Source organism: Geothrix oryzisoli (assembly GCF_022808865.1).
GTDB classification, from domain to species: Bacteria; Acidobacteriota; Holophagae; order Holophagales; family Holophagaceae; genus Geothrix; species Geothrix oryzisoli.
Genome location: NZ_JAKZLB010000003.1, coordinates 518,337 through 573,188 on the forward strand (window position 1 = coordinate 518,337; position 54,852 = coordinate 573,188).

The 54,852-nt window shown below is 68.5% G+C and carries 57 protein-coding genes (1 of these 57 cut by a window edge); 22 read left to right on the plus strand and 35 right to left on the minus strand.

The window, feature by feature from the left end; genetic code table 11:
• Positions 1-11: 11 nt before the first annotated feature.
• Genes mutS through MLE43_RS10465 form a run of 4 tightly spaced genes read left to right on the plus strand, consistent with a single transcriptional unit; the run spans position 12 to position 4,044 of the window.
• A complete protein-coding gene (gene mutS / locus MLE43_RS10450; protein WP_243303721.1) occupies positions 12-2,540 on the plus strand; it encodes a DNA mismatch repair protein MutS in 2,529 nt (842 codons plus the stop codon).
• Positions 2,537-3,013: a pyridoxamine 5'-phosphate oxidase family protein gene (locus MLE43_RS10455; protein ID WP_243303722.1), complete on the plus strand. Its 477-nt coding sequence runs from the start codon at positions 2,537-2,539 to the stop codon at positions 3,011-3,013. The genes mutS and MLE43_RS10455 overlap by 4 nt, the downstream gene beginning before the upstream one ends.
• Positions 3,010-3,657, plus strand: a complete 648-nt coding sequence (locus MLE43_RS10460; protein WP_243303724.1) for a lysophospholipid acyltransferase family protein — start codon at positions 3,010-3,012, stop codon at positions 3,655-3,657. Before MLE43_RS10455 ends, MLE43_RS10460 begins: the two co-directional genes overlap by 4 nt.
• Before the next feature lie 45 nt (positions 3,658-3,702).
• The gene (locus MLE43_RS10465) at positions 3,703-4,044 is read left to right on the plus strand and encodes a hypothetical protein (RefSeq protein ID WP_243303725.1); all 342 of its coding nucleotides are present in this window, start codon (positions 3,703-3,705) and stop codon (positions 4,042-4,044) included.
• 9 nt (positions 4,045-4,053) lie between these two features.
• On the opposite strand, the gene MLE43_RS10470 is transcribed toward MLE43_RS10465, so the two are convergent.
• The 6 genes from MLE43_RS10470 to MLE43_RS10495 are packed head-to-tail and all read right to left on the minus strand — an operon-like array spanning position 4,054 to position 10,547.
• Positions 4,054-4,857 carry an ABC transporter ATP-binding protein gene (locus tag MLE43_RS10470; protein ID WP_243303727.1) on the minus strand — a complete coding sequence of 268 codons (804 nt, stop codon included), beginning with the start codon at positions 4,855-4,857 and terminating at the stop codon, positions 4,054-4,056.
• On the minus strand, positions 4,854-5,672 hold the full coding sequence (locus MLE43_RS10475) for an ABC transporter permease (RefSeq protein ID WP_243303729.1): 819 nt from the start codon (positions 5,670-5,672) through the stop codon (positions 4,854-4,856). Before MLE43_RS10475 ends, MLE43_RS10470 begins: the two co-directional genes overlap by 4 nt.
• On the minus strand, positions 5,669-6,688 hold the full coding sequence (locus MLE43_RS10480; RefSeq protein ID WP_243303731.1) for an ABC transporter substrate-binding protein: 1,020 nt from the start codon (positions 6,686-6,688) through the stop codon (positions 5,669-5,671). Before MLE43_RS10480 ends, MLE43_RS10475 begins: the two co-directional genes overlap by 4 nt.
• 56 nt (positions 6,689-6,744) lie before the next feature.
• Entirely contained in the window at positions 6,745-7,341 is a 597-nt protein-coding gene (locus tag MLE43_RS10485; protein ID WP_243303732.1) for a methyltransferase domain-containing protein, read from the minus strand.
• The gene (locus MLE43_RS10490; RefSeq protein ID WP_243303735.1) at positions 7,338-8,531 is read right to left on the minus strand and encodes a winged helix-turn-helix domain-containing protein; all 1,194 of its coding nucleotides are present in this window, start codon (positions 8,529-8,531) and stop codon (positions 7,338-7,340) included. Before MLE43_RS10490 ends, MLE43_RS10485 begins: the two co-directional genes overlap by 4 nt.
• Entirely contained in the window at positions 8,532-10,547 is a 2,016-nt protein-coding gene (locus tag MLE43_RS10495) for an NADPH-dependent 2,4-dienoyl-CoA reductase (protein WP_243303737.1), read from the minus strand.
• Between the two features lie 311 nt (positions 10,548-10,858).
• Here MLE43_RS10495 and MLE43_RS10500 point away from each other — a divergent pair, with 311 nt between their 5' ends.
• Together MLE43_RS10500 and MLE43_RS10505 are read left to right on the plus strand one after the other, a co-directional pair.
• Entirely contained in the window at positions 10,859-11,680 is an 822-nt protein-coding gene (locus tag MLE43_RS10500; RefSeq protein ID WP_243303740.1) for a DUF4388 domain-containing protein, read from the plus strand.
• Between the two features lie 53 nt (positions 11,681-11,733).
• Positions 11,734-13,533 (plus strand): AMP-dependent synthetase/ligase, encoded by a 1,800-nt coding sequence (locus MLE43_RS10505; RefSeq protein WP_243303743.1) that lies wholly within the window; start codon positions 11,734-11,736, stop codon positions 13,531-13,533.
• Positions 13,534-13,546: 13 nt separating this feature from the next.
• On the opposite strand, the gene MLE43_RS10510 is transcribed toward MLE43_RS10505, so the two are convergent.
• From MLE43_RS10510 to MLE43_RS10580, 15 genes are all read right to left on the minus strand, one after another.
• Positions 13,547-13,951 carry a VOC family protein gene (locus MLE43_RS10510; RefSeq protein ID WP_243303745.1) on the minus strand — a complete coding sequence of 135 codons (405 nt, stop codon included), beginning with the start codon at positions 13,949-13,951 and terminating at the stop codon, positions 13,547-13,549.
• A 96-nt stretch (positions 13,952-14,047) separates the two neighbouring features.
• Positions 14,048-14,659, minus strand: coding sequence for a hypothetical protein (locus MLE43_RS10515; RefSeq protein WP_243303747.1), 612 nt, complete (start codon positions 14,657-14,659; stop codon positions 14,048-14,050).
• A gap of 115 nt (positions 14,660-14,774) precedes the next feature.
• On the minus strand, positions 14,775-15,041 hold the full coding sequence (locus MLE43_RS10520) for a DUF4342 domain-containing protein (RefSeq protein ID WP_243303750.1): 267 nt from the start codon (positions 15,039-15,041) through the stop codon (positions 14,775-14,777).
• Between the two features lie 18 nt (positions 15,042-15,059).
• On the minus strand, positions 15,060-15,701 hold the full coding sequence (locus MLE43_RS10525; RefSeq protein ID WP_243303752.1) for a sensor domain-containing protein: 642 nt from the start codon (positions 15,699-15,701) through the stop codon (positions 15,060-15,062).
• Between the two features lie 120 nt (positions 15,702-15,821).
• Positions 15,822-16,178, minus strand: coding sequence for a YciI family protein (locus MLE43_RS10530; RefSeq protein WP_243303755.1), 357 nt, complete (start codon positions 16,176-16,178; stop codon positions 15,822-15,824).
• A gap of 41 nt (positions 16,179-16,219) precedes the next feature.
• On the minus strand, positions 16,220-17,440 hold the full coding sequence (locus MLE43_RS10535; protein WP_275976193.1) for an RNA polymerase sigma factor: 1,221 nt from the start codon (positions 17,438-17,440) through the stop codon (positions 16,220-16,222).
• A gap of 144 nt (positions 17,441-17,584) precedes the next feature.
• Entirely contained in the window at positions 17,585-18,058 is a 474-nt protein-coding gene (locus MLE43_RS10540) for a VOC family protein (RefSeq protein ID WP_243303759.1), read from the minus strand.
• Positions 18,055-18,669, minus strand: coding sequence for a dihydrofolate reductase family protein (locus MLE43_RS10545; RefSeq protein ID WP_243303761.1), 615 nt, complete (start codon positions 18,667-18,669; stop codon positions 18,055-18,057). Before MLE43_RS10545 ends, MLE43_RS10540 begins: the two co-directional genes overlap by 4 nt.
• Positions 18,666-19,085: a VOC family protein gene (locus MLE43_RS10550; protein ID WP_420843187.1), complete on the minus strand. Its 420-nt coding sequence runs from the start codon at positions 19,083-19,085 to the stop codon at positions 18,666-18,668. The genes MLE43_RS10545 and MLE43_RS10550 overlap by 4 nt, the downstream gene beginning before the upstream one ends.
• Positions 19,086-19,129: 44 nt before the next feature.
• Positions 19,130-19,555 (minus strand): YciI family protein, encoded by a 426-nt coding sequence (locus MLE43_RS10555; protein WP_243303764.1) that lies wholly within the window; start codon positions 19,553-19,555, stop codon positions 19,130-19,132.
• A gap of 2 nt (positions 19,556-19,557) precedes the next feature.
• Entirely contained in the window at positions 19,558-20,001 is a 444-nt protein-coding gene (locus MLE43_RS10560; RefSeq protein ID WP_243303766.1) for a DoxX family protein, read from the minus strand.
• Positions 20,002-20,226: 225 nt separating this feature from the next.
• The gene (locus tag MLE43_RS10565; protein WP_243303768.1) at positions 20,227-21,759 is read right to left on the minus strand and encodes a M14 family metallopeptidase; all 1,533 of its coding nucleotides are present in this window, start codon (positions 21,757-21,759) and stop codon (positions 20,227-20,229) included.
• Between the two features lie 82 nt (positions 21,760-21,841).
• Entirely contained in the window at positions 21,842-22,048 is a 207-nt protein-coding gene (locus MLE43_RS10570) for a hypothetical protein (protein WP_243303769.1), read from the minus strand.
• Positions 22,049-22,056: 8 nt separating this feature from the next.
• Positions 22,057-22,422: a 5-carboxymethyl-2-hydroxymuconate Delta-isomerase gene (locus MLE43_RS10575; protein ID WP_243303771.1), complete on the minus strand. Its 366-nt coding sequence runs from the start codon at positions 22,420-22,422 to the stop codon at positions 22,057-22,059.
• Positions 22,423-22,458: 36 nt separating this feature from the next.
• Positions 22,459-22,749: a DUF2164 domain-containing protein gene (locus MLE43_RS10580; RefSeq protein ID WP_243303774.1), complete on the minus strand. Its 291-nt coding sequence runs from the start codon at positions 22,747-22,749 to the stop codon at positions 22,459-22,461.
• A 126-nt stretch (positions 22,750-22,875) separates the two neighbouring features.
• Between MLE43_RS10580 and MLE43_RS10585 the strand changes: the two genes are divergently transcribed.
• The 4 genes from MLE43_RS10585 (at position 22,876) to MLE43_RS10600 (ending at position 26,789) form a co-directional block, all read left to right on the plus strand.
• Positions 22,876-23,883 (plus strand): NAD(P)H-binding protein, encoded by a 1,008-nt coding sequence (locus MLE43_RS10585; RefSeq protein ID WP_243303776.1) that lies wholly within the window; start codon positions 22,876-22,878, stop codon positions 23,881-23,883.
• Positions 23,874-25,127 (plus strand): MFS transporter, encoded by a 1,254-nt coding sequence (locus MLE43_RS10590; protein ID WP_243303777.1) that lies wholly within the window; start codon positions 23,874-23,876, stop codon positions 25,125-25,127. Before MLE43_RS10585 ends, MLE43_RS10590 begins: the two co-directional genes overlap by 10 nt.
• Before the next feature lie 62 nt (positions 25,128-25,189).
• On the plus strand, positions 25,190-25,801 hold the full coding sequence (locus MLE43_RS10595) for a hypothetical protein (RefSeq protein WP_243303781.1): 612 nt from the start codon (positions 25,190-25,192) through the stop codon (positions 25,799-25,801).
• 121 nt (positions 25,802-25,922) lie between these two features.
• A complete protein-coding gene (locus MLE43_RS10600; RefSeq protein ID WP_243303782.1) occupies positions 25,923-26,789 on the plus strand; it encodes a hypothetical protein in 867 nt (288 codons plus the stop codon).
• Between the two features lie 10 nt (positions 26,790-26,799).
• On the opposite strand, the gene MLE43_RS10605 is transcribed toward MLE43_RS10600, so the two are convergent.
• The 3 genes from MLE43_RS10605 to MLE43_RS10615 form a co-directional block, all read right to left on the minus strand.
• Positions 26,800-27,354 (minus strand): hypothetical protein, encoded by a 555-nt coding sequence (locus tag MLE43_RS10605; RefSeq protein ID WP_243303784.1) that lies wholly within the window; start codon positions 27,352-27,354, stop codon positions 26,800-26,802.
• A 64-nt stretch (positions 27,355-27,418) separates the two neighbouring features.
• Positions 27,419-28,198 (minus strand): alpha/beta fold hydrolase, encoded by a 780-nt coding sequence (locus tag MLE43_RS10610; protein WP_243303786.1) that lies wholly within the window; start codon positions 28,196-28,198, stop codon positions 27,419-27,421.
• An 88-nt stretch (positions 28,199-28,286) separates the two neighbouring features.
• The gene (locus MLE43_RS10615; RefSeq protein WP_243303788.1) at positions 28,287-29,069 is read right to left on the minus strand and encodes a helix-turn-helix domain-containing protein; all 783 of its coding nucleotides are present in this window, start codon (positions 29,067-29,069) and stop codon (positions 28,287-28,289) included.
• A gap of 114 nt (positions 29,070-29,183) precedes the next feature.
• Here MLE43_RS10615 and MLE43_RS10620 point away from each other — a divergent pair, with 114 nt between their 5' ends.
• A complete protein-coding gene (locus MLE43_RS10620) occupies positions 29,184-29,549 on the plus strand; it encodes an antibiotic biosynthesis monooxygenase family protein (protein WP_243303790.1) in 366 nt (121 codons plus the stop codon).
• Here the strand turns inward: MLE43_RS10620 and MLE43_RS10625 are convergent.
• The 8 genes from MLE43_RS10625 to MLE43_RS10665 all read right to left on the minus strand — a co-directional run bounded on the left by MLE43_RS10625 (position 29,530) and on the right by MLE43_RS10665 (position 37,405).
• Positions 29,530-30,282, minus strand: coding sequence for an SDR family NAD(P)-dependent oxidoreductase (locus MLE43_RS10625; protein ID WP_420843197.1), 753 nt, complete (start codon positions 30,280-30,282; stop codon positions 29,530-29,532). The genes MLE43_RS10620 and MLE43_RS10625 overlap by 20 nt on opposite strands.
• Before the next feature lie 195 nt (positions 30,283-30,477).
• Positions 30,478-31,011 carry a hypothetical protein gene (locus tag MLE43_RS10630; protein WP_243303793.1) on the minus strand — a complete coding sequence of 178 codons (534 nt, stop codon included), beginning with the start codon at positions 31,009-31,011 and terminating at the stop codon, positions 30,478-30,480.
• Positions 31,012-31,089: 78 nt separating this feature from the next.
• On the minus strand, positions 31,090-31,545 hold the full coding sequence (locus MLE43_RS10635) for an aminoacyl-tRNA deacylase (protein ID WP_243303795.1): 456 nt from the start codon (positions 31,543-31,545) through the stop codon (positions 31,090-31,092).
• A gap of 105 nt (positions 31,546-31,650) precedes the next feature.
• Entirely contained in the window at positions 31,651-32,514 is an 864-nt protein-coding gene (locus MLE43_RS10640; RefSeq protein WP_243303797.1) for an SDR family oxidoreductase, read from the minus strand.
• A gap of 54 nt (positions 32,515-32,568) precedes the next feature.
• A complete protein-coding gene (locus tag MLE43_RS10645; protein WP_243303799.1) occupies positions 32,569-32,991 on the minus strand; it encodes an Rrf2 family transcriptional regulator in 423 nt (140 codons plus the stop codon).
• 91 nt (positions 32,992-33,082) lie between these two features.
• Entirely contained in the window at positions 33,083-34,735 is a 1,653-nt protein-coding gene (locus MLE43_RS10650) for a collagen-like protein (RefSeq protein ID WP_243303801.1), read from the minus strand.
• 91 nt (positions 34,736-34,826) lie between these two features.
• Entirely contained in the window at positions 34,827-36,785 is a 1,959-nt protein-coding gene (locus tag MLE43_RS14895) for a tail fiber protein (protein ID WP_275976159.1), read from the minus strand.
• Positions 36,786-36,814: 29 nt separating this feature from the next.
• Entirely contained in the window at positions 36,815-37,405 is a 591-nt protein-coding gene (locus tag MLE43_RS10665; protein ID WP_243303803.1) for a hypothetical protein, read from the minus strand.
• 256 nt (positions 37,406-37,661) lie between these two features.
• On the opposite strand from MLE43_RS10665, the gene MLE43_RS10670 reads away from it, so the two are divergent.
• Positions 37,662-38,678, plus strand: coding sequence for an oxidoreductase (locus MLE43_RS10670; RefSeq protein ID WP_243303805.1), 1,017 nt, complete (start codon positions 37,662-37,664; stop codon positions 38,676-38,678).
• A 270-nt stretch (positions 38,679-38,948) separates the two neighbouring features.
• On the opposite strand, the gene MLE43_RS10675 is transcribed toward MLE43_RS10670, so the two are convergent.
• Positions 38,949-39,446, minus strand: a complete 498-nt coding sequence (locus tag MLE43_RS10675) for a DinB family protein (RefSeq protein ID WP_243303806.1) — start codon at positions 39,444-39,446, stop codon at positions 38,949-38,951.
• Between the two features lie 498 nt (positions 39,447-39,944).
• Between MLE43_RS10675 and MLE43_RS10680 the strand changes: the two genes are divergently transcribed.
• Complete coding sequence (locus tag MLE43_RS10680) at positions 39,945-42,212, plus strand: NACHT domain-containing protein (RefSeq protein WP_243303808.1); 2,268 nt, start codon at positions 39,945-39,947, stop codon at positions 42,210-42,212.
• 147 nt (positions 42,213-42,359) lie between these two features.
• Here the strand turns inward: MLE43_RS10680 and topA are convergent, their stop codons facing one another.
• Positions 42,360-44,897, minus strand: a complete 2,538-nt coding sequence (gene topA, locus MLE43_RS10685) for a type I DNA topoisomerase (protein WP_243303810.1) — start codon at positions 44,895-44,897, stop codon at positions 42,360-42,362.
• A 295-nt stretch (positions 44,898-45,192) separates the two neighbouring features.
• On the opposite strand from topA, the gene MLE43_RS14905 reads away from it, so the two are divergent.
• The 9 genes from MLE43_RS14905 (at position 45,193) to MLE43_RS10735 (ending at position 54,418) form a co-directional block, all read left to right on the plus strand.
• Positions 45,193-45,855, plus strand: coding sequence for a helix-turn-helix transcriptional regulator (locus MLE43_RS14905; protein ID WP_338029080.1), 663 nt, complete (start codon positions 45,193-45,195; stop codon positions 45,853-45,855).
• A 187-nt stretch (positions 45,856-46,042) separates the two neighbouring features.
• Positions 46,043-47,533, plus strand: a complete 1,491-nt coding sequence (locus MLE43_RS10700) for a hypothetical protein (RefSeq protein ID WP_243303813.1) — start codon at positions 46,043-46,045, stop codon at positions 47,531-47,533.
• 57 nt (positions 47,534-47,590) lie between these two features.
• Positions 47,591-48,169, plus strand: a complete 579-nt coding sequence (locus MLE43_RS10705; protein ID WP_243303815.1) for a plastocyanin/azurin family copper-binding protein — start codon at positions 47,591-47,593, stop codon at positions 48,167-48,169.
• Positions 48,170-48,173: 4 nt separating this feature from the next.
• A complete protein-coding gene (locus tag MLE43_RS10710) occupies positions 48,174-50,003 on the plus strand; it encodes an FAD-dependent oxidoreductase (protein ID WP_243303816.1) in 1,830 nt (609 codons plus the stop codon).
• 13 nt (positions 50,004-50,016) lie between these two features.
• Complete coding sequence (locus tag MLE43_RS10715; protein ID WP_243303818.1) at positions 50,017-50,490, plus strand: QcrA and Rieske domain-containing protein; 474 nt, start codon at positions 50,017-50,019, stop codon at positions 50,488-50,490.
• Positions 50,487-51,257 carry a cytochrome b N-terminal domain-containing protein gene (locus MLE43_RS10720; protein WP_243303820.1) on the plus strand — a complete coding sequence of 257 codons (771 nt, stop codon included), beginning with the start codon at positions 50,487-50,489 and terminating at the stop codon, positions 51,255-51,257. The genes MLE43_RS10715 and MLE43_RS10720 overlap by 4 nt, the downstream gene beginning before the upstream one ends.
• Positions 51,254-51,967, plus strand: a complete 714-nt coding sequence (locus tag MLE43_RS10725) for a hypothetical protein (protein WP_243303823.1) — start codon at positions 51,254-51,256, stop codon at positions 51,965-51,967. The genes MLE43_RS10720 and MLE43_RS10725 overlap by 4 nt, the downstream gene beginning before the upstream one ends.
• A 10-nt stretch (positions 51,968-51,977) precedes the next feature.
• Positions 51,978-53,990: a c-type cytochrome gene (locus MLE43_RS10730; protein WP_243303825.1), complete on the plus strand. Its 2,013-nt coding sequence runs from the start codon at positions 51,978-51,980 to the stop codon at positions 53,988-53,990.
• Positions 53,987-54,418, plus strand: coding sequence for a c-type cytochrome (locus MLE43_RS10735; protein ID WP_243303828.1), 432 nt, complete (start codon positions 53,987-53,989; stop codon positions 54,416-54,418). Before MLE43_RS10730 ends, MLE43_RS10735 begins: the two co-directional genes overlap by 4 nt.
• Here MLE43_RS10735 and MLE43_RS10740 read toward each other — a convergent pair.
• On the minus strand, positions 54,415-54,852 hold the 3' portion of the coding sequence (locus tag MLE43_RS10740; RefSeq protein ID WP_243303831.1) for a DNA-processing protein DprA. Its footprint extends 387 nt past the window's final position; 438 of the gene's 825 nt are visible here — the last part of the coding sequence; the start codon falls outside the window, past its right edge — the gene reads right to left on this strand; the stop codon is at positions 54,415-54,417. The genes MLE43_RS10735 and MLE43_RS10740 overlap by 4 nt on opposite strands.

Sequence of the window (54,852 nt, forward strand, 5' to 3'; positions counted from 1 at the left end):
CCGGAACCCCCATGTCCACCCCGATGCTGCAGCAGATCGCGGGCCTCAAGCGCGAGGCGGGCGAGGCCGTGCTGCTGACGCGCATGGGGGACTTCTACGAGATCCTGGGCGAGGATGCCGTGCGGGCGGCGCCGGTGCTGGAGATCGCGCTCACGCTGCGCGGCAAGGGCACCGGATCCGAGACGCCCATGTGCGGCGTGCCGCACTTCGCGCTGGAATCCTACCTGCCCAAGCTGCTGGCGGCGGGCTTCTCCGCGGCCATCGCCGAGCCCACCGCCAAGGCCGAGGAGGTCAAGGGCCTGCTGCCCCGCGCCATCAAGCGCATCATCACGCCAGGCACCTGGCTGGACGACGACGCCCGCTGGCTCTGCGCGCTGCACCGGCATGGCGGCACCTGGGGCCTGGCCCTGCTGCAGCTGGCCTCCGGCGCGCTGCGCGTGCTGCCCGGCGAAGGCGAGGAGGCCCTGCGGGCCACCCTGGAGCGCCTGGGCCCCCAGGAACTGATCCTGGCCGAAGGCGCCGCGGACCTCCCCGACCTGGAGGCGGCCCGCACGCGCCTGCCCGCCTGGCGCTTCGAGGCCTCCCGGGCCCGGCAGCAGGTCCTGGTCTTCTTCGGCTGGCAGCACCTCGAAGGCGTCGGCCTCGATCCCTACCCGGCGGCCCTGGGCGCCCTGGCGGCCCTGCTGGACCATGTGGAGGCCACCCAGAAAGGCCGCCCCGCGCACCTCCAGGGCGTCACGCTGGAGCTGGGCGCGGCGGGCCCCCTGCTGGACGCCACCAGCGCCCGGCACCTGGAAGTGCTCGCCAACGGTCTGGACGGCGGCCGTCCGGGCTCGCTCCTGGCCCTGCTGGACCAGTGCCGCACCCGCCTGGGCTCCCGGCTGTTGAAGGGCTGGCTGGAACAGCCCCTGCGCGACCGTGCCGCCCTGGAGCGCCGCTGGTCGCAGGTGGCCTGGTTGACTGAAGATCGCCGCCGCGCGCCCATCCAGACCCTGCTGGGCCAGGTGCCGGACCTGGACCGCCTGCTGGGCCGCGTGGCCCTGGGTCTTGCGACGCCACCGGAGCTGGCCCAGCTGCGCGACGGCCTGGCCGTGCTCCAGAAACTCCCCGCCCGGATCCAGGATGAGGGGTGGGCCACCGAGGTGGCGGACCTGGGCCTGTGGCCCGGTGACACGCCCCTCTGCACGCCGCTGCTGGCGGAACTCCAGCGCTGCCTGGCGGAGGCCCCCCCACTGGACCTGGAGAAGGGCGGCGTCATCCGCGAAGGCGTGGACCCGGACCTGGACGCCGTGCGCCACCTGGCCGGGGATGCCAAGCAGGTGATGCTGGAGCTGGAGGAGGAGGAACGCGCCGCCTCCGGCATCAACAGCCTGAAGATCAAGTACAACCGGGTGTTCGGCTACTACTTCGAAATCACGAAATCCAACCTGGGCGCGGTGCCGGCCCACTTCCTCCGCAAGCAGACCCTGGCCAACGCCGAGCGCTTCACCACGGAGAAGCTGGTGGCCTTCGAGCAGCGGCTGCTGAGCGCGGAGAGCGATCAGGTCCGCCTGGAGGTGACCCAGTTCCAGCGCCTGCTGGTCCTGGTGCTGGAGCACCGCGCGGACCTCACTCGCCTCGCCCGCGCCGTGGCGGCCCTGGACGTGCTGGCGGCCCTGGCAGAGCGGGCGCGGCTGTCGGGCTGGACGCGGCCCGAGCTGGGTGAGGACCGTGAGCTGGTGCTGGCCTCCGCCCGCCATCCCATGCTGGAAGCCCGCCTGGGGCGCGAGTGCATCCCCAACGACCTGCAGTTCAGCGCGGCACAGCCCATGGCCGTGGTCACGGGCCCCAACATGGGCGGCAAGTCCACCTTCCTGCGCACGGCGGCCCTGCTGGTGGTGCTGGCGCAGACGGGTTCCTTCGTGCCCGCGGAGCTCATGCGGTTCGGGCTGGTGGACCGCATCTTCACGCGCATCGGCGCCTCCGACCAGCTGGCCAAGGGCCAGTCCACCTTCATGGTGGAGATGACGGAGACTGCGCGGATCCTCAACCAGGCCACCGCCGCCAGCCTGGTGATCCTGGACGAGATCGGCCGCGGCACCTCCACGCGGGACGGCCTGGCCCTGGCCGAAGCCATCGCCGTGTTCCTGCGCGATCTCAAGGGCGGCGCGCCGCGCACCCTCTTCGCCACGCACTACTTCGAGATGACCAAGCTGGCCGACGACAGCCGGATCCAGAACCTCCATGTGGAAGTGCAGGAGTGGGAGGAGCAGCTGCACTTCCTCCACCGCGTGGCGCCGGGCCCGGCGGATCGCAGCTACGGCATCCAGGTGGCGCGCCTGGCGGGCCTGCCCAAGGCCGTCATCCAGAAGGCCCAGCGCCTGCTGGCCCAGGCGCCGGAAGCTCCCCTCAAAGCGCCCACGGTGCTGCAGCCGGCCCTGCCCCTCTTCGAGGTGGAACGGGATCCCCTCCGCGGCGAGCTGGAGGCCCTCGACCTCAGCCGCATGACCCCGCTTGACGCGCTGAACTGGCTGGCGATGAAGCAGAAGGACCGTCCATGAGCGCGCCGAACCGCCCCATCCGCCGCCGGGACCGCGCCCTGACCGAAGCCGAGGCCATGAAGCTGCTCGACGAGGCGGAATGGGGGGTGCTGGCCACGGTCGATGCGGAGGGCTGGCCCTACGCGGTGCCTGTGAACCATGCGGTGGTGGACGGGGCCTTGATCGTCCACTGCGCCACCGCGGGCCACAAGCTGGACAACCTGGCCTTCAATCCCAAGGTCTCGTACTGCGCTGTGACGCTGGCGGAGCCTCTCCCGGCGGAGTTGGCCACGCGCTACGCCAGCGTCATCGTCTTCGGCCGGGCGCAGCTGCTCGCGGACGAGGCGGAGAAGCGCGCGGCGCTCCGGGCCCTGGGGTTGCGCTTCGCCCCGGAGCATCCCGGGGTGGTGGACCGCGAGCTCGGGAAGGACCTCTTCCGCACGACGGTGGTGCGCATCCGCATCGAGCGGGCCACGGGGAAGGCACGCCGATGAGCGGCCAGCCGCAGCCCCGTGCCGATGGTCGCCCCGTGATCTACTGGCTGGCCCACACCCTGTCGCGCCTCGCCGGCCGCGTCTTCTTCCGGCACCGCACCCTGCACCGGGAGTACCTCCCTGAAGCCGGGGGCGCCCTGATCGTGGCCAACCATGTGAGTTTCCTGGATCCGGCCGCCGTGGGGGCCGCCTTCCGGAAGCCCATCTACTACCTCGCCCGGAAGACCCTGTTCAAGGGGTTCCTGGGCTGGCTGCTCCCACGGATCCAGGTGCTGCCGGTGGACCTGGGCAAGGGCGACCTCGCCAGCATGAAACGCATCCTGACCCTGCTCAAGGAAGGGAACCGGGTGCTCATCTTCCCCGAAGGCACCCGTTCGCCCGATGGCACCCTCCAGGAAGCCGAAGCTGGCATCGGCTTCCTCATCGCCAAGGCGGAAGTGCCCGTGGTCCCCGTCCGGATTTTCGGCGCCTTCGAGTGCTGGGGGCGTGGGGCCACCTGGCCGCGCCCGGGTCGGATCACCCTGGTCGCGGGGCCGCCGGTCGATGTCTCCAACCTTCCCACTGAGCTCACCGGCCGCGGGCGCTATCAGGCCTGCGCCGATCGGGTGATGAAGGCGCTGGCGGAGATCCACCTCGAGGCGTGAGCTCCGATCTTCCCCACCTCAAGTGCCCGGGCGTAGACTGCCCCCATGCTCCGGCCGCTCAGCAAGACCCGTGTCCGCGTGGCCTGGGCCATCGCCCTCGCCGTGGACGCCATCCAGGTGCCGGCGGATCTCTCGGGCCCCCTGGGCTGGCTCCTGGGCGCCGGCCTGGACCTGGTCACCATGGTCGTCCTGTGGGCCATGCTGGGCTTCCACTGGGCCTTCCTGCCTTCGTTCGTCACCGAGGCCGTGCCCTGGCTGAACCTCGCGCCCCTCTGGACCCTGGCCGTGGCCCTCGCCACCCGGGGGCGGGGCGGGGAGGTGCTTCCCCAGCCCGGCACCCCCACGGACCCGAAGCCGCCTCTCAAAATCCTGAACCCTGAGGACTGAGGACTGGCCTCAGTCCACCGCCGCGCCGCGGAACTCGTCCTGCTCATGCCGGTTCTGCTCTTCCATGAGGAGCAGGCTCAGTTCCTTCTTCAGGGCATTGAAGCCGGGACTGGCCACGTCGCGAGGGCGGGGCAGGTCCACCCGCAGGTCGCGCTTGAGGGTGCCGGGGCGGTAGGTCATCACCACGGTGCGGTCGGCGAGGTAGAGGGCTTCTTCGATGCTGTGGGTGACGAAGAGGATGGTCTTCTTCAGCTCGGTCCACAGGCGGAGCAGCTCGTCCTGCAGGTTGCGGCGGGTGAGGGCGTCGAGGGCGCCGAAGGGCTCGTCCATGAGCATGATGGGCGAGTCCAGCGCCAGCACCCGGGCGATGGCCACGCGCTGCCGCATGCCGCCGCTCAGGTCCTTGGGGTAGCGCTTCCGGAAGTCCTGGAGGTGCAGGAGCTCCAGCAGGCTGTCCACCTTGGCCTGGATGGCGGCCTTGGGGTCGCCCTTGATCTGGAGGCCGAAGGCGATGTTCTGCTCCACGGTCATCCAGGGGAACAGCGCGTACTCCTGGAACACCATGCCGCGGTCGGGGCCGGGGGCCGTGACGGGCACGCCATCCACGTGGATGTGCCCGGAGCTGGGCAGGCTGAAGCCCGCGACGGCATTGAGCAGCGTGGACTTCCCGCAGCCCGAGGGGCCCAGCAGGCAGACGAACTCGCCGCGGGAGATCTCCAGATCGATGGCCTTGAGGGCGTACACGTCCTGGCCGCCGCTCTGGAAGACTTTGTGGACGCCCTGGACGGAGATGTGGTTGTCCATGGCGCTCATCCCTGTTCCAGGCCGCGGTGCCACCGCAGCATGCGGGAGCTGAGGCGGCTCATGACCGTGTCGATCCCCAGGCCCAGCAGGCCGATGGTGAACATGCCGGCGATGATCTTGTCGGACCACAGGTACTCGCGGGCCTCCAGGATGCGGTAGCCCAGGCCGTTGTTCACGGCGATCATCTCGGAGACGATCACCACGATGAAGGCCGTGCCCATGCCGATGCGCGCCCCGGTGAAGATGTAGGGCGTGGCGGCCGGCAGGATGATCCGCGTGAACTGGGTGAACCGCGAGGCGCCCAGGTTGCGGCCCACGCGCAGGTAGATGCTGTCCACGTTCTGCACGCCGGTGACGGTGTTCATCAGGACGGGGAAGAAGGCCCCGATGCTGATGAGGAAGATGGCCGGCGGGTTGCCCAGCCCGAACCACAGGATGGACAGGGGGATGTAGGCGATGGGCGGGATGGGCCGCAGCACCTGGATGAGCGGGTTGAAGAGGGCGTAGACCACCTTGCTGTACCCCATGCCCAGACCCAGCGGCAACGCCAGGCCCGTGCCGATGGCGAAGCCCACGAGGACGCGATAGAGGCTGCCCATGGCGTCCTGGGGCAATTCGCCGGAGAAGCACCACTTGAGGTACGAGCCCTGGGCGGGATTGAAGGCCTCCAGGGGCCGCAGGTAGGTCCACCACTTGGTGAGCACCTGCATGGGGGACGGCAGGATGGTGGCGTTCACCCAGCCCTTCGCGGACAGCAGCTGCCAGAAGGCCAGGGCCGCCAGCGGGACGAGGATGCCGGAGGCGGCGTGCTTGTAGCGCTTCATCCCTTCTTCACCTTCTTGACGGGAGCCGCCTTCTTGGGAGCGGCCGCCTTCGGCTGGTCGATCTTCAGCTGCTTCTTGGCGTCAGCCAGGAGGTCGAGCTTCACCCAATCGGTGGCCTTGGGCGGCGCCGCCATCTTGCCCACGCCGTACTTCGCCATCAGGTCCGTGGTGATCTGGACGTGCTCCACGGTGATGTCATAGCTGAACGGGGAATTGCCGATGGCGTCCTGGTAGTCCTCGGCGCTGATCTGGTTCTTGAACATGTTCTCGCGGACGTATTTCTCGGCCAGCTTGGGATCGTCGATGAACTTCTTGGTGGCCTCCACGAAGCACAGCAGGAAGCGCTGGGCCACGTCGCGGCGTGTCTTGTAGAGCTTTTCCGTGATGACCAGGGCGCGGATGGGCTCGCCGATGGGCGTGTCGTAGGGCTTCAACAGCTCCACGCCGAACTTCCGGTTGATGGCCTGGGAGCTGTAGGGCTCGCTCTGGCACATGGCGTCGATGTTCTTGGCCATGAGGGCCTGGTTCAGGTCCGCGAAGGGCATGTAGAGCACCAGCACATCCTTGCCGGGCTTGTCCGACCAGGTCAGGCCGGCCTTGGCCAGCTCCGCCAGGAGCAGCACCTCCTGCGCCCCTCCGCGGGCCACGCCCACCTTCCTGCCCTTGAGTTCCTTCAGCGACCGGATGCCCGTGGAGGCGTTCACCACGATGCGGGCCCCGCCCCTGGCGAAGCCGGCGACCACGTAGATGGGCACGCCCGCGGCGCGACCGGCGATGGCGGCATCCAGGGCCGCCGCGCTGGCGTCGATCTCCCCGGCCACGATGGCGGGGTTGATGTCGATGCCCTTGGCGAACATCCGCTCATCGATCCGGAGGTTGTACTTCGGGGCGATCTCCTTCATGTAGGAGACGGCGCCATAGTGGGCGAACTTCAGGTTGCCGAGACGGACCGTGTCCTGGGCCAGCAGGCTCAGTGAGGAAAGCGCGATCAGGAAAGCCAGAGGCTTCATCCGCATGGGGTACTCCGGGGGTTTGGACCATTCTAGGCCAAGGGCCCGCGGAGGGGGACCGGTCAATCCTGCCGGCGCCTCGCCACCAGCAGGAACTCGCGGCCCACGCGCCGCGGGTGGCCCGTGGCCGCGTGGGCAAGATGCAGGATGTCGAAGCGTGGGCTTGCAAGATCCCGGCAAGTCTCCAGGGACATGGCATGCGGCGGCGCGGGCCGGCCCTGCACGTCATGGAAGAGCACCGCCATCCAGAGGCCCCCGGGCGCAAGGTGGCGCGCGCACGCCTCCACATACTCGGTACGGCGCGCCGGCGCCATGGCCGCGAAGCAGGTGTGGTCGAAGATCGCGTCCCACGGTCCGAGCTGCGGGGAGAACCAGTCCGCTGGCGACCAGGCGATCCGGTCGCCGTAGCGGGCAAGGGCGCCCTGGAGGGCCAGGGGCGCGAAGTCCAGGCCGGTGACGCGGTAGCCCAGGGCGGCCAGTTCCGCCGCATCGTGGCCATAGCCGCAGCCCGGCACCACGACGGACGCGCCCGGCGCCAGGCCCGCGGCGGTGGCGTGCGCCAGGGCTTCGCCCAGCACCGGCGTGGCCTTGGCCATGTCCCAGCCGGGGCGCACCTGGCCTTCGTAGAGCTGGTTCCAGTAGTCGGGATGTCCGGTCATGGCAGCTGGATCTCCTCGGCGCCCACGAAGGCCGCCAGCCGCGCCAGAGCCTCGTCCAGGGTGCGCCTCCGGACCTTCGTGGCCTTGATGCCGGCCTCCCACCAGAGGCCCCGGATCTCCAGGAGGCCGCGATCGCGGTGGAGCTTGGGGTCGAGGCGACCCACCAGGCGGTCGCCTTCGAGGATGGGCAGGACGAAGTAGCCATACTGCCGCTTGGGCTCCGGCACGAAGGCCTCGAAGCGGTAGTCGAAGCCGAAGCGGCGCAGGGCCCGGGCCCGGTCGCGGAGGATGGGGTCGAAGGGGCAGAGCAGGCGGGTGCGGTCGGCCGGCTCGGGCAGCTTCGCCAGCCGCGCCTCCCAATCCGCCAGCGCGAAGGCGGGTCGGGTCTCGCCATCCGCGCCTTCCACGGCCACCGGGACGAGGCGGCCGGCCTTCGCCGCACCCTCGCACCAGGCCTTGGCCTCGGCGGCCTCGATGCTGTCCCAGTAGTCCGCCAGCTCCTTCGGCGTGAACACTCCGAGTCGCTCGGCGGCGGTGGCGCAGGCCCACTCCAGGTGCTCGGCGGGCTCCGGGCAGGGCCGGGCGTGAGGCTCCGGCAGCACCCGCTCCGTGAGGTCGTAGAGCTTCTGGAAGCCCTCGCGCCGCGGGATCATCAGCTCGCCGCTACGCCAGAGGAAATCCAGGGCGGCCTTCTGCGGCTTCCAGCCCCACCAGGGGCCGCGCTTCTCGGGGTGCTCGAAGTCCGAGGACTTCAGCGGGCCCTCGTGCTCGATGCGGGCCTTCACGCCCTGCACCACCTGCGCGCCGTCCGTGCCGCGGAAGTGGTGCTGCCACCACGCGTGGGCGTGGATGCGTGCCCGGTCCCGCGCGAAGCGGGGCTTCCAGTGGGGGAAGAAGTCCGTGGGAATGGCGGAGGCGTCGTGGGTGAACCCCTCGAAGAGGCTGCGCCGGTCCTCCAGCAGCTTCCTCAGCTGCTCGGGCTGGTAGCCGTCCAGGCGGCTGGCGAGCGTGAGGTCGTGGGCCCGGGCCACGACGTTGATCGTGTCCATCTGCACGAAGCCCAGCTTCTGGATGAGCGCCTGCAGCGACGCCGTGGTGGCCCGGCGCGCCGGATCATCCAGCAGGCCCTGGGCGCCCAGGAACAGGCGCTGCGCGGCGGAAGCGGAGATGAGGGGGAGATGACCAGGCATTCAGATCGTCGCCGCCAGCTCGGCCCCCTGGCGGATGGCCCGCTGGGCATCGAGCTCGGCGGCGAGGTCGGCGCCGCCGATGAGGTGCACGGAGAGGCCCTGGGCCTGGAGGGGTTCCACGAGGCTGCGCTCGGATTCCTGCCCGGCGCAGAGGATGACGCTGTCCACGGCGAGGCACTTCGACCCCGCATCCTGGCCGTCGCGGATCCAGAGCCCCGTGTCGTCGATGCGCTCGTAGTGGATGCCGCCCATCATCTTCACCTTCATGGCCTTGAGGCTGGCCCGGTGGATCCAGCCCGTGGTCTTGCCGAGGCCGGCGCCCATGCGGTCGGTCTTGCGCTGGAGGAGGAAGACCTGCCGGGCGGGTTCCGGTGGCCGGGGGGCGGAGAGGAGGCCGCCCCGATGGGCATGGTCGCCATCCACGCCCCACTCCGCGAGGTAGCGTCCGCGGTCGGGCGCCGAGTCCTGCTGCACCAGGAACTCGGCCACATCGAAGCCGATGCCCCCGGCGCCGATGACGGCGACGGTCTTCCCTGCGGTCTTCCGACCCGAGAGCAGGTCCGGGTAGCTGATGACCTTGGGGTGGTCCACGCCGGGGAAGGCCGGTGTGCGGGGATGGACGCCGGTGGCGACGATGATCTCCTCGAACTCCGCCAGCGCCGCCACGGTGGCGCGCTCGCCCAGGCGTACGGTGACGCCGGCGGTGGCCAGGCGGCGCCCGAAGTACCGCAGCATCTCGTAGAACTCTTCCTTGCCCGGCACACGCTTGGCCAGGTTGAGCTGGCCGCCCAACTCCGGCTGGGCCTCGAAGAGCGTGACCACGTGGCCGCGCTCGGCGGCGTGGCAGGCGAAGCTCATGCCCGCCGCGCCGCCGCCCACCACGGCGATGCGCTTGGGCGCGATGGCCGGCTCGAAGGTCAGCTCGGTCTCGTAGCAGGCCCGGGGGTTCACCAGGCAGGTGGCGCGCTTCTGCTCGAAGACGTGATCCAGGCAGGCCTGATTGCAGGCGATGCAGGTGTTGATGTCCAGGGCCCGGTCCTCGGCGGCCTTGACCACGAAGTCGGCGTCCGCCAGGAGGGGCCGGGCCATGCTGACCATGTCGGCGCAGCCGTCCGCCAGGACCTCCTCGGCCACCTCCGGCGTGTTGATGCGGTTGGTGGTGACGAGGGGGATGCCCACCTCGCCCTTGAGCCGCTTCGTCACCCAGGCGTAGGCGCCCCGGGGGACCATGGCGCCGATGGTGGGCACGCGCGCCTCGTGCCAGCCGATGCCGGTGTTGAGGATCGTGGCGCCGGCGGTTTCCACGGCCTTGGCCAGCTGCACCACCTCCTCCCAGGTGCTGCCCTCCGGCACCAGGTCCAGCATCGAAAGGCGGAAGATGACGATGAAGTCGCTGCCCACGGCGGCGCGGACGGCCTTCACCACCTCCACCGGAAAGCGCATGCGGTTCTCGAAGGACCCGCCCCAGGCGTCCGTGCGGCGGTTGGTGCGGGCCGCGACGAACTCGTTGACGAGGTAGCCCTCGCTGCCCATGATCTCCACGCCGTCGTAACCGGCCTTCTTCGCCAGGGCCGCGCAGCGCGCGTAGTCGCGGATGGTGGCCCGGATGCCGCGCTCGGAGAGGGCCCGCGGCTTGAAGGGCGTGATGGGGCTCTTCACGGCGGAGGGGGCCACGCTGAGGGGGTGGTAGCTGTAGCGCCCCCCGTGCAGGATCTGGAGGGCGATCTTGCCGCCCGCGGCATGCACGGCCTCCGTCACCAGCCGGTGCTTCCCGACCTGCCAGGGCCAGGAGAGCTGGGACCCGAAGGGCGCGAGGCGGCCCCGCAGGTTCGGGGCGATGCCCCCGGTGACGATGAGGCCCACGCCGCCCCGGGCGCGCTCGGCATAGAAGGCCGCCAGCTTGGCGAAGCCGCCTTTGGCCTCTTCCAGGTTCGTGTGCATGGAGCCCATCAGCACGCGGTTGCGCAGGGTGGTGAAACCCAGGTCGAGGGGGGCGAGCAGACGGGGGTACGGCATGGAAGCTCCGGGGCTGGTGGCAGTGTACGGCGAGTCGGGAATCTGCGTTCCCCCTGCGCCCCCGACGGGAGCCTCCCCGGCCTGGCCGGGATTTCCCCGGACCGGTTGCGCTGCCATTGACTCTCCGCATGACCCTTATTCGCCATCTTGACCCGGCCCGGCTTGGGCCGTTCAATGGTGGACCGCTCATCCCGCCGGCCCCTCCTGATTGGTAAGACCTTGGCCATGCCGTACTCATCCTCTCCAGACCCCCGTTCCGCCCCCTCCGCGGGAGCAGCGGGCGTTCCGGCCGCCTGGGCCGAGGAGCGCCCATGAGCAACCTCCGGGGACTTCTCGAGAGCATCAGCATCACGGACGTGGTCCAGCTGCTCCACCTCAACAGGAAGACCGGCCAGCTGCTCATGCAGAACGGCCGCTTCCGGGGGGTCATCTACGTGAGCGGCGGCGCCGTGGTGCATGCCGAGGCCGGCCGCGCCACCGGCGAGACCGCCGCCTTCGAGCTGCTGGCCTGGGAGCGGGGCGAGTTCGAGTTCCAGGCGGTCCCGGTCAAGCCCGTGGGAAGCATCCGGCGGAGCGTGCCCGACCTGCTCATGGAATCGGCCCGCACCCTGGATACCCGGCGCCGCCTGGGCGCCTATTTCCCCTCGCTGGACGCCGTGCCCTGGACCTTCCTGCCGGAGCCGGCCCTCACGGCGGACCTGAAGCTCTCGCCCGACGCCCTGAAGGCCATCCAGCACTTCGACGGCTACCAGGACTTCCACCAGGTGATGGCCTCCACCCAGCTGAACGAGACCGCGGTGCTGGAAGCCGCTTTCGCCCTCCTGCAGGCGGAGCGCCTCCAGGTCTTCGAACCGGCCGTACCCCTGGCGGTGGAGACGATGAAGACCGGCCTCTTCAAGAAGGGGGACCATGTGGAGCTGAGCGTCATCCACGAGTCCCGCTGGCGGGGCCTCCAGCCCTACAGCCACGGCTTCATCACCTCGGTGCGGATCCAGTGGCGCGGCGGCGTGGCCCACGAGGATGTGCGCTTCGTCCAGGGCCTGGCCGATGGCGTGCTGGCCGCGCCCGAGCCCTTCCTGCAGAGCTGGGGCGTCGGCCCTTCCGAAACGGTCGTCGTGCGGCCCGCGCCCTGAACCCCATCCCCCGAACCGCATCCCCGGAACAAGCCCCTTTCCCGGAGCCTGACATGGTCCAAACCATTGCCGATCTGTTCTACCAGGCTTGTGCCTTCCAGTCCCCGGATGCCCTGGCCTACCGGAAGGGCGGCACCTACGTGCCCATCTCCCACCAGGAGCTGCAGGCCCGGGTGGAGCGCCTGGCGCTGGCCCTGGAGGCGCGGGGCCTGAAGGCGGGCGAGCCCGTGGCCCTGATCTGCGAGAACCGCCCCGAGTGGGCCATCGTGGACTACGCCTGCGCCATTTCCGGGCTGCCCACCGTGCCGCTCTATCCCACCCTGAATGCGCCGCAGAGCGCCTTCATCCTCCGGCACTCGGAGGCGCGCATCGTCTTCTGCTCCACGGCCGATCAGGCCCGGAAGGCCCTGACCGCCAAGGGGCCGGACTGCGCCCTCACCTGGGTGGTGCAGATGGACGGGATTCCCGCCGATGCCTCCGTGATCCCCTTCGCCAGCCTCATGGCCGAGGGCGAGGCCCTGGAGGCCCGCCGGCCCGAGGTGCGGAACTGGGCCCGCCAGCGGAAGGCGGAGGACCTGCTGACGATCATCTACACCTCCGGCACCACGGGGGATCCCAAGGGCGCCATGCTCACCCACGGGAACCTGGTCTCCAACGTGGAGCGCACCCTCCAGCTCCTGCAGCTCAAGAAGGGGGACCGCTGCCTGTCCTTCCTGCCCCTCTCCCACATCCTCGAGCGGATGGCGGGGCACTATTCGACCATGCGGATCGGCGCCAGCATCTACTACGCGGAAAGCATCGCCACCGTGGGCGACGACCTGCAGGCCACCAAGCCCACCATCATCATCAGCGTGCCCCGCATCTACGAGAAGATCTACGCCCGGGTCCGCGAGGGTGTGGCCTCCAGCAGCATCGTGAAGCGGTTCATCTTCCACTGGGCCATGTGGGCCGGGGACATGTCCGTGCCCTACCTGTACGAGAAGCAGGACATCCCCCTCTGGATCCAGTTCCAGCTCTGGTGGAGCCGCCACCTGGTCTTCCACAAGATCCTGGCCAAGACCGGCGGGAACATCCGCTTCGCCATCAGCGGCGGCGCGCCCCTGGCGCCCAAGGTCATGGCCTTCTTCTGGGCCATCGGGCTGCCCATCACCGAAGGCTACGGCCTCACCGAGACCAGCCCCGTGGTCTCCTTCAACCGGTTCGGCGAGGTGGTGCCCGGCAAGGTGGGGCGGCCCATCTACGACACCTGGGACGGTCGCCCCTACGTGAAGATCGCCGAGGATGGCGAGATTCTCGTCCAGGGCCCGAACGTGATGAAGGGCTACTGGAAGAATCCCGAGGGCACCGCCGAGGCCTTCGACAAGGAGGGCTACTTCCGCACGGGCGATATCGGCGAGCTGAGCGCCCGGGGCCTCCTCAAGATCACGGACCGCAAGAAGGAGATCATCGTCACCAGCGGCGGCAAGAAGGTGGCGCCCCAGCCCATCGAGGAGCTGCTGAAGACCGACAAGTTCATCACCCAGGCGGTCCTGCTGGGCGACAAGCGCAACTTCATCTCGGCCCTGATCATCCCCAACTTCGACAGCCTGCACCGCTGGGCCCACCAGAAGAAGCTGACCTTCTCCAACAACCGCGACCTGGTGGCCCGCCCCGAAGTCCACGAGCTGATGATGGAGCGGGTGGACCATATCAACCAGCAGCTCTCCAACTTCGAGCGCGTGAAGAAGGTGGCGATCCTCGACCACGAGCTGAGCCTGGAGACCGGTCAGCTCACGCCCAGCCTCAAGGTGAAGCGCCGGGTGGTGAACGAGATGTACGCCACCCTCATCGAATCGCTCTACCGGGGGGCCTGATTCCGATCTGCGCTCAACCCGCCGAGGGTCCCTTCAGCTCGATCACGTTGCCCTCCGGGTCCTGGAGGTAGACGGAGGGGCCGGTGCCCTCGGCCCCGTAATTGTCATGAACCTCGCTCAGCTCGACGCCGTGGGCGCGGTAGCGCGCCCGCAGACTGGCCTCGTCGAAGGGCTCGATGCGCAGGCAGAAGTGGTCCTGGTTGCGGCCCTCCGGTCCCGGCGCGGCGCCGCCAGAGGCGCCCAGCCTTCCGGCCACCGAGACCAGGTCGAGCATCGAGCGCCCCGCCCGGAGGTGGACGAGCCCGAGGTCCGGCACCCTGCGATCCAGGCCGAGGCCGACCACCCGCGTGTAGAAGTCGGTCATGCCTTCCAGGTCGGTGACGCGGAGGACCAGGTGGTCGAGGGCGAGGATGCGCATGGCTGGTGGACCTCCGGGTCCATCAGCATAGCCGGCGACCCCCGGAGAAGCGCCCCGCACGAGCGCCGTTGTCAGGTGCGGGGCTGGCTGGCGCCGTCAGAAGCGGATGCCCGCGTAGATGCCGATCTGGCTCTTGGGAGCCAGGGCCTTCAGGAAATCGGCATTGGAAGAGTTCGTCTCCAGGTCCCTCTTGGCGAGGGGGAAGGCCACCTCGAGCCCGAAGAAGGGCTTCACGACCGGCGAGGGGATCGCGTAGCCGGCGTTCAGGCGGATCCAGACGCGGTTGTAGGTGGTGCTGTCGGAAGTGCCGCCGAAGTCACCGGACAGTTTCTCGGAACGGAACTCCAGGCCGGCCCCGACGGCCACCACGGCCTTGAAGTTGAACATGGCGCCCGCGGACCAGTGATCCTCCTTGAAGGTGCCGACCTCGACGTTCGGTGAACCGCCCAGCGAACCCTTGGTGTTGGCCTTGACCTCCGGCTGGTAGCCCGCGGTGATCTGGAACAGGGCGGGCCCCAGGTCCACCACCGAGTAGCCGAAACGCACCGCGTAGGCCGTCTTGCTGTCGGTCTCCATCCGCAGTGCGCCCAGCGGTGTGTTCGTCTGGGGTGACGGGTACTGCTGCTGTCCGAGGAACAGTCCCACCTCGAAGGACTGGGCGGCAAGAGGAGCGCCGAGGACGAGTGCGAGAGCGATTGCTTTTTTCATGATCGTCTCCTGGTGGGAAGTGGAAAGGCGGGCCATCCTTCCACTTCGAATCAGAAGAGTCAAGGGATCGATCGGTCATGAATTGATCCGCCGCCGGCTCTCCGGACGGTCAGGCTCAGTCCGGGTCCACCTTCTCCACCGCGATCACCATGCGGGTGACCACGGCGGCCAGGGCGCCCACGGCGGCGAACACCGGCAGCAGGGCCGCGCCCACCAGGCCCAGGGTCAGGGGGATCTCGATGAGGGTCTTGCCATCCTCGTTTTTCAGGGTGATCCGGCGGATGTTCCCCTCGTGGATCAGCTCCTTGATCTTGTCGAGGACCTTGCCGCCATCGAGCTTGAATTCCTCCGTGCGGGTGCGGTTCTGCGTATCGGTGGACATGGGTGTCCTTTCAAGGGATCAGGCGCGGATCAGCAGGTGCCGGGCCAGCCAGATCTGGAAGCGGCCCAGCAGCAGGGCCAGATGGAAGGTGAGCGGCACGAGGGCCAGGCCCGCCAGGCCGCAGAGAACCACCGCCAGGCCCGGATGGGCCGTGATCCAGGCGATCCCGCCCAGGTCCCCGGTGAAGCTGGCGCCGAGGTGGAGCAGACGCAGCACCGGTACGGCGAGGAGGGCCAGGCCCGTGATGAGGAGGGTGACGAGCAGGGTGAAGTAGGCGACGCCCAAGGGCAGAAGCAGCACGAAGTAGAGCAGGCTGGTCCAGGTGCGGCGGTCGCCGACCAGGGCCTTGAGCCGCGTCAGCCAGCCTTCCCCGGCCGGGAGCAGGGCCGGGGCCTCCGAGCCGTCGGCGCCGACCAGGGCCTTCAGCAGGTGAACTTCCGCCACGGAGAGCAGGCGCGCGCCGGCCAGGAAGGCCACCGCCACCGGAATGCCGATGATGAGGATGGCCAGGCCCAGGCTCAGGGACAGCCCGGTCACCGCGTAGGTGAAGGTGAGGATGCCGGTGACCATGGAGCCCAGCAGGTAGAGCAGGGTCGTATAGGCGCGGCGGGTGGCCAGGACCTCGAAGAAGCCGGGATGGGGTGGGGACAGCAGTGACACGGGACCTCCAGGACGCTTCCAATCTAGGGGGTGCGGGCAGGCTTGGGGGCGGGAACCGGCGAACGGAAGGCGGGCGTCGGCGAAAGCACGGCCGACCAGAGGCGATCCAGGGTCAGGACCTCAGTCGTCGTAGCAGGGGCCGACCTCCCGGACTTCGACAGTGGCCCACTCCGCGGCGGGGCAGGTCGCCGCGATGGCGACGGCCTCGTCCCGGGTCTGGCAATCCAGGTAGAAGAAGCCCCCGACCATCTCCTTGGATTCGGAGAAGGGACCGTCCAGGAGGGCGGGCCGCCCCTCCCGCACCTGCACCCGGACCCCCTCCCGGTCGGACCGGAGCGAGTTGCTGGCCACGAGCAGGCCGCGGGCCTGCAGGTCCTCCGAAAAGCGCACCATCCGGTCGTAGACGGCATGCCCCTCTTCCGGGGTCCGGCTCGGGCGCTGGGTCCTCGATTCCAAGATCAGCAGCATGTAGGGCATGGGGATCTCCTTCCGGGTGGGGTTGGGAGGCTTGGGTGTGCTCAGGCGTCGCCGCAGGCGGCGGCCCGCGCAAGGAGCAGCTTCCGCTCCCGGTCATTCCGCGTGAGGCTGGCCGCCCGCTGGAACTCGGCCCGGGCTTCCCCGGCGCGGCCCAGCTTCGCGAGGAGGTCGCCGCGGATGCTCGGGAGCAGGTGGTACTCCCTGAGCGAGGGCTCGGAGGCCAGCGTGTCGACGATCTCGAGGCCCGCCGCGGGGCCGGAGGCCATGGCCAGGGCCACGGCCCGGTTCAGCTCCACGATGGGCGAGGGCGTGAGGCGGGCCAGCACCTCATAGAGCGCGGCGATGCGGGTCCAGTCGGTGTCGGCGGCCATGCGGGCGCGCGCGTGGCAGCCGGCGATGGCCGCCTGCAAGGTGTAGGGGCCTGGGGGTCCGCCCAGTGCCAGGGCCTGCTCCAGGGCGGCGAGTCCGCGCCGGATGAGGAGCTGGTCCCACCGTCCGCGGTCCTGGTCGAGCAGGAGGACGGGTTCGCCATCGGGTCCCACGCGCGCCCGCAGCCGGGAGGCCTGGATCTCCAGGAGGGCGACCAGGCCGTGGGCCTCCGGCTCCCGCGGGACCAGCCCGGCCAGGATGCGGCCGAGCCGAAGGGCCTCCTCGCAGAGCCCGGGCCGGATCCAGTCCTCGCCGGCAGTGGCCGAATAGCCTTCGTTGAAGATGAGGTAGATCACCTCCAGCACCGAGGCCAGACGGTCGTGGAGCTCGGCCCCACGGGGCCCCTCGAAGGGAACCCGCGCCTCGGCCAGGGTCCGCTTGGCGCGGACGATGCGCTGCGCAACGGTGGGCTCCGGCACGAGGAAGGCGCGGGCGATCTCCTCGGTCGTCAGCCCCCCCAGCAGCCGCAGGGTGAGCGCGGTCCTGGCCTCGGGCGAGAGCCGCGGGTGGCAGGCGATGAACATGAGCCGCAGCAGATCGTCCCCGATGGGATCGTCCAACTCGGCGTGGAAGGCCTCCATGGCCGTCTCCTGCTGGGCCTCGAGCTCCCGACCCAGCTCCTCGTGCTTCCGCTCAGCCAGCTTGATCCGCCGCAGCCGGTCGATGGCCCGGCGCTTGGCCGTGGCCATGAGCCAGGCGCCGGGATTCTCGGGGACCCCCGTTTCGGGCCACTGTTCGAGGGCGGCGACGAGGGCATCCTGGGCGAGCTCCTCCGCCAGGTCCAGGTCGCGCACCATCCGCAGGAGTCCCGCGATGAGCCGGGCGGATTCCATCCGCCAGACGGCGTCGATGGCTCGATGGGCGTCGGATGTCGTCACATGGGAATCAGACCAGCTTTGTCAGGGGGCCGCAACCTCCCGATACGGACTCCGCCTTGTTGGGCGAGGGGGTAGGCGCAGCTGGCCGGAAGGTGGCGATCAACCTCGGATCGCCGCTTCGATGGAGGCGATGTCGATTTTCCTCATGGGCATCATGGCCTCGAACGCGCGCTTCGCGGCTGGTCCGCCCCTGGCCATCGCCTCGGTCAGGATGCGGGGCGTGATCTGCCAGCTGATGCCCCACTTGTCCTTGCACCAGCCACATTGGCTTTCCTGGCCGCCGTTTCCGACAATCGCGTTCCAGTACCGATCCGTTTCCTCCTGGTCCTCCGTCGTGATCTGGAACGAAAAGGCTTCGCTGTGCTTGAACTGAGGCCCGCCGTTCAATCCGATGCACGGGATTCCGGCGACCACGAACTCCACCACCAGGGTGTCGCCCGCGCTTCCATCTGGATAGTCGGAAGGGGCCTTGTGGATGGATCCGAGATGGCTCTGCGGGAAGGTCTCGGTGTAGAAGCGCGCAGCTTCTTCTGCGTCACGCTCAAACCAAAGACAGATCGTGTTCTTGCTCATTTCGAAGCCTCCTGTCGGTCGGTACGGTCGGGGAAGGTCTTCAAGGGCCCAGCGACCTTGTAAGTCGTGAAGAGGATGCCGGACGGGAAGGCTTCGGTGCGGACCAGCTCGAAGGACCGTGGCGGGGTTCCCTCCGCAAAGAAGCGCTTCCCCGTGCCCAGCAAGACCGGATAGACGGCCAGCAGGACTTCATCCGCAAGCCCATGCTCGAGCAGCGTCGATGTCAGGGTGGAGCTGCCTGAGAGGATCAGGTCCGGGCCGTCCTGGGCCTTGATGTGGCGGATGCCCTCGGCGACGTCCGGCCCAAGGCCCTCGAACGGGCCCCATTCAAGGCTTTCCGGACGGTGGGTCACCACATGTTTTGTAGCCGCATTGAGGCCGTCCGCCATCGGGCTGCTCGGCGCCTTCGGCCAGTAGCCTGACCAGATATCGTAGGTGCGACGGCCAAGCAACAGATCGAAGCTCCCGCCGTACGCCGCCAGCATGGCATCCCGGCCAGCGGGTGTCCGATAGGGCGCGGTCCAGTCGCTGTAGGGGAAACCGTCGTCATCGGCGGAATGCTGGATCACGCCGTCCAGCGACATGTGTTCGATGATTCGGAGTTTTCTCATTTGGGCTGATTCTCATGGGGGACCGCGGCCGGATCCATCCACACCGCCTCCCAGACGTGCCCGTCAGGATCGGTGAAATCGCGGCTGTACATGAAACCAAGATCCTGGATGGGGTTGATGTCAGACACCCCGCCATTCGCGGCTGCCGCGGTGTTCATCGCATCCACCGCCTCGCGGTTCTCGCATGAGACGGCGAGCATCACCTCGCTGGAGGTTGGTTGGGGGATGGCCCGGGCGGTGAAGGCGCGCCACTTGGCATGGGTCAAGAGCATCACGTAGATGGCCTCGCTCCATACCATGCAGGCCGCCGTCTCGTCCGAGAACACAGGATTGTTGGTGAAGCCGAGGGACGTGTAGAACGCCATCGACGTCTTGAGATCGGTGACGGGCAGGTTCACGAAAATCATTTTTGGCATGGGGTGCTCTCCTTGTTGGCGTGGCTGGGATGGGGCTGGTGCGCCTAGGCCTTCTGGGCGATCTGGGCGCGCAGGCGTTCTTCCTGCTCCCGCAACTCGGGGGTGAACTGAGGGCCGAAATCCTCCGCTTCGAAGACCTGGCGGAGCTCGATCTCGGCCGACTCGCCTGTGGGATTGGGGCAGCGCTTGATCCATTCGACGGCCTCCGCCATCGACCGGACCTGCCAGAGCCAGAAGCCGGCGATCAGCTCCTTCGTCTCGGTGAAGGGCCCGTCGATCACGGTCCGCGCCGCGCCGGAGAACCGAACCCGCACGCCCTTCGAGCTGGGGTGGAGCCCTTCGCCCGCGAGCATCACGCCGGCCTTCACCAGCTCATCGTTGTAGCGGCCCATGTCGGCCAGGAGTTTCTCATCGGGGAGGACGCCCGCCTCCGTGTTCTGGGTCGCCTTGATCAGGACCATGACGCGCATGTTCATTCCTCCTTGGAAGGGCTGAGGTTGGGAAGGTCGATCGTCCGGAGCGGAAGGAGTGCCCCCAGTCGCGCATCCCGCAGGTACAGCCCTCCCCAGACCAGCGCAGCCACATAGGTCGGGAAGAGGATGTGCGAGAACAGGGGATCACCGACCCGCACATGGGTGGCGACCGCGCCGCCCAGGTAGCCGGTGAGCAGGATGGCCCCGAGCACGGAGGTCCTGGGAACCGCGTAGAGCACGACGCAGGTGAGCAGGGTGAGGCCGAGGGGACCCGCGACGTTTTCCGAGTAGCCGAGCTTGGCGCAGGCCTCGAGGACCGGCGGCAGCCGCGCCAGCTTGGCGATGCCGTCGAAGGCCAGGAACAGGACCGGCAGGGTGCTGAGGATGCGGCCCGCCCAGAGCCATCGGGTCCGGGTGGGGGCGGGTGGGGTGCTGGTGGGCATGGGGCCTCCGCGGGGCGCTTCAGATGGAACCGCGGGGTGGCGTCCGCACAGGATGGCGGCAGGTCCCGGGTTCTACTCATGCGTCGAACGGGAGGCGGTGGAATCGACAGGCTTTGAAACTTTTTTCGAGATTAATTATCAAGTCTTTTGTTTGATGCAAATAAATCCAATGCATTCCCGTCAGTGGCCTTCGTTCGTCTTCCCGGAAGGGGAGGGTGGAGGTGCTCAGCCCAGGGTGGGCACCCGCCAGAGGGCCAGCTCTTCGCCCAGGGAGGGCACGGGCAGCAGGCCGTTCTCCACGGCGCCGTCATCGCTCTCGGCCTCGCAGAGGTAGGCGGCGATGGCGCCCAGGGGCTGGTCCGTGGGCACCAGCGACCAGCCGGCCGGGGCCTTCCGCGGTGCGTGGCGCCAGGATACGGAGAGTTCGCCCACGGCGGCGGCTTCGAGGATGGCCCGTCCCCCTTCGGAGGCCAGGGCCTCCACCACGGGCACCTCCACCTCGAAGGTGCCCAGGGCCTCCTGGAGGGCGAGCCCGTGCAGGCGCAGGTGGGCGGCTACGGAGGGCGGCACCAGGTAGGCGGCGGGGCGCTCCACCACCAGGCTGCCCACAAAGCGGCCCAGATGGGGGATGGTCACGCTGCTGGGCGCGCCCTCCAGGGTGCGGGGAGTGCGCGTGAGGATCTCGACCGGCCGCTCGAAAGGCTTCAGCTCGTAGCGCACGGCGATGTGGCTCCGGGGCGTGCGGCTCTCCGCCACGGTCTGCACTACCTCGTCCCGGTGGGCCGCCACATACTTGAAGGTCTCCAGCATGAAGGCGTAGGCCGTGCGGACGCGCTCGGCGAAGGAGATGTACGAGTAGCACTCCAGCAGCAGGTCCATGCGGCTGGTGAGGCCGCGGTAGTTGCTGCCGAAGCGCGGGTGGTGCGGGTAGGTCATCCAGCCCTCCCGCACGGAGGCGCCGGGCTCGGCGTCCCGGTCCGCGTCCAGGGCCCGCTCGTCCTCCACGAAGTTGCCGTACCAGCCCGAGTCCAGGCCGTGGTTGGCCTTCAGGGCCGCAGTGACGGGCGGCAGCAGCCGGTTCCGCATGTACTCGATGGGCTCGCCCCGGCCGCTCTCCACCGTGTGGGGGATGTCGTAGGTCATGGAGAACCGGTGGACCGAGCCGTTCGTCGCGTGGTTGTCGATGGTGAGGTCCGCCGCCCAGGGCTGGCACACGCGGGTCTGGAGCAGGCGCATCTCGGCGCCCTCGTAGCGCAGGTAGTCGCGGTTCAGGTTGATCTTGGCGGCGTTCACGCGGGTGCCCACGCCGGTGTCCGGCCCCAGCTGGCCCGTGAGCTTGGGCAGGTGGAGCCTGCGGTTGCCCGGGTCGATGGCATCGTTGCCATCGGGGTTGAAGAGGGGGACCACCACCAGCGTGAGGCTGTCGAGGATCTGGCCCGCATCCAGGCCCGGCTTACCGTCCAGGAGGTCGCGCACCAGCATGAGGCAGCCTTCCTTGCCCTCGACCTCGCCGGCGTGGATGCCGCTGATGACGAGCACCACGGGCCGGCCCAGGCTGCGGGCTTCCTCGGGGGTCGTCACGCCGTGGGCGGACAGCACCAGCAGGGGCAGCTCGCGGCCCTGGGGGCTCGTGCCGAAGGAGGTGACATGCAGGCGCTTGTCGCCCTTGGCCTCCAGGCCGGCCACGAAGGCCATCACATCGGCGTGGCGGCTGGTCTCCTCGTAGCGGGTGGCTTCGGCGCGGGTGAGCAGGGGCATGGGGACTCCGGACTGGGAGAGGCATTCTCTCGCCGGGGAGGCGCGGGGGCCAGTCTTTCGCCAAGGCGGGGGGAAGGCGGGATCAGAGGCTCCGTTTCAGGACTTCCTGGCCCATGTGGGACACCCGGTAGCGGCCGATGGCCCGTTCGCGGATGAGGTCATGGCGTTCCAGGTAGGCCAGGTCGGCGTCCGTGGCGCCCGCCTTGATCAGGTGGTCCCGGGGTACATCCGGATGCTTGGCCACCACCTGGAGCAGGGTGAGCTGGCGGGCGGTGATGGGGTCGGCCATGGAGGCTCCTAGCCGCTGGTCTGTCGGCGGTAGCTGGGGCGATGCAGGTCGCTGATCTGCACGGTGAGGTTCAGCCGCATGCCTTCGGCGCTGCGGGGGAATGATCTGGCGAGGACGGCCAGCAGGGCCTCGCTGAGCTGGGCCTTCACGTCATCCGGCCGCCCCGCCAGGAGCTGCACGTCCAGGGTCACGAAGGCCCGGTCCGGGGCCCCGTCCGCCACGAGGAAGGTGGCATGGCGGAAGACGCGGCTCTTGAGGTCCTCCTCCCGGAAGAGGCCCGTGGCCACCAGGGTTCCGTGGATCTCCCGCAGCAGGGCGGTCCAGTCGGGCTGGTCCAGCAGGTTGTCCGAGGCTTCGAGGATGCAGTGGGGCATGGCGGGTCCGGGGGCTCCAGAGGCAGGTAACGGATGCTACCGCCGATGGTCGGGTCGGCGCTGGATCCGTTTCGCGCCGCCCTTGTCCCAGTAGCTGGTCTCCTCCGCGAAGCAGATGTTCTCCAGATCTGTGACGCGCTCCTGGAGGCAGGCCTGGGCATCCGTGATGGCCTGGTTGTAGATGGCCGGCCCGATCTCCTTCAGGCAGAAGGTGAGGAAGGTGCCCGCCCCCAGCTCGCCCAGGCTTTCGCCGTACTCTTCGGCCACGAAGCGCTGGATGGCGCCGTGCAGGCGTTTCTCGGTATCGGTGGAGAGCTTGATGTCCAAGGGGGCCTCGCGGGATCGTTTCTGCCCTCCAGTGTGGCTGCGGTTGACCGGGGGCGAAACGATGCCCAGGGGGCCATCGGGCCGCGGACGGATGGAGCCCGCTCCTCCACCGGAGTAGAGTCAGGCATGTCCCAGCGGGTCCTCCTCACCGGTGCCACCGGATTCATCGGTCGGAACCTTCATGGTCCGCTGGTGGAGGCCGGTCATGAGGTCCGATGCCTGACACGAAAGCCTGGGGAAGCCAGGCGCCTCTGGCCTGATCGACTCTGGGTCGAAGGCGATATCGGCGAACCCGCCTCCCTGGCCTCGGCCCTGGAGGGCTGCGATATCGCCTACTATCTGGTGCATGGCATGGGTTCCCACGGGCCGGGCTGGGCCGAAGCGGAGCTTCGCTGGGCCGGGAATTTTGCCCGGGCCGCAGGCTTTTCGGGGGTTCGCCGGATCATCTACCTGGGGGGTGTCGCCCCCCAGGGACCGCCCTCGGAGCACCTGCTCTCCCGCCTGAATACCGGCGAAGCGCTGCGAGCCGGTCCGGTGCCCACGCTGGAACTCCGGGCGGGCATGATCATCGGAGCCGGCAGTGCCTCGTGGACCATCGTTCGGGACCTGGCCGCCCGCCTGCCCGCCATGGTGCTCCCCGCGTGGCTTGCGCACCGGAGCGAGCCCGTGGCCCTGGAGGGCGTCCTGGCGGCCCTCCTGGCGGGAGCGCACATCGGGCTTCCGGAAAGCACCTGGTGGGACCTCCCTGGTCCGGAAGCCCTCTCGGGGCGGGAGATCCTTCTGCGCCTGGCGGCGGTCATGGGCCGGAAGCCGTTGCTCCTGAAGATCCCGCTCATCACCCCGCGCCTCTCGTCCCACTGGATCCGACTGGTGACACGCGCGGATGACGCGGTCGCGCGGGAACTGGTCGAAGGCTTGACCTCAGACCTGCTCGCGACCCGACCCGGCTACTGGGAGGCGGCCGGCCTTCCGCCTCCGGTGGGACTGGAGGAGGCCGCGCGGCGGGCCCTCGCCGCCGAGGCTGGGACCCTTTCCCGAGCGGGGAGGGCGGCGGAAACCCTGGCGGGATGGCTCACGCCGCGGAACCGCCCCCGGCAGGGGAAGGTGCCCCCGGGGGAGGCCCCATGCCCTTGATCACCCGCAGCCAGGTTTCCATGGACGCTCCTCTGGGCCCGGACGGCCGGCTGCTCTTCGTGACGCGGGCGGCGCGGATGTTCTCGTACGGGTTCCTGTCCGTGGTGCTGGTGCTCTACCTGGCGGGGCTGGGCTTCAGCGAGGGGCGCATCGGCCTGCTGCTCACGCTGACCCTGGTGGGCGACACGCTCATCTCGCTGTGGATCACGCTCCACGCGGACCGCCTGGGCCGGAAGAAGATGCTGATGGTCGGCGCGGCCCTCATGATGGCCGCGGGCATCCCCTTCGCCCTCAGCGGCGACTTCACGGTGCTGGTGGTGGCGGCCACCTTCGGCGTCATCAGCCCCTCGGGCAACGAGGTGGGCCCCTTCCTGGCCATCGAGCAGGCGGCCCTCTCGCAGGTGCTGCCCGAGCAGCGCCGCACGGGCGTCTTCGCCTGGTACAACCTGACGGGCTCCTTCGCCACGGCTCTCGGGGCCCTGGCCGGGGGCTGGTCCGCCCAGGTCCTCCAGGCTGCCGGCCACACCCCGGTGGCCAGCTACCGGGTGCTGGTCTTCGCCTATGCCGGTGTGGGCCTGCTCCTCGCCGCGCTCTTCACGCGGATGTCGCCGGCCGTGGAGGCGCCGCCAGCCGCGGCCCAGGCCAGCCGCTGGGGCCTGCATGCCTCCAAGGGCGTGGTCCTGCGGCTGTCGGCGCTGTTCTCCCTGGACGCCTTCGCCGGGGGCTTCGTCATCCAGAGCATCGTGGCCTACTGGTTCCACGTGAAGTTCGGCGTGGCGCCGGGGGCCCTGGGGTCGATCTTCTTCGCGGCCAACGTCCTGGCGGGTCTCTCCAGCCTCTATGCCGTGAAGCTGGCCGGGAAGATCGGGCTCATCCGCACCATGGTGTTCACCCACGTGCCGTCCAACGTGCTGCTGATCCTCGTGCCGCTGATGCCGAACCTGCCCCTGGCCGTGATGATGCTGCTGCTGCGCTTCAGCATCTCGCAGATGGATGTGCCCACGCGCCAGGCCTACACCATGGCCGTGGTGGCGCCGGACGAGCGCTCCGCCGCCGCCGGCGTCACCGGCATCGCCCGCACCACCGGCGCCGCCATCTCGCCCGTGCTGGCCGGGCCCCTGCTCGCGGTGCCGGCCCTGGCCGGAGTGCCCTTCCTCATCGCCGGCGGCCTGAAGATCCTCTACGACTGGCTGCTCTACCGGAGTTTCCGGTCCTCGGAAGTCGGCAAGGCGGACAGAACCTGAACTGGACAGCTGGTGTCCATGGGATGGCGGAAGACTGGAGCCTGCCATCCCTGGAGGCACCCGTGACCGCGCTCATCCTGGACTACTTCGGCGATTGGAGGACCCGCCTCCTCACCTGCCCGGTCTGCGGGTGGACGGGCACCTTCGAAGATGGCCTGACGGAGATCTATGATTCCCTGCAGGACTGCCAGTGCCCCGGCGAGCACCGCTTCGCGGACCGGCCCATGCTGGCGGTGCTGCCCTACCCGACGCTGGACCAGTGGCAGGCCCACGCGGCGCAGCTGTCCCCGGGAGAACGGGCCTACATCGGCCAGATCGAGAACGGCCGGGAGCGCTTCAACCGCCTGAAGCTGCGGCTGGCCAGCCAGCTGCCCGACCTGCCGGGTTCCGCCCTGGACCTGGCCTGGGATCAGGAGGGCGACGATCTGGTGATCCGCTGGGGCACCTGCGAAGTCTGGCGCGAGCCGGTGCGCTACGAGGCCCTGTGGCGCTACGAGCAGATCCTGGCCCTGCTCCAGGCGAAGTACGGCCCCCGCCTGCGGGACCTGGTCCCCACGCCGGCCGCCGAATACCACCTCTACGGGGACAAGACCGCCTATCCCGCCGCCATCCAGCGCCTGCGGGGGCGTCTCCGCCAGGCCTGGCAGGCCGCCGGAACTGCTTCGCTTGGATAATCATTGCATGGTATTAAATTGGATTAAAACGGTTTAACAATCGTGTTACAACATAAAAAATACTAGGTATGGACAATGAATGAGGACTACCCTCGGGACCGCCCTCCGGAGGTGGGCTTCCATGAAGCATTCCCTCTTCTCCCCGTTCCCGGCCTTCCGGCTGGCCTTTCTCTTGGCCCCGGCCCTGCTGGCGCCGAGCTTCACGGCCCTGCGGGCCCAGGGCGGCCCCCAGCCGCCGCCCCCGCTCATGATGTTCTACCGCGAGGAGGTCAAGCCGGGCCACGGCGCGGCCCACGCGGCCACGGAGGCCGCCTGGGGCCGCGTCCTCGCCAAGGGCAAGTCCACGGACCACTACCTCGGCATGAGCTCGCTCACCGGGCCTTCCGAGGCCTGGTTCATCATGGGCTACGGCTCGTACGCGGACTGGGAGGCGAAGCACAACGAGGGGGACCACAACCCGGCCCTCAAGAAGGAGATCGACGCCATCTCCATGAAGGACGGCGACCACCTCGGCGGCACGCGCAGCTTCCTGGGCACCCTCCGCAAGGACCTGAGCTACGGACCGCCCGTGGAGATCGGCAAGATGCGGTACATGCGGGTGCGCACCTTCCGCATCAAGCAGGGCATGGGCCCGGCCTTCGAGGAGGGCGTGAAGATGGCCCTCGCCGCCTACGAGAAGAGCCACTTCCCGGCCTCCTTCGCGTTCTACGAGGTGGAGGCCGGCACCTGGTCCCCCACCTTCGTGGTGCTGCGTCCCATGAAGTCCCTGGCGGACATGGACGCCATGGATGCCGCCAATAAATCGTTCCTGGACGCCCTGGGCGAAGCGGGCCGCAAGGCCATGCAGAAGACCTTCACGGAGACGGTCAACGGGGTGGAGAACCAGCTCTTCGCCTTCGACCCCAAGCTGAGTTATCCCTCGTCCTCCGTGGTCGCCAGCGATCCCGCGTTCTGGGCGCCCAAGCCCCCGAAGGAACCCGCGAAGTAGGGTCCGGTCCTCAGCTGTCTTCGGTGTCCCGAGGCGGATCTTTCTTCTCCGCCGCGGGTTTCGCGAAGCGCTGGGCCCGCAGGTGGAAGTCGTCGGTGAAGACGCGGCGCACGGGCGGGGGCGGGGCGGCGTCGGCCACCTGTTTCGCCCGGCGCACGCGCCACAGGCCCCAGGCGGCGGGCAGCAGCAGGAGCACCGGGTACTCGAGCAGCACGCGGAGGAGTGTCAGGCGGAACTGGGTGGGGCGCAGGCCATCCGCGTACCAGGCGTCGAGGATCCACACCTCGTCCTCGGGGCGCAGCTCCGCGGCTTCGGCCTTGGAGAGGTTGAGCACCCGCTCCGCGTCATGGTGCTTCACGGTGGCGAAGTCCGTGATCTGGCTGTCCGGGTTGCGGTCCACGCTCACCACCTGCACCTTGGCGACACCCGGCAGCTGCGCATGGCAGAAGGGGTTCAGCGCCAGCAGGAAGAGCTGCACCAGTCCGATCCACAGGACCGCGCCCACCACCGCCCAGAGGGCGATGAGGACGGACCAGCGGATCGCAGGGCGGGAGAGGAACGGCATGGGGCGAGTATCCCAGGAACCGGCCGTGGAGCGGAAAGCGGAACCCGGAGGGGCCCCCGCGCTTCTACTGTCCCCCGTCAGCCTCCACCGCCACCGGGGTTTCCAGCGTGACGGGCCGGGGTTTCGGCAGGCGGTCCAGGAAGGCGGCGATGGCCTGGACCGCGGCGTCGGGGCGGGTCTGGAGGAGCCAGTGGGGGCCCTGGAGCCGCACGACATCCAGGTTGGGCAGGTGGCTGCGGAGCCAGTCCGTGGCCGCCGGTGGCACCAGCCGGTCCTGGGCGGCGACGAGGGCGAGGGTCGGCACCTGGATCCGCCCCAGCAGGGGCGTCTGGTCCACGGTCACCACCGACCGCAGGCGGCCCTTCAGAGTGGCGGCGGGCACCTGCGGAGCCAGGGTCTGCGCCAGGTCCATCAGGGCGGGGGTGGCCCAGCGGCCCAGCAGCAGGTAGCGGAGCAAGGCGAGGGGCAGGCGGCCCGGCAGGAGCCCGAGCAGCGTCACGGCCCAGGCCAGGCCGGGGCGGGGGTTCCGGGCGAAGGTGCCGCAAAGCACGAGGCCCACCAGGCCCTCCGGCTGCTCCACCGCCAGGGCCATGGCTACGGGGCCCGAAAAGGATTCCCCCAGCAGGAGGTAGGGCCGGCCCCGGGGCAGCTGAACCCGGGCGAAGTGCAGACAGGCCGCGTAGGAAGTCAGGCCCTCCGGATAGCGCACCACCCGAGCCTTGAAGCTGCCGAGGGCCTTCACGAATGGCTCGAACATCAGCCCCGTGCCGTCCATGCCCGGCAGCAGGACCAGGAGCGGGCGCTCCACGGGGGCCTGAGGGGGATCGGAAACCGGAAGGGACATAGGGCAGTATCCCAGCTTCAGGGAGGACCGTGACCCGCCCCGCCGCGCCCTCCACCTTCGCCCACTTCCTTCCCACGCCGGCCTCGGCTCAGAGGCAGAACTCCGAGGTGTGGAGGAAGGCCCGCGGCGCCATCCCGACCGCCGCGACGACCTGCCGGATGAAATGCGCCTGATCGTAGTACCCCGCCTCGAGGGCGAGCTGGGTCAGGGGCGAGCCCTGGCGATGTGCCCGGAGGGCGCGCCGCAGCCGGAGGAGGGAGGCCAGCTGCTTGGGCGAGGCTCCGACGCCGCGACGGAACCGTTTCTCCAGTCCGTCGACGCTCAGCCCGAGGTCCCGGGCGAGGGGGCCGACGCGCATCGCGCCCGGGTCGGCGTGGATGGCCCGCAGCGCCGCGCCCACGAGGGGATCCGCCTGCCAGGCTTTGCGCGCCCTGCGCCGGAGCAGGAACTGTTCGAGGGCGTCCACCCGTTCCCGGTGGGTCCAGGCCGCCCGGATGCGGGCCGAGGCCGCCTCGACCTCCCGGGGGTCCATGAGTTCCTCGAGGGCGACGGTGGCTCCGAAGAGCTGCTGCAGGGGCGGGTCGAAGAAGGCACCGGCGGCGCCCGCCCGGAACTTCGCCAGGATGATCCCGCTGCCGGCGCTGGTGAGCATGCGCCGGGCCGTGGCCCGCAGGCCCGTCACCACCTGGTCCGGGACGATGGCCCGGGCCGGTCCGTCCACCAGGCTCGAGGAGCCCGAGTAACGGAAGCCCAGGATCAGGCCCGTCTCCGGGACGAGCAGCTTCTCCATCGCCGCGCCCACCTCGATGATCTCGAAGGCGCGGACGAAGGGGGCGAGCGCCTCGCCGGGAGCGAAGGAGTGGACCTGCATGGAGTGATCCTACCCCTGCCCGGAGCCACTGAATTCATACAAGTTCCCAATGGTCGTCGCGACAAGAATCAGGGGGCGGCGCGGGCCTTCCGCCCGCCCCCAAGGAGCCCTCCCATGTCCACCTTCACCTTCGATTTGGATCGCGAACCCGGCCTCTACTTCCTGCACGACTGCTTCGTGGTGCCCGAGGCCAATCGGGCGGCGTTCACGAACCGGATGGAGCAGAACCTGGCCTTCATCCGGACCCTGCCGGGTTTCCGCGGCCACCTGGTCCTCGAGCAGCGGGACGGCGCTTCCGCCTTCAACCTCGTGACCCTTGCCGCCTGGGCCAGCCGCGAAGCCTACGAGGACGCGGGCCGGGAGGTCCGAGTCCACTACCAGCGGCTCGGGTTCGACCTGCCTGCGGCCCTGAAGCGCTGGGGCGTCGAGATGGTGCGGGGGACCTACCAGGCCGCCGCCATCAGGACTTCCCGGCCGTGAAGCCGCCGTCCACCATCAGGAGGGCGCCGGTGGTGAAGCTGGCCTCGTCGCTCAGCAGGTACAGCACGGCGTTGGCGACTTCCTCCGGGCGGCCCAGGCGGCCGAGGGGATGCAGGTCGACGAGGGCCTCGAGGGCGTTGGCGTCCAGCGCCGACAGCAGCGGCGTGTCGATGTAGCCGGGGCCGACGGCGTTCACCCGCACCCCCTTGGTGGCGGCTTCGAGCGCCAGCGTGCGCGTGAGGTTCACGACGCCGCCCTTGGCGGTCGAGTAGGCCGCGGTCATGGTCTGGCCGAACAGGCCCAGGATCGAGGCGCAGTTGACGATGCTGCCGCGGCCCTGCCGGTACATCTGGCGCAGCGCGGCGCGCGCCACGCGGAACACGCCGGTCAGGTTGATGTCGATCACCCGCAGGAAGGCGGCGTCGGAGTAGCTGTCGGCGGGATTCATGCCGCCGACTCCCGCGTTGTTGAACACCCCGTCCAGGCTGCCGAACTGCGCCACCGTATCGGCGATGAGCTGGTCCACCTGGTCGGTGGAGGTGACATCGCAGGGCAGGAAGAGGCAGCGGCCGGGGTGGTGCTCGTCCAGTTCCTGGGCGCGCAGTCCGCCGGCGGGGCCGGGCAGGTCGGCCAGCACGACCTGGGCGCCCTCCTGCAGGCAGCGCTCCACGGTGGCCAGCCCGATGCCGCTGGCACCGCCGGTGACGAGAATGGTCTTGCCCTTCAGGCGCATGGCAACCTCCTCGGTGGCGTGGCAGGGCAGAGCCTGGGGAAGGTCCTTCCCGGCGAGAAACATCTGGGGATGGTGGGAAAGCTGGTTCCTCAGCATCGGCCTACCACGGCACCATTCTTCGCTCTGGCGGGCCCCGGAGCCACAAAATTTCCGGGAAGACCCCGCCGGGAACCCGCGGAACGCCGCGGATCGGGGCTACGGGCGGGCCACGATGAGGGAGCGTAGATAGCGGACCAGAACGGGCACGATGATCATGGCGCCGAGGACGATCCACATGGTGGTGTTCGGGTCGCGGATGTAGGCATTCAGGCGCAGGGTGGTGATGGCGATGACGGCGTAGTAGAGCATGTCGCCCGCGATGGCGAAGCCCCAGCCCGCCAGGAAGCCGTGGCCCGCGGCCAGCGCCGAGGCGCGGCCGGTCATGGGATCCACGCCGAACGCGATCAGGACCAGGGCGATGGGGCCCGCGCCCGTGCCGCCGACGTGGGCCGCGCTGCGGGTCATGGCCTCCTTCAGCGCCGCGCCGAACCGGGCCAGGAAGGGGACCTTCCCCGCCAGGAGGACGAGCAGCCGGAGGATGGGCTCGAAGGCCAGGGCCAGGAGCACATCCGAGGCGAAGTAGAGCCCCGCGGTGGTGGGCCAGGCCAGGCCCTTGGACCGGGCCAGCAGCACGCCGGCGGGGATGCCGCCCCCGACGGGAAGAAGGAAGAGCAGCAGCACAGACCCCATGGGGGGATGGTAACCCGCCCGGGCCTGGGCCCAGGGGCTGCCTCCCCGTCCTGCCGGAGGTCGGGATGGGTCGCCGCGCTACATGTCCACGAGCTTCGGGTGCGTCAGCCGCTCGAAGTCCTTGTAGGCCATGCGGATCAACTCCGTGTGGGACCCGGCGTTGAAGGCGATCTCCGGGTCGGCCGCCAGGTGCGGCTCCACGTAGACCGGCATGCCGAACAGGTTTCCGAAGGGCGGCATGGCGCCGGGTTCGCAGCCGGGGAAGTCGCCGCTGAACTCGCGCTCGTCGGCGAGCTCGGCGGACACGGCCCCGGCGGCCTGGCGCAGGCGCTCCAGGTCCACCTTCCGGTCCGCGGGCACCACGGCAATGGCCAGGTGGCCGTCGAGGTTCACCACGACCGTCTTGGCCATCTCCTTCCCGCGGATGTGCGCGGCCCCCGCCACCGAGGTGGCCGTGAAGGCCAGGGGATGGGGGATGACCTGGTGGGCCACCCCGTTCTTGTTGAGGAATTCCTCGAGCCTGGTCATGGGCATGGCAGCCTCCTCGGACCCAGAGCGAACCAAGGATGGGGCGGAACCCGGCGGGGCGCCATCCCGGGCTCGTCGGGCCCTGGGATGGTTCCCCGGTGGTGGTGTTCCTCAACCCTTGAGCGCTTCGGCCACCGAGGTAGACATGGGCGTGGTGGGCCGGCCGATGAGGCGGCTCAAGGTGCGCGAGTCATCGAAGAGCCCGCCCTTGGCCGCGCCCGTGTCCGATTCGGCCAGGAGGCGGGCGATGGGCTCTGGCAGGCCCGCACCGATGAGGATGGCCAGGTACTCGGCCTCGGGCAGGTTCTGGTAGGTCAGGGGCTTCCCGGCCTGGCGGGCGATCTCGGCGGCCAGATCGGCCAGCGTGTAGGCAGTGTCGCCCGCCAGCTCGTAGACGCGGCCCGCCTGGTCGGGCTTCAGCAGGACGGCGGCGGCGGCTTCGGCGTAGTCGGCCCGGGCGGCCGACGCGATCTTCCCGTCCCCGGCGCTTCCCAGGAAGACGCCGTGCTGCAGGGAGGGGGGGATGCTGGCCGTGTAGTTCTCCGTGTACCAGCCGTTCCGCAGCAGAACGAAGGGCAGGCCCGAAGCCTTGAGGTACTCCTCCGTCTGGCGGTGTTCCAGGCCCAGGGGCAGGGGCGTGGTGTCGGTGCGCAGCAGGCTCGTGTAGGCGAGGAGCTGCACCCCGGCGGCCTTGGCCGCGTCGATGGCCGCACGGTGCTGGGTGGAGCGCTGGCCCAGCTCGCTGGAGGAGATGAGCAGCACCTTGCCGGCCCCGCGGAAGGCCTCGGCCAGTGTCTCGGGGTGGCTGTAGTCGGCGCGGCGCACCTGGAGGCCCAGGGCGGCGAGGTCCTGCGCCTTTTCGGGGCTCCGCACGGCGGCCACGAGCTGGCCAGCGGGGACCTGCTTCAGGAGGGACTGGAGGACGAGACGGCCGAGCTGGCCGGTGGCGCCGGTGACGACGAGGGGGGCGGACATGGGGACTCCCATAGAAAATGCAACCAATATGGTTGCGGATAAAGGTAAAAAAATTCAGGCCGGTTGGGCCTTCACATCCTCCAGCAGGTCGCGGAGGCTGACGCGGGCCAGCTCCCGTTCCATGGCGGCCTGGGCGGCGTGGAAGTGGCCCGTGAGGAGGGCCTGGATGGACCGGCCCACGGGGCAGGCCGGGTTCGGGGGCGTGGCGTGCAGGGGGAAGGAGGTTTCCGTGTCCACGGCCCGCAGCACCTCCAGGAGGCTCACGGCGTCCGGGGCCCGGAGCAGCTGCCAGCCGCCTCCCGGCCCGCCCTGGCTGCGCACCAGGCCGGCCACCCGCAGGCCCGCCAGGATGCGGCGGATGACCACGGGGTTGGTGTTCACGCTGCCGGCGATGTATTCCGAGGTGAGCGCCTCGGGCCCCGCGTAGGCCAGCAGCGTGAGCACATGGATGGCGACGGTGTAGCGGGTGTTGGTCATGGGACCTCAATCCGCAACCAGAATGGTTCCGAATTGAGGTCCGGTCAATCGAAATCTGCGCAGCAGGACGCGCGCGGCCCCTTGGGCCGGCCTACTGCAGCTTCAGCGGGGCAACGATGGTCGCGGGCAGGCCCAGCGCGGCGTTGGTGATGGTGGTCAGCTGCCAGCCGCTGGCGGAGCCGCCGGAGGCATAGCAGGTGGGGTTGTCGATGCCCTGGCTGGTGAAGGACACCGAGATGCTCATGCCGGAGCCGTTGACGTTCTGGGGGACCATGAAGCTGTTCTTGGAGCCCACCCAGTAGGCGGTCTTGCCCCAGAGCAGGGCGCCGCCCGTGCCGCCGTTGCCGTCATTCAGGTAGACCGTCCCGCTGCACACGCCGCCGGTGTAGGTCGTGAACCAGGCCTGGGCGGGATAGACGGTGCCATCCCAGGACATGTCCAGCAGGTAGCCGGTGGAGGTCAGGACGGTGTAGCCGTAGCTGTCGGCGCGGGTCACCTTGCCCAGCACGACATTGTTCTTGTCCAGCACCTGCAGGCCCGCCGCTCCCGAGGTGCCCGCGACGCCCTGGGGGATGGTGAAGTTCAGCACCGCGGCGCTGGAGGTTCCCGAGTTGGTGACGGATGCGGAGGTGCCCGCCGCGCCCGTGGTGGTGGTTCCCACGGTGACGGTGGCGGCCGCTCCGGCGGGGCCGGTCAGGCCCATGGGCCCGGCGAGGCCCTGCGGGCCCGTGGCGCCCGTCGCCCCGGTGGCCCCCTGCGGGCCGGTGGCGCCCGTGGCGCCCTGCGGTCCCGTGGCGCCGGTGAGTCCGATGGGCCCCTGGGGGCCGGTGGCGCCGGTGAGTCCGATGGGGCCCTGCGGGCCCGTGGCCCCAGTGGCGCCCGTTGCACCGGCCGGTCCCACGAGGCTGGTGCCGGGGGTGGGCCAGGCGCCGGTGATGAGGGCGCCCTTGGGGCCGTAGAGCACGCTGGCGGCGGTATCCAGGTAGAAGTCCCCATCCACGCCCTGGCTGGCCGTGGGCGGGACGATGCCATGGAGGACGGTCTTTCCGGCGGTGCCGGGCAGCCCCTGGGGACCCAGGGGGCCCGTGGCGCCCTGCGGCCCGGGGGCCCCGGTCAGGCCGATGGGTCCCTGCGGACCCGTCGCGCCCATGGGACCCGCGGGGCCTGCCGGGCCTTCCGGTCCCATGGGTCCCGCCGCCGTGGCGGGGGCCCAGCTCGAACCGTTGAAGACCAGGGCCTGGCCGGCGGCGGGCGCGGCGGGGTCCAGGGGCACGCCGTTCAGCCGCAGCACCAGCGTGGCGTTCTGGGTGCCGCCCACATCCCCGGCCAGGGGGCCGGAGAACTCGAAGGCGCTGCGGGCCTGCAGGGCCGGCACCAGATCCGAGTCCGGGGTCAGGGGCACGCCGTTGATCGCCAGGTGGAGCTTGAGGTTCGGCGTCCCCAGCAGGGCCGCGGGGATCACGGGCATGCCCGTGCCGCCCAGCACCACCGCGTAGAGCCCGTTGTTCACCGAGACATTCTGCGCGCCCGAGTTCCAGAGTTCCGTGCCCTGGCTGTCGAGGATCGCGAAGGTGAAGCTCCGCGTGCCGGTGACGGGCAGCCCGGCCTCCGTCAGGCGGCCCTGGTAGGCCACCTGGGGGGCGGGGGCGGCCAGGACCACCGCGGGCGCGGGGGTTCCCTGCGCGTGCAGGCCGGCGGCCAGGCTGGCCAGCGTCAGGGTCAGGAGGGAGGGACGGAAGGGCATGGGACCTCTTGAAGGGGGTGGCGGTCGGGGTGGAGGACGAGGTGCCGCGGGCGGCGGTGGACGAAGCCCGGGGCGGCGGTCGGGTCGGCTGCTACTTGGGGCCCATGGGCACGGCGGCCCTCAGGTCGGGCAGGGCGAAGGTGGTGGACCCGTTGCCCCCGTAGGTGGTGCCCAGGATGGCGAACAGGGCGTTGTTCGAGGCGATGGACAGGAGCTGGCCGTTGCAGAAGGCCCAGCCGTCCGGGGCGTAGGTGCCCGCGAACATCCGGACCTCTCCGATGAACTGCTCCGTGTAGCTGGTGCTGCCACCGCCGCCATTGGGCGGGAAGATCCCCACCAGCGCGATGATGTAGTTGAGCCCCAGGGCCTTGACCGTGCCCGTCTGCTGCCAGCCGAGGGGGATGGTCGAGATGATCGGGGGCTGGGGGATGCTGAAGTTCAGCACGGCGGCGCTGGAGGTCCCCGAGTTCGTCACTGTGGCGGAGCCACCGGGGATGCCCGTGGTGGTGGTCCCGACGCTCACGGTGGCGGCGGTGCCGGCCGGACCCTGCGCGCCCGTCAGCCCCTGCGGTCCCTGAGGCCCGGCCGGGCCGGTCGCCCCCGTCGCGCCAGTGGCACCCGTCGCCCCGGCGGGACCCGTGAGCCCCTGCGGTCCCTGGGGGCCCTGGGGCCCCGTGGCTCCCATCGCGCCGGTGGCGCCCGTGGCCCCGGCGGGGCCCGTGAGTCCCTGGGGACCCTGCAGGCCGACCGCGCCCCTGGCGGCCAGGAGCGCCCAGGTGGTGCCGGACCCGGCCACGTCCAGGGCGGGATCCACATTGAGGTTGGCCGCGAGGGCGATGTAGCTCGACCCGTTCTCCGCCACGGTGTCGCCGATGGCGTAGGCGCTGCTGCCGCTCCAGGCGTTCTTGAAGGAGACGGGAGGCCCGGCGGGGCCCTGGGGGCCGGTGGCGCCCTGCGGTCCGGCGGGGCCGAACGGTCCCATGGGACCCGTCGGGCCCGTGAGGCCGGTGAGTCCCTGAAGGCCCTGGGGGCCCTGCGGTCCAACCGGGCCGGTAGCCCCGGTCGCCCCGGTGGCACCGGTGAGACCCATGGGACCGACCGGTCCGGCGGGGCCGGTGGCGCCCGAGGGGCCGGCCGGTCCGGCCGCTCCCGTGGCGCCGGTGAGGCCGCTGGGACCGACGGGCCCCGGATCACCCTTGGCGGCCAGCACCGCCCAGTGGCCGCCGGAGCCGGCGGCGTCCGTGGCGGGATCGATGGCGAGGCTGCCCGCGAGGGCGACATAGGTCGTCCCGTTCTCGGCCACGGCGTCGCCGAGCGCGTAGGCGGTGGTGCTGCTCCAGGCGTTGCGGAAGGTGAGGGGCGGTCCGGCAGGGCCCATGGGGCCCACGGGGCCGGGGGCGCCCGGGGCGCCCTGCAGGCCCGGGAGGCCCTGCGGACCGGCGAGACCCTGGGGACCGGCGGGGCCCATGGGGCCCGCGGGCCCTTCCGGTCCCATGGGTCCCGCCGCCGTGGCGGGGGCCCAGGTGGAGCCGTTGAACACCAGCGCCTGGCCGGCGGCGGGGGCGGTGGGGTCAAGGGGGATGCCGTTGAGGCGCAGCACCACCGTGGCGTTCTGGGTGCCGGCGACATCCCCGGCCAGGGGGCCGGAGAACTCGAAGGCGCTGCGGGCCTGGAGCGCGGGCACCAGGTCCGTGTCCGGGATGAGCGTCACGCCGTTGATGGCCACGCGGAGCTTGAGGTTCGGCGTGCCCAGGAGGCTCGTGGGGATGGCGGGCATGCCCGCGCCGCCCAGCTCCACCGCGTACAGGCCGTTGTTCACGGCGAGGTCCTGGGGGCCGGAGGTCCAGAGCGCCACGCTCTGGCTGTCCAGGAGGGTGAAGGTGAAGCTGCGGGTGCCGGTGACCGGCAGGCCGGCTTCCGTCAGGCGGCCCTGGTAGGCCACCTCGGGGTTCGGGGCGGCGTAGGAGAGGGCGGGCGCGGCCTGGCCGTGCAGGCCGGGCGCCAGGCCGACGCTCAGCGCCAGGGTGAGGAGGGAGGGGCGGAAGACCATGGGTGCTCGCGAAACGGGGTTGAAAGGGGTCAGTTGGAAGGCACGGCCGGGTGGAACCCGTGGCGGACGGTCTGGACCTGGGCGCTGTCGGTGGCGGCGGTGGCGGCCACGGGCTCCTGGACCACCGGCGTGTTGCCGTAGGTCCCGCCCTGCTGCTGCGCGCCGCTGGCCTGGACCAGGTCGGCCCGGATCTGCCCGGGGGGCAGGGGCGGCGCGATGGTCAGGTCGAAGGTCGCCACGGCGACCCCGCCCTTGCCGCTGACCTTCACCCGGAGGCCCTGGATCACCCGGGGCGCCACCGAGGCGTCCACCAGGAGGGCCAGGGTTCCCGAGGTGTGGTCGGCCGCGATGGTCCCGCTGCCGATCACCCCGGCGGGCGCCTGGTCCAGGGCGAGGGTCAGGGGCCCCGGGTCATTGGGGAAGTGGGGCAGGCCGCGGGCTGTCGTCACGGTGGCGAACCCGCCGCCGCCGGCTGGGATGCTCAGGCTGCCGGGGCTCACCTGCACCAGGAACGCGCCATTCGCCGTGGAGGCCTGACGGCTTCCCCCCAGGCAGGCCAGCAGAGGAAGGAGCAGACCGGCCGCCAGACCGGCGCCCGCAAGTCGTGTGCGTGTGCGCATAGAAATCTTTCAGTAGTGGAAGGACTTATTCTTCATAGATCCATTGGAGTATGTCAAGAGATGAATGATTGTTTTTTATTAGTTGTGTCAAGCAATAATGAATCTCTGCAAATAGGGCGTGATGGGTTGGTCACGAGGCTGTAACGAGGCGGATTGAGGAGATGCTCATCGGAATGCGCCCCGGGCCGGAGCCGGATCCTTTCAGCCCCGGAAGGCATCCAATGAGCCTTGACCCTTTCTTGCGAGGAGCGGCCCCATGTCGAGTCCCCAGACGCCCATCCAGTCCGGCTTCGGAGCTGCCACCACGGCCCGGGAGGTGCTCCAGGGGGTCGACCTGGCGGGCCGGGTGGCGGTGGTGACGGGCGGTGCCGCGGGCCTCGGCCTGGAGACGACCCGGGTCCTGGCCGGGGCCGGGGCCACGGTGGTGGTGCCGGCCCGCGACCTCGACAAGGCCCGCCGGGGGCTCGGCGGCCTCCTCCAGGTGGGGGGCCGCGTGGAAGTGGCCGCGCTGGACCTGCTCGATCCGGCCTCCATCGATGCCTTCGCGAAAGCGTTCCTGGCCTCGGGGTGGCCCCTGCACATGCTCATCAACAACGCGGGCATCATGGCCACGCCCCTCCAGCGGGACGCGCGCGGGTACGAGGCCCAGTTCGCCGCGAACCACCTGGGGCACTTCCAGCTCACGGCCCGGCTCTGGCCGGCGCTGCTGCAGGGCGGGCATCAGCCCGGCGGCGCGCGGGTGGTGGCGCTCTCCTCCCGCGCCCACCAGCGGGCGGGCGTGGACTTCGACGATCCGCATTTCCAGCGGCGGCCCTACGACCGCTGGCAGGCCTACGGCCAGGCCAAGACCGCCAATGTGCTCTTCGCCGTGGGCCTGGACCGGCGCGGCGCGGCCAAGGGCGTCCGCGCCTTCGCCGTCCATCCGGGCGCGATCCTCACGGACCTGGGCCGGCACATGACGGCGGAGGACCGCCAGGCCTCCGGGCTGACGGCGGCGGATGGCCCGGGCACCGTGCCTGCGGGGCGCTCCGTGACCGAGGGCGGCGACTTCAAGAACGCGGAGCAGGGCGCGGCCACCTCCGTGTGGTGCGCGGCCCACCCGCAGGCGGCGGGCCTGGGCGGCGTCTACTGCCAGGACTGCGATGTGGCCCCCGTCCTGCTGCCCGAGGCCCCCGGGAAGGCCGGCGTGCGCCCCTACGCCATCGACCCCGCCGCCGCCGAGCGCCTGTGGACCCTGAGCGAGCAGCTCACCGGCGTGCGGTTCGACGCGTGAGCGCTTGGCCGTGAGGGGTGGGCAGGAGCCGCTGTGTGGCCGCTGATTCAGTGAGGTGCTGCGACGAGATGGCCGGGGTGGAACCGGATGAACGCCGGGACTGGGCCTGGATGCCCGCCATCCTGTGCATCCGGTTCATCCCGGCTAACGAAAAAAGCTATTTAGCCAGGATGGAGGGGATGAAAAGGAGGAAATGCCATCCCATCGATCCCCGGCCAAAGAACCCTTCCCCGAACCGGCGCGGTGCGGGTTCCGGCGACCTCAACGGCTTTACGCCTTGGACGCCGCTGCGAGCTGTTCTTCGGTGAGGCCGAAGAGGGGGGCGACGGGGCGGCCGCGGAGGCTGGCCATGAGGTAGAGCTGGCCGCGGTGGTGGGCCTCGTGTTCGGCCATGGCGCGGAGCCACTTCCATGTGGCCATCTGGGCTCCGGCAGGGTTCACGCAGGGGGCCCGCAGGTCCGCGTCCGTGAGGGCGCCGAAGATCGCCATGGATTCCGCGTGGCAGCGGTCCAGGTAGGCGCGCACGCCGTCCAGGCCCGCGGCCAGTTCAGCCCCGTGACCCGGGTAGATGCTGGGGCGGCCCTGCACATTCTCCGCGTACATGAACCGCTCCAGCCCCGCCAGATGACGGAACAGGTCGCCGAAGGTGAAGGCCCCGGGCGCCGGCGCCCACTCCAGGTCCTCGGGCGTCAGCGCCTCCAGCACCCGCACCGTGCGGGACCGGGCGTTGCGCCAGTAGGCGAGGAAGGAGGGGGTGTCCTGGAGCATGGGCGGAGTATTTCAGAGGTCGGCTTGGCGGCCAAAAACTTGTGATGAGCCACGGATGGACACGGATTCAGGCGGATTCCTGAACAGGCGTAGAGCCGGGCCGTTAATCAACTGCTTTTAGCCACTGAATTCAGTGACTCCAGTGATACTTTGCGACGAAACAGCACAGCAACAAGGCCCCGGCCCTCTCCCTGCTCTGCTGGGAACCGCCTTCGGCTTGGTCTTGCAGGAGGCTGGGGGGGCGCATTTATCGATATGAGTCAAAGTGGCTATCGTATGTGCATTTCATCAAGTCTCTTGATAATAATGAGGGAATGGTGTATATAATTTTTAGATCGCAGCTTACAGTTCTCAAATCCAGGTCTGATTGTAAATAAACAATAAATTATAAAAACAGGCAATTTAATTGTTATTCACCAAAAAATATTATGCCAAATTGCATCAAACATTAAAAATTCAATATGCAAGAAATAATATTATTTACGGAAGGAATATAAAATGAATCCATGGACTACTGGGGCTGAGTTTGAAAATGAAGTTAGGCGAATCGCGAGAGCGCTTTGGGGGCGATTTGATGGAGATGGTGGTGCTCTTATAGTCGACGGACGCGAACGAGATTGTATTTTTGAAACAGAAGACCTTACACATTATTTTGAATGCACTCGAATGCGAACTCTTGATAAAGTTCGAGATGATGCAAAAAAAATGGTAAAATATCGTGACGAACGATACAAGAAGGGCCGAATGGTAAAACTGTGGATTATCACGGAGGAAGAGCCAACAGCTGATCAACGCACGGAAGCTCAGAGTAAAAATATTGAAATACTTTCATTGAGTCAATTCGAACGAAAAATTCTTGATGTTGATGGATACTTAGAGTTGCGAAAAAACTACCCATTTGGAAGTGCGACAAATCCAGATACAGACTCACATGATTTAACTGGAATTGAATATCAAACAATGGTTATTCGCGATGAGGTTGATGGAAGTGGACTCTCGGTAAAGGAAGTGACAAACAAATTGATTGCAGGAGAACAAATGGTCCTCCTTGGGGACTATGGAATGGGTAAATCGGTCACTCTTCGAGAGATATTTTTTGAACTTAGAAAGCGACGATCTAAGGGTGAAATCCATCGGACGCCAATATTACTTAATCTCCGCGATCACTGGGGCCAGCGAAACGTTGCAGAAGCGCTAGAGCGCCACGCTAGATATATTGGATTTACCAACCCAAACCAACTTGTTCGAGCACTTTATGCGGGTAAATTAATTGTATTATTGGATGGATTTGATGAGGCCGCTTCGATTCAATGGACTCCCCGCGATCCTGCCCGGATGAGAGAGGCTAGGCGGGCTGCTGTCGTATTAGCAAAAAAATTCTCAGAACTCACAAAAAATGGACAAGGGTTTATTGTAGCTGGGCGAGATCATTTCTTTGATAACCGACGAGAGATGGATTCTGCACTCGGCCTGAGCGACGTAACAACGAGATTGACGTTAGATGGATTTTCATTATCTGAAATGAGAAACTATCTTCGTAGTCGAGGTTTTACTGATGAATTACCAGACTGGCTTCCCAATCGACCTTTACTATTAGGTTACTTGTCAAGAGGCAACCTATTGTCAGAAATTCTTCAGGGGGATGATCAATCCGCGCCATCGAGGGCTTGGGATAATATTGTTGCAAAAACGTGTGAACGCGAGGCAGGTATTCATGAATATCTTGATGCTACTTCTGTTCGCCATATTTTGGAATCACTTGCCTCTGAAGCTCGGGTTACGGCTTCGGGCCTTGGCCCAATTACAGAGGCGCAGATATTCGAAGCTTTTCGTCGATCAACCGGCATGGAACCTGATGAGGCAGCCCGCCCGCTCCTTATGCGCCTTCCTGGGCTCTCCACCCGAGATCAGACCGATGGCGGGCGAATATTTCTAGATGACCAATTGCTCGACGTTCTTCGGGCCGGTGATGTTATCCGATTCGCTCTGACCCCCTACGAAGAACCAAATGCCCGGCGTTGGCGTAATTGCATGGGCCCAGTTGGAGTTGACTTGGCCACAAACAAATTACGCGAGGCGGATGATCGAGCTGCGACTGGACGAACGACAACCGCGTGCGCTGAAGCCCTTCGTCGGTGGGGTGCTGACATGCTTGCATTGGATCTTGTTCAGGTGGCTCGGGCAACATCAAATATGGATGAAATTGATTTTGGAGGAATAACAATTAAGGATGGAATGTTGCCTCTGCTCGATCTTGGAGATGGACCCATTCCTAAAAGATTGACTCTTAAATCTATTATGATTGGTGATTTTCATGCACCAGAATCTGCGCCGACCGATTTGCAAATAGAAGACTGTTTGTTCGAGCGTGTGTTTGGCTACGACAGTGCGAAATCATTCCCGGAATGGATCAAAGGCTGTGATGGTGATATTTTTGATGATGTTTCTACAAATGCCGACATTCTAAGGTCTACTGAAATGCCAATCGGAATTCGCGTTGCTCTCACCATGCTACGCAAACTATATTTTCAGCGTGGAAACGGACGAAAGGAAAATGCCCTATCGCGTGGAATGGGCCAAGAAGCTCAGGCAAAGGTGCGGAATTTGCTCGCTCTATTGCAGTCGGAAGGCATCGCTTTTACTGCAACAGTTCGTGGGACCAAGTTATGGCATCCTGTGCAAGGCCAGCGAAGAAGAGTCCAGTCTATGTTGGAAGCACCGATGAATTCATCCGATCCGTTTCTTGTTCGAGCACGTGCGGTTTGAAGGGGTTGACTCGGCAGTTATTATAATTGAATAGCACCTGCCCGAAATACTTTTTAGGACAATCTGTCACAACTCCATTAATTTCATTCGAAATATTTCAATCTAGACTGGGGTGATCTTCTCGCATTCTGGGAGCCCACCAGGTCGTCATCCCATCGGCTCTTCATGCCCGCACTTGGGGCAGAGCAGTACCTGGATGGGATCCTTGCCCCGGGGCTTGCGGGTCTTCTCGCCCATGCTGGGGTTCTTGCAGGCGGGGCAGGTGACGGGGACGGGCTTGTCCCAGGCGGTGAAGTCGCACTTGGGGTAGTTGGTGCAGCCGTAGAAGACCTTGCCGAAGCGGGTCTTGCGGGGGCTGAGGCCGCCGCCGCACTTGGGGCAGGGCACGGCGAGGATCTCCTTCTTCACCGTCTTGCAGGTGGGGTAGTCGATGCAGCAGATGAACTCGCCGTAGCGGCCGTGGCGCTTCACGAAGTCCTTGCCGCAGTTGGGGCACTTCTCGCCGATGGGCTCGTCCGGTGGCACGGGGATGCCCTTGGGATCGGCCTTCACGATGCCCTTGCACTTGGGGTAGTTGGGGCAGGCCCAGAAGGGGCCCCACTGGCCCTTGCGCAGGTTCATGGGCGTGGTGCCGCAGAGCGGGCACTCCGGCGCGTCCTCGGGCTCCTCCATCTTCTCGAGGTCCGCCGTGTAGTCGCACTTGTCCTTCTCGGCTTCGGCGCTGTAGTTGGTGCAGCCCACGAAGAGCCCGTTGCGGCCGATGCGCTTGAGCAGCACGCCCGGGTGCTTCTTCCGGTCGCCGCACTTGGGGCACTTCTCGCCCGTGGGCACGCCGGCCTTCAGGTTCTGCATGTCCGTGCCGGCGGCGGCCAGGGCCATCTCGAAGGGGCCGTAGAAGTCGGTCATGGCCTTCTTGAAGGTGAGTTTGCCGTCCTCGATGAGGTCGAGGTTGCCCTCCATGCCCGAGGTGTACTTGCTGTCCAGCAGCCGCGGGAAGCCCTGGATGAGCAGCTCGGTGACCACCATGCCCAGCTCCGTGGGCTTGAAGCGGCCCTCGTGCTTCTTCACATAGTCGCGGTCCTGGATGGTGCTGATGATGCTGGCGTAGGTGGAGGGGCGGCCGATGCCGTCCTCTTCCAGCTCCTTCACCAGCGTGGCTTCGTTGAAGCGGGCGGGGGGCTTGGTGTACTGCTGGTCGGCGTCGAGCTGCTCCAGCTTCAGGGCCTCGCCCAGCTTGAGGGCCGGCAGCAGGGCCTCGTCCTCGTCCTCCTCGTCGCCCTTGGTGGCGTCGGCGATGGACTCGGCCTCGGTCTCGGTCTTCTCGGCGCGGTAGACCGCCAGCCAGCCGGGGAAGCGCTCGATCTCGCCCTTGGCCTCGAACAGGGCGGTCTCCTTGCCCACTTCGGCCTCGGTCTGCACCACGGTCTCGTCGAAGCGCGCGGCCTCCATCTGCGAGGCCATGGTCCGCCGCCAGATGAGGGCGTAGAGGCGGAACTGGTCGGGCTCCAGGTGCCCGCGCAGGCTCTCGGGCGTGCGGGCGACGTCCGTGGGGCGGATGGCCTCGTGGGCGTCCTGCGCCCCGGCCTTGCCCGTGTAGACGCGGGCCTTGGCGGGCAGGTATTCCTTGCCGTACTTCTTGGCGATGAGCTCGCGCGTGGCCTCCACGGCCTCGGGGGCCATGCGGGGCGAATCCGTTCTCATGTAGGTGATGAGGCCCACGGGGCCCTCGCCGAAGTCCACGCCCTCATACAGGCGCTGGGCGTTCTGCATGGTGCGGCTCACGCTCATCTTCAGCTTCTGGGCCGACTCCTGCTGGAGCTTGGCGGTGGTGAAGGGGGCGGCGGGGTTCCGCTTCTTCTCCTTCGTCTCGAGGCCGGTGACCTTGTACGCGGCCTTCTCCAGCTTCGCCTTCAGGTCCTTGGCCTGGGCGGCATCGGCCACCCGGCGCTTGGTCTCCTTGTTGCCCAGCTGCAGGGCCTCGCCGCCCACCTTCACCAGCTTCATCCAGAAGCTGGGCGGCAGCTTGGCGGCGAACTTGGCCTTGAGCACCCAGTATTCGACGGGGTTGAAGGCCTGGATCTCCTTCTCGCGGTCCACGATGATGCGCACGGCCACGCTCTGGACGCGGCCGGCCGAGAGGCCCCGGCGCACCTTGTCCCAGAGCACCTGGCTCACCTTGTAGCCCACCAGGCGGTCCAGCACGCGGCGGGCCCGCTGGGCGTCCACCAGCTTCTTATTAATGACCGTGGGCGCGGCCATGGCCTTCTGGATGCCCGCCGGGGTGATCTCGTTGAAGAGGACCCGGCTCACGGGCAGGCTCTTGGGCGGCTTGATGGCCTCCAGCAGGTGCCAGCTGATGGCCTCCCCCTCGCGGTCGGGGTCGGTGGCGAGCACGATCTCGGAGGCGGACTTGGCGGCGGTGCGCAGCTCCCGGACCACCTTCTCCTTGGCCGGGCTGATCTCGTATTCCTCCTGGAAGCCGTTCTCGATGTCCACGCCCAGCTTGCGCGGCAGATCCCGGATGTGGCCCACGGAGGCCATGACCTTGTACCCCTTGCCCAGGTACTTGGTGATGGTCTTCGCCTTCGACGGGCTCTCGACGATCACGAGCTTCTGGCCCTTCGCCGAGGGTTCAGCGACGGGGCTTGACGCACTTGCTTCGGCTTGCTTGGGCTTCCTGGCCACGGTGGAACTCCTAGGGGGCTAAGGATGGGACCTGGGGGCGGAGGTTTGTCAAGTGCCGGCGGGGCGGGCCCCCGCGAACCCCCCTGGTAAAAACCGGAGGAAGGCAGCAATGGCGCGGATCTTAAAATCTTGTTTATACAAATACATGTGAAATTTCTGTGGACAGGTCCTCGTTGTGCTGCGGAGAATACGACGCATTTTCTTCATCACTGGCCCTCCGGGACCACGGAGCGGATCCCATGAGTCGAGTTCCAGGCCAGCCTGTCGCCGCCCGCCGGGGATCGGGGGAGCTCCGGTGAGCGCGGCCTCCCATCTGCCCGAGGCCCTGCGCCCCATCCTGGCGACGGTGGATGATTCCCCCGACCCCGTGTTCATCACGGACCGCCACAACCACATCGCGGCCTGGAACCACAGCGCGGAGGCCCTGCTGGGCTACACGGCCCAGGAAGCCGTGGGCGCCTGCTGCGCGGAGCTGATGGGCGGGTGCGACGGCTGGGGCAACCGCTACTGCAGCGAGAACTGCCCCCTGGTGGGCATGGCGGGCCGGGGGGAGGTGGTCCGGCACTTCGACCTCCGCTTCATGGCGAAGGACCGGCACCTGGTCCTGGCCGAGGTGGTCATCCTCCAGCTGACGATCCCGCCGCCCCACCACTTCTACCTGATGCACATCCTGAAGCCGGCGGCCGCGCCCGCCGCAGGGGCCGAGCCGGGCGCGACGCCCCGGCCGGCTGCGCAGAACGCCCGCGAGTCGCCGGATGCCCGGGCCCGCCGGCTCAGCCAGCGGGAAGTGGAGATCCTGGGCCTCATCGCCGCGGGGCGGACCACCCCCGAGATCGCGGACTTCCTCCACATCTCGGCCCTGACCGTGCGGAACCACACCCAGAAGATCCTCGACAAGCTGGAGGTGCACTCCAAGGCCGAGGCGGTGGCCTTCGCCTTCCAGAAGGGGATCGTCTGAAGCGGGATGGCCCTCGGAGCCTTGAAATATAACTTTAATTATTTTATTTATTAAAATCGGCATGATCGCATCCGTGACACACCCGTGATGCATTCTCCCCACACAGAATGATGCAGGCGCTTGATGGTGGGGGCCGGTGGCCAGTCGTATTCCTTGGGGCTGAAACCCATCCCAAGGAGCACCCCCCATGCGCCATGTCCTTCGACATCCGTTCCGCCCCCTCGGCGGGCTCGCCCTGCTGGTGGGCCTCGTCCTGGGTCTGGTCACGCCCGCCCGCGCCTTCCCCATCTTCGCGCGGAAGTACCAGACCTCCTGCGTGACCTGCCACACGGTGTTCCCCAAGCTCAACGCCTTCGGTGAGGCCTTCCGCCTGAACGGCTACCGGATGCCCAAGGAGACCGAGGAGCAGATCAAGCAGAAGCCCGTCTCGCTCGGGTCCGAGGCCTACAAGCGCGTGTGGCCGGCGGCCGTGTGGCCCAACGAGCTGCCGGGCAACGCCCCCCTGGCCGTGAACGTGAAGATGGCGAGCGTCTACAACGCCGCCACGGACGCCTCCGGCAACAAGACGGTCGTCCACAACGACTTCCAGTTCCCCCAGGAGGTGAACCTCTTCGCGGCGGGCACCCTGGGCGAGCACCTGAGCTTCATGGCCGAGCTGACCCACGCCGAGAACTCCGACGGCAGCGCCGGAACGGAGATCGAGCACGCCCGCCTGGACTTCGATTCCATCCTCGGGCCCGAGCACGCCTTCAACGTCCGCATCGGGAAGTTCGCGCCGAACCTCTACGACGGGTTCCAGGAAATGTGGATCATGACCGACAACGGCGTGGACTCGATGTTCAACTACAACCCCGTGGGCTACCGCGGCGGCGTGGGCATCCTGGATGACGCGGCCGGCGTCGTGTCCCTGCCCGCGCGGGCCCGCGCCATCGAGGCCTACGGCGTCCTCAGCCACCGCTTCTTCTACACCTTCGGGATCATGAGCAAGATCAGCCCCGGGGCGAACACGCCGGTCAGCGGCGCCAATGCCCTCGGCACGACCGGCTCCCCCAACGGGAACTACAACAACAGCACCCACAAGGACGTCTACCTCCGGATGGACTACAAGTTCGGCGGCATGGGCCTGGACGGCGACACGGAAGGCGTGCAGCTGCCGCCCGAGAACTGGCGCGAGAACTCCTTCCGCGTGGGCGTGTTCGGCCTGAAGGGCAACGCCACCAGCGTCGACTTCCTGGCCGGGGACATCAACGGCCCGGTCATCGACCCCGTGGACGGGACCAACCCCTTCCACATGCAGGACACGAGCTACACGCGCGGCGGCGTCTACGCCTCCTGGACCTGGATGGACCTGAACGTGTTCGGCGTCTACCTGGACGGCCGGGACACCCTGGAGCTCCGGACCGCCGACAACCTCACCGTGGTGAGCACGAACGACCGCACCTACAGGGCCGGCTTCGTCCAGGCGGACTACGTGATCGCGCCGCCCTTCCACCTCTCCGCCCGCTTCGAGAAGCTCACGCCCGGCGACACCACCGTCCAGCCCCTGAAGGTCTCCAACTTCAACTTCACCTACCTGGCCGCGGCCAACGTGAAGTTCATGCTCGAGTACCAGAAGTCGGACCAGGCCGGAGTCGGCAGCAACAAGGCCATCAACACCATCATCCGCGCCGCCTTCTAATCCCCTTCGCAGGGGGCGCCCCGGCGCCCCCTGCCTCTGCATGACAGGAGTCCTCCGATGAAACTCGCACTCTGCACCATCCTGGCCCTCGGCGTGGCGGGCTCGCTCCCCGCCGGCGACCTCCACGGGAAAGTCGCCTGCAAGGGCGTGCGCAACAACGCGGACGCCGTGGTCTACCTGGACGCTATCCCCGGCAAGACCTTCCCCGCCCCCGCCAAGCACGCCGTGGTCGACCAGAAGAACCTGGTCTTCATCCCGCATGTGCTCCCCGTGCAGGTGGGCACCACGGTCGACTTCCACAACGACGACGCCGTGCTGCACAACGTCTTCTCCCCCGATACCTGCTGCAGCAAGTTCAACCTGGGCACCTGGCCCCAGGGGCAGTCCCGCAGCTACACCTTCAAGAACGAGTGCCAGGCGACGCTGCTCTGCAAGGTCCATCCCGAGATGGAAGGCTTCGTCGTGGCCGTGCCCACCCCGTACTACGCCGTCACCAAGGCGGATGGCAGCTACGAGATCAAGAACGTCCCCGATGGCCAGTTCACCGTGAAGGTCTGGCACCCGAAGCTGAAGGCGGCGCAGAAGGCCGTCAAGGTCGCGGGCAGCACGCAGGCCGATTTCGAGATCGCGAGGTAGCTCCTTGGCCGACGTCAGCCAGGAATGGCTTGAACGGAACTTCCCCTGCAAGTGGGCGTGCCCGGTCCATACCGAGGCGGGCAAGTACGTGACGCTGATCGCGCAGGGGAAGTACCGGGAGGCCTACGCGGTCGCCCGCCGCCCGAATCCGCTCGCCTCCATCTGCGGGCGGATCTGCGCGGCCCCCTGCGAGGCGGTGTGCCGCCGGGGCGAGCTCGACGCCCCCATCGCCATCCGCGCCATGAAGCGCTTCGTGACGGAGAAGTTCGGCGTCGAAAGCATGATGGACTTCTCCGTGCTGGCCGAGATCTACGGCCACCGCACGGACCGCTACGCCGAGAAGGTGGCCGTCATCGGCTCGGGCCCCGCGGGCCTGGCCTGCGCCCACGACCTGGCCCTCCTGGGCTATCCGGTGACCATCTTCGAAGCGGCGCCCGTGGCCGGGGGCATGCTGCGGCTGGGCGTGCCCGAGTACCGCCTGCCCCGGGCGCTCATCCAGCTCGAGGTGAACGCCATCCTCTCGCTGGGCGTGGAGCTGAAAACCAACACCCGGCTGGGCAGGGACTTCACGCTGGCGGACCTGAAGGCCCAGGGTTACCGGTCCATCTTCCTGGGTGTGGGGGCCATGCAGAGCCGCGACCTGCGGACGCCGGGCATCGAGCTGGACGGCGTGCTGAAGGGCATCGACTACCTGCTGAACCTGAACCTGGGCTACAAGGTCGACATGGGCCGGAAGGTCGTGGTCGTCGGTGGCGGCAACGTGGCCCTCGATGTGGCCCGCACCGCGGCCCGGGGCGGCGAGCAGGCGAACATGGAGCGCAGCCTGTCCATCGTCCAGGCCCTGGACGTGGCCCGCAGCGCGGTCCGCTTCGGCGGCCGCGAGGTCACGGTCTGCTGCCTGGAATCCGAGCAGGAGATGCCGGCCGCCCCGGAGGAAGTGGAGGAGGCCCGCCACGAGGGGATCCGCTTCCGCTACCGCGTGGGGCCCAAGCAGATCGTGGGGGAGCGAGGCTCGGTCACCGGCATCGCCTTCTCCAAGGTGACCCGCGTGTTCGACGAGACGGGGCGGTTCGCCCCCCAGTTCGACGAAGGCTCGGAGGAGGTCCTCGAGGCCGACACGGTCATCGTCGCCATCGGGCAGACGGGCGAGTTCTCGTTCCTGCGCCCGGAGGACGGCATCCAGACGGCCCAGGGCCGGATCATCTTCGATCCCGACACCCTCGCGACCACGGCGCCGGGCGTCTTCACCGGCGGCGACGCGGCCTTCGGCCCGCGCATCGCCATCAGCGCCGTGGCCGACGGCAAGCGCGCGGCGCGATCCATCGACGAGTTCCTGCGGGGCCGGCCCTGCCCCGAGCCCGAGATCACCGTGGAGATCGAGCAGGAGGAGCGCTACGAGCGCGTCTGGGACTACGAGGGCATCCCGCGCCAGCAGCCGCCCATGCGGCCGACCTCCCGCCGGGTGGGCTTCGCGGAAGTCGAGGAGTGCTTCGACGAGCGGTCGGCGCGCCGGGAGGGCCTGCGCTGCCTCCACTGCTGGACGAACACGATCTTCGAGCAGAACCCCGACGAGGGCACGGAGTGCATCCTTTGCGGCGGCTGCCAGGACATCTGCCCCGAGGACTGCATCGAGATCGTGCCCTCCCTGATCGAGGGCGAGGTGCCGGCCTCGGCCCGGGAACTGGCGCCGCTGCTGCTGGCCGGGGAGCGGGCCGGTTCGATCTTCATCAAGGACGAGGAAACCTGCATCCGGTGCGGCCTGTGCGCCCTGCGCTGCCCGGTGGGGACCATCACGATGCAGAGCTTTGCAGGAAAGGAGCGCGCCAGTGCGTGAAGCGGGGGAAGGCATGGCATTGCCGCTCAAGTCGAGCGAGGAGACCCGCCGGGAGTTCCTGGCCCGGCTGGGCCTGGGCGCCTGCGCCCTGACCGCGGTCGGGGTGGGGCTCACGGTGCTCGACTACCTGGAACCGAAGGTCCTGTTCGAGCCCCCGACGGAGTTCAAGGCGGGCCACCTCCAGGACTACCCGGAGGGCACCATCAAGTTCGACGAGGAGCACCGGGCCTACATCGTCGGCGGCCAGGGCGGCGTCTTCGCGCTGTCCGCCGTATGCACCCACCTGGGCTGCATCACCCGCTACCACGCGGACGAGGGCGTGATCGCCTGCCCCTGCCACGGCAGCCGCTTCGACGCGGAGGGGAGCGTGGTCCACGGCCCGGCGCCCCGCGCCCTGCCGTGGCTGGAGGTGAAGGCGGATACCGACGGGAACCTCACGGTCGACACGAGTGTGGTCGTCCCCCACGGAAAGGTGCTGAAGGTATGAACGGGAACGCTTTCTCCTTCTCCCAGCTGGGCACCCTGATCCGGGGCTCGGCGGTGTACCGCTCCATCGTCCGCCACGGCACGGCGGAGACGAACCGCAACCGCTCGCTGGTCATCTTCGAGAACCTCTTCCTCCACGTCCACCCGGTGAAGGTGCGGGAGAAGACGCTGAAGTTCAGCCACACCTACTGGCTGGGCGGGATCACGGTCTCGGCCCTGGTGGTGCTCATCGCCACCGGCATCCTGCTGATGTTCTACTACCACCCCTCCGTCCCCCAGGCCTACCGGGACATGAAGGAGCTGAAGTTCGTCGTCGACAACGGCGTGTTCTACCGCAACCTCCACCGCTGGGCCGCGCACCTCATGGTGCTCGGGGCCCTGCTGCACATGGGGCGGGTGTTCTACCACCGCGCCTACCGGCCGCCCCGCCAGTTCAACTGGGTGATCGGCGTGGTGCTCCTCCTGGTCACGCTGCTGCTCTCCTACACCGGCTACCTGCTGCCCTGGGACCAGCTGGCCTTCTGGGGCGTTTCCGTGGGCACGAACATGGCGAAGGAGGCCCCCATCCTCGGGCCGCCCCTCCGGTTCCTCATGCTGGGCGGCAACATCGTCTCCGAGAACGCCCTGCTGCGCTTCTACGTCCTCCACTGCGTGCTTCTGCCTGCGGCGCTCCTCGGCTTCCTGGGCGTCCACATCTGGCGGGTGCGGAAGGACGGCGGCGTGCAGGGTCCGCCTGAGCCCCCCGCCGACGACGAGGTGGAACCATGAGCCAGCCCATGCCCCCCCTGAAGGTCGTCGAGTCCAGCGACCCGGTGGCCGTGCCCAAGCGCGTGGCCCTGGTGCGCCCCGACGCGCGGGCCACCCTCCGCCGGGTGGAGGAGCGCTGGGTGATGACCTACCCCAACCTCATCCTCCGGGAGGTGATCTGCTTCCAGGTGGTGGTGATCGTCCTCGCCGTCCTCGCGCTGCTCTTCAACGCCCCCCTGGAAGGGATCGCGAACCCCCTGGAGACGCCCAATCCTTCCAAGGCGCCTTGGTACTTCCTGGGCCTCCAGGAGCTGCTCCACTACTTCCCGCCGGTGGTCGCCGGCGTGGTCTTCCCCGGCCTGGTGGTGGTGGCCCTCGTGGTGATCCCCTACGCGAAGATCAACCTGTCGGCGCGGCCCCTCTGGTCGGGGGACAAGGCGCGGACCCGGCTCTGGGTGGGCGGGGCCGCCGCCTTCCTCGCCGCGTTCTTCGCCCTGTTCGCCTGCTGGCCCATCGTGGTCCCGACCCTCCTGATCGGGGCCGCCATGTTCTCGGTCTACGGGGACGGCCAGGAGGGGCGCCTGCGCCGGTTCCTCGTGAGCGTCACCCTGCCGGAGTGGATCATGACCTGGTTCATCCTCGTGGCCACGGTCCTCACGCTCATCGGCACCTTCTTCCGTGGTCCCGGGTGGTCGCTCGTCTGGCCCTGGAACATGTATCCCCCCGCTTGACGGAGTTCCCGTGCCTCTGCGACGCATCTTCGCCATCACCAGCATCCTGTTCCTGGCGGTCCTGGCGGTCTCCCCGCTAAAGAACGCCCTCCGCCCCTACCGGGGCTTCCAGCGGGCCTTCGCCCGGCTGGGGGCCTCACGGGCCAAGAGCCTGCAGGCCGCCAAGGCCTACCAGCAGCAGCCCGTGGCCATCCGCCAGATCTGGCTGCCGGACTTCGAGAACCGCGTGGACCGCTGCACCACCTGCCACCTGGGCGTGCAGGACGCCTCGATGGCCGGCGCCCCGGAGCCCTTCCGGCTCCACCCGGCGAGCTACCACACCCCGAAGGACACCGGCCGCTTCGGCTGCACCGCCTGCCACGGCGGGCAGGGCCTGGCCACGCTGGAGAAGGATGCGCACGGCGCAGTGGCGGACGCGGAATCGCCCATGGTCCCCCTGAAGTTCATCGAGTCGGGCTGCGGCCGCTGCCACACCTCCGAGCAGGTGGCCGGCGCCGCGACCCTCTCCCTGGGCCGCGCCGCCCTGGAGCGGAACGGCTGCTACGCCTGCCACACCGTGAAGGGCCACGAGGGCTTCCGCTCGGAGGCCCCGCCCATCGAGGCCGTGGCCCTGAAGACCGGGGCCGAGGCCCTCCGGCGCTGGCTGAAGGATCCCAAGGCCGTCGATCCGAACGCCACCATGCCCCGGTTCCAGCTCAGCGCCTCGGAGGTGGAGGAGCTCTCGCACTATGTGTTCAGCCTCGCGCCCACCCGGGCCCTGGCGGACCGGGTCCAGGCGGCCGCGGCGGAACCGGCCGGCGATGCGGCGAAGGGGAAGGCCCTCTTCGCCGAGTCCCGCTGCATCTCCTGCCACACGGTGGAAGGCAAGGGCAACGGCTCGGCGCCCGAGCTCTCCAGGGTGGCCTCGCGGGCCTCGGCCGGCTGGCTGCTCGCCTTCCTCCGCGATCCCCACGCCTTCAACCCGCGGACCCGCATGCCCCGGTTCAACTTCTCCGCCGACGAAGAGCGCCACGTCGTGGCCTACATGGAAGCCGAGTTCAAGGACTTCGACGCCCCGAAGGAGATCCTCGATCCCCTCCATGTGAACCAGACCCTGGCCGAGAAGGGGAAGGTCCTCTTCCGGCAGAAGGGCTGCTACGCCTGCCACGCCCCCGGCGCGGCGGTGGACCGGTTCGGCCCTCCTTTGGATGGCATCGGCGACAAGCGGGCCGCCTCGCTGGACTTCGGCAAGCGGACGGATATCGCGCACACCCTGCCCGCCTGGCTGGAAGCCAAGGTCCAGAAGCCCGGCTCCTTCCAGGATGGCCTGAAGATGCCCACCTTCACCCTGTCCCCCAAGGAGGCACAGGCGGTCGTCACGGCCCTGCTGTCCCTGGGCGCCAAGCCGGTGCCCCAGCCCTACCGCTCGGTGCCCACCGTGCGGGCGAGCCTGCTGCCGGGCGGGGCCGTCGGCGCCCTGATGGACAAGTACCGCTGCCTGTCCTGCCACCAGATCGGCGACCGGGGCGGAGACATCTCCACTGCGCCCCTGACGGCGGAGGGCAGCAAGGTGAAGCGGGACTGGCTGGTGGACTACCTGGTGCTGTCCTTCACCATCCGGCCCATCCTCACCGACCGCATGCCGGTGTTCCAGATGACCAGGGACGAGGCCACCCAGCTTGCCCAGGCCTTCGAGACCTTCTACCTGGATCCGCGCATCCCGGAGGACCCCTACGCGGGCCAGCCCGCCAGCTCCAAGGATCCGGTGGAGGGCAAGCGCCTCTACGACACGCTGGGCTGCCGGGCCTGCCACATCCTCGGCGCCGGCGGCGGCTACTACGGGCCACCCCTCACGGAGGCCGGCACCCGCCTGAAGCCGGGCTGGACCTACGCCTGGCTCAAGGGCCCCCAGAAGTGGCGCGCGGACGTCCGCTGCCCCAACTACGGCCTGACGGACGCCAGTGCGCTCCAGCTGACGGCCTACCTCGACACGCTCGTCAAGTCGCCCACGGCCTCGAAAGCCAAGCGGGGAGGCACGCGATGAAGTCCCGGCTCCAGACCCTCGGCCCGATCCTCCTCCTGCTGGTGGCGGGGGCCTGCTCCCGCGACCAGGCCGCGGCCCCGGCGGTCCCCCCCACCCCCGTCGCAGAGGCTCCGGCGACCGAAGCGGCCATGTCCTACGAGCTGCGGCTGGGGAAGGGGGTCTACCAGCACCATTGCCAGACCTGCCACGGCGAGACCGGAGCAGGGGACGGGTTCAACGCCTTCAACGTCGATCCCCATCCCCGCGACCTGTCGGATCCCGCCTTCCAGAAGGCCAAGACGGATGCGGAGCTCAAGGACGCCGTCCAGCGGGGCGGGCTGGGCGTGGGCCTGTCCGCCATGATGCCGCCCTACGGGAAGACCCTCTCTCCGGATCAGGTCGACCAGGTGGTGGGGTACCTCCGGACCCTGAAGCGGGTCGACGGCTAACCGGGCAGGTCCCGGAGCACGGCCAGGACATCCTCCGGGCCCTGGCAGGCGTGGGCCGCCCCTTCTTCCAGGAGGGCGTCCGGCCCTTCGGAGCCGGGCACCACCCAGAGCTCCTTGCCCAGGTCCAGGGCGAGGCGGGCGGTGATCAGGGACCCGGAGCGCAGCTGGGCCTCGGTGACCAGGACGCCGTCGGACCAGGCCGCCAGCAGCCAGTTGCGCCGGGGGAAGTGCCATTTCCGGGGCGGGGCCTCGGGCGGGAAGGGGGTGATGACTCCGCCTCCGGCCGCCACCATGCGGTCCATGAGAGCGCGGTGTTCCGGCGGATAGGGGTGGTCCAGGCCCGAGCCCATGACGCCCCAGGTCGCGGCCAGGCCGGAGCCGGCTTCGAGGGCCCCCGCGTGGGCGGCCCCGTCGATGCCCCGGGCCAGGCCCGA

Coding starts and splice junctions, on each gene's coding strand:
- mutS (WP_243303721.1), top strand. CDS start 12: ATGTCCACCCCGATGCTGCAGCAGATCGCGGGCCTCAAGCGCGAGGCG.
- MLE43_RS10455 (WP_243303722.1), top strand. CDS start 2,537: ATGAGCGCGCCGAACCGCCCCATCCGCCGCCGGGACCGCGCCCTGACC.
- MLE43_RS10460 (WP_243303724.1), top strand. CDS start 3,010: ATGAGCGGCCAGCCGCAGCCCCGTGCCGATGGTCGCCCCGTGATCTAC.
- MLE43_RS10465 (WP_243303725.1), top strand. CDS start 3,703: ATGCTCCGGCCGCTCAGCAAGACCCGTGTCCGCGTGGCCTGGGCCATC.
- MLE43_RS10470 (WP_243303727.1), bottom strand. CDS start 4,857: ATGAGCGCCATGGACAACCACATCTCCGTCCAGGGCGTCCACAAAGTC.
- MLE43_RS10475 (WP_243303729.1), bottom strand. CDS start 5,672: ATGAAGCGCTACAAGCACGCCGCCTCCGGCATCCTCGTCCCGCTGGCG.
- MLE43_RS10480 (WP_243303731.1), bottom strand. CDS start 6,688: ATGCGGATGAAGCCTCTGGCTTTCCTGATCGCGCTTTCCTCACTGAGC.
- MLE43_RS10485 (WP_243303732.1), bottom strand. CDS start 7,341: ATGACCGGACATCCCGACTACTGGAACCAGCTCTACGAAGGCCAGGTG.
- MLE43_RS10490 (WP_243303735.1), bottom strand. CDS start 8,531: ATGCCTGGTCATCTCCCCCTCATCTCCGCTTCCGCCGCGCAGCGCCTG.
- MLE43_RS10495 (WP_243303737.1), bottom strand. CDS start 10,547: ATGCCGTACCCCCGTCTGCTCGCCCCCCTCGACCTGGGTTTCACCACC.
- MLE43_RS10500 (WP_243303740.1), top strand. CDS start 10,859: ATGAGCAACCTCCGGGGACTTCTCGAGAGCATCAGCATCACGGACGTG.
- MLE43_RS10505 (WP_243303743.1), top strand. CDS start 11,734: ATGGTCCAAACCATTGCCGATCTGTTCTACCAGGCTTGTGCCTTCCAG.
- MLE43_RS10510 (WP_243303745.1), bottom strand. CDS start 13,951: ATGCGCATCCTCGCCCTCGACCACCTGGTCCTCCGCGTCACCGACCTG.
- MLE43_RS10515 (WP_243303747.1), bottom strand. CDS start 14,659: ATGAAAAAAGCAATCGCTCTCGCACTCGTCCTCGGCGCTCCTCTTGCC.
- MLE43_RS10520 (WP_243303750.1), bottom strand. CDS start 15,041: ATGTCCACCGATACGCAGAACCGCACCCGCACGGAGGAATTCAAGCTC.
- MLE43_RS10530 (WP_243303755.1), bottom strand. CDS start 16,178: ATGCCCTACATGCTGCTGATCTTGGAATCGAGGACCCAGCGCCCGAGC.
- MLE43_RS10535 (WP_275976193.1), bottom strand. CDS start 17,440: ATGGAATCCGCCCGGCTCATCGCGGGACTCCTGCGGATGGTGCGCGAC.
- MLE43_RS10540 (WP_243303759.1), bottom strand. CDS start 18,058: ATGAGCAAGAACACGATCTGTCTTTGGTTTGAGCGTGACGCAGAAGAA.
- MLE43_RS10545 (WP_243303761.1), bottom strand. CDS start 18,669: ATGAGAAAACTCCGAATCATCGAACACATGTCGCTGGACGGCGTGATC.
- MLE43_RS10550 (WP_420843187.1), bottom strand. CDS start 19,085: ATGCCAAAAATGATTTTCGTGAACCTGCCCGTCACCGATCTCAAGACG.
- MLE43_RS10555 (WP_243303764.1), bottom strand. CDS start 19,555: ATGCGCGTCATGGTCCTGATCAAGGCGACCCAGAACACGGAGGCGGGC.
- MLE43_RS10560 (WP_243303766.1), bottom strand. CDS start 20,001: ATGCCCACCAGCACCCCACCCGCCCCCACCCGGACCCGATGGCTCTGG.
- MLE43_RS10565 (WP_243303768.1), bottom strand. CDS start 21,759: ATGCCCCTGCTCACCCGCGCCGAAGCCACCCGCTACGAGGAGACCAGC.
- MLE43_RS10570 (WP_243303769.1), bottom strand. CDS start 22,048: ATGGCCGACCCCATCACCGCCCGCCAGCTCACCCTGCTCCAGGTGGTG.
- MLE43_RS10575 (WP_243303771.1), bottom strand. CDS start 22,422: ATGCCCCACTGCATCCTCGAAGCCTCGGACAACCTGCTGGACCAGCCC.
- MLE43_RS10585 (WP_243303776.1), top strand. CDS start 22,876: ATGTCCCAGCGGGTCCTCCTCACCGGTGCCACCGGATTCATCGGTCGG.
- MLE43_RS10590 (WP_243303777.1), top strand. CDS start 23,874: ATGCCCTTGATCACCCGCAGCCAGGTTTCCATGGACGCTCCTCTGGGC.
- MLE43_RS10600 (WP_243303782.1), top strand. CDS start 25,923: ATGAAGCATTCCCTCTTCTCCCCGTTCCCGGCCTTCCGGCTGGCCTTT.
- MLE43_RS10605 (WP_243303784.1), bottom strand. CDS start 27,354: ATGCCGTTCCTCTCCCGCCCTGCGATCCGCTGGTCCGTCCTCATCGCC.
- MLE43_RS10610 (WP_243303786.1), bottom strand. CDS start 28,198: ATGTCCCTTCCGGTTTCCGATCCCCCTCAGGCCCCCGTGGAGCGCCCG.
- MLE43_RS10615 (WP_243303788.1), bottom strand. CDS start 29,069: ATGCAGGTCCACTCCTTCGCTCCCGGCGAGGCGCTCGCCCCCTTCGTC.
- MLE43_RS10620 (WP_243303790.1), top strand. CDS start 29,184: ATGTCCACCTTCACCTTCGATTTGGATCGCGAACCCGGCCTCTACTTC.
- MLE43_RS10625 (WP_420843197.1), bottom strand. CDS start 30,282: ATGCGCCTGAAGGGCAAGACCATTCTCGTCACCGGCGGTGCCAGCGGC.
- MLE43_RS10630 (WP_243303793.1), bottom strand. CDS start 31,011: ATGGGGTCTGTGCTGCTGCTCTTCCTTCTTCCCGTCGGGGGCGGCATC.
- MLE43_RS10635 (WP_243303795.1), bottom strand. CDS start 31,545: ATGCCCATGACCAGGCTCGAGGAATTCCTCAACAAGAACGGGGTGGCC.
- MLE43_RS10640 (WP_243303797.1), bottom strand. CDS start 32,514: ATGTCCGCCCCCCTCGTCGTCACCGGCGCCACCGGCCAGCTCGGCCGT.
- MLE43_RS10645 (WP_243303799.1), bottom strand. CDS start 32,991: ATGACCAACACCCGCTACACCGTCGCCATCCATGTGCTCACGCTGCTG.
- MLE43_RS10650 (WP_243303801.1), bottom strand. CDS start 34,735: ATGCCCTTCCGTCCCTCCCTCCTGACCCTGACGCTGGCCAGCCTGGCC.
- MLE43_RS14895 (WP_275976159.1), bottom strand. CDS start 36,785: ATGGTCTTCCGCCCCTCCCTCCTCACCCTGGCGCTGAGCGTCGGCCTG.
- MLE43_RS10665 (WP_243303803.1), bottom strand. CDS start 37,405: ATGCGCACACGCACACGACTTGCGGGCGCCGGTCTGGCGGCCGGTCTG.
- MLE43_RS10670 (WP_243303805.1), top strand. CDS start 37,662: ATGTCGAGTCCCCAGACGCCCATCCAGTCCGGCTTCGGAGCTGCCACC.
- MLE43_RS10675 (WP_243303806.1), bottom strand. CDS start 39,446: ATGCTCCAGGACACCCCCTCCTTCCTCGCCTACTGGCGCAACGCCCGG.
- MLE43_RS10680 (WP_243303808.1), top strand. CDS start 39,945: ATGAATCCATGGACTACTGGGGCTGAGTTTGAAAATGAAGTTAGGCGA.
- MLE43_RS10700 (WP_243303813.1), top strand. CDS start 46,043: ATGCGCCATGTCCTTCGACATCCGTTCCGCCCCCTCGGCGGGCTCGCC.
- MLE43_RS10705 (WP_243303815.1), top strand. CDS start 47,591: ATGAAACTCGCACTCTGCACCATCCTGGCCCTCGGCGTGGCGGGCTCG.
- MLE43_RS10715 (WP_243303818.1), top strand. CDS start 50,017: ATGGCATTGCCGCTCAAGTCGAGCGAGGAGACCCGCCGGGAGTTCCTG.
- MLE43_RS10720 (WP_243303820.1), top strand. CDS start 50,487: ATGAACGGGAACGCTTTCTCCTTCTCCCAGCTGGGCACCCTGATCCGG.
- MLE43_RS10725 (WP_243303823.1), top strand. CDS start 51,254: ATGAGCCAGCCCATGCCCCCCCTGAAGGTCGTCGAGTCCAGCGACCCG.
- MLE43_RS10735 (WP_243303828.1), top strand. CDS start 53,987: ATGAAGTCCCGGCTCCAGACCCTCGGCCCGATCCTCCTCCTGCTGGTG.